A 57,070-nucleotide genomic window follows, 5' to 3' on the forward strand; every position below is an offset into this window, starting at 1 on the left:
CCAGTAGAACTTGTCGAGCACCAGGTTGGACGGGTTGTAGAAGGAGAACAGGAAGAACACCGCCAGACCCCACAGGCCGAGCAGCATCACGATGCTGATCACGGTCTTGCGGCCCTTCAGCATCGTCATGCTGATGTTGAAGAGGAAGGCCAGGGCGACGATCACGATGCCGATCTTGGTGATCAGCGGCTGCTCGAGGAACTCACGTCCCATCGTTGCCAGGATGTTGTTCCCGGTCATCTCTGCGAGCGTCGCGTACGGCACGAGCAGGTAGCCGAGGATCGTCGCCGCACCGGCAACGAGGAACACCCAGAACATTAGCATCGCCAATTTCGGGCTATACAGCTCTGTTTCCGTTTCTTCCGGAATCAGGTAGTAGGCCGAGCCCATGAAGCCGAACAGCAGCCACACGATCAGCAGGTTGGTGTGCACCATCCGTGCGATGTTGAAAGGAATCGCCGGGAACAGGAAGTCGCCGACCACGTACTGCAGGCCCATCACCAGGCCGAAAACGATCTGCCCGACGAAGAGTCCGATCGCCGCTATGAAGTACGGCAGCGCGACCGATTGAGACGAATATTTCATGGTTTGATATCCCCTTGTAGTTGTCGATGCGCTGCGCTCAGCCCTCGATGTTGGGAGGCCATTTCTGACTGTTGATTTCGGACGAGTACTTGAAGAAGGCCACGAGGTCGTCCAGTTCCTGTTCGGTCAGGTTGAACTGCGGCATCTGGCGGCGGCCCGGGGCGCCGGTCGGCTGCGCCTTGATCCAGGCCTTGATGAAGTCCGGCCCGCGGCGGGTATAGACGTTGCCGAGTTCGGGCGCGAAGTAGGCGCCTTCGCCGAGCAGCGTGTGGCAACCGATACAGTCGCGTGTTTCCCAGACGTGCTTGCCGCGCGCGACGGCCTCCGTCAGGTTGGCCCGGTTGTCGGATTTGGGCAGGCCTTTCACGGTGTCGAATGACAAGGCCACCAGGAGCAGGAAGAAGAATGTCGCCCCGCCGTAAAATATGTTGCGAGCCATCGCCTTGGTAAAGGTACCGCTCATGGTTTATCCCTCATTGTTTTGGAGTGCGTCTGCTTGATTGAAAGGAACCCGTTGTGGGACGCATTCTCAATTTGGGGAGCCTGCGCCACCATGATTTGAATCAATTTCGAAAATTTGGCGTGCACAAAAGTGCACACCCCAAAAGAGAAAGGGCCACCAGGAGAACTGATCTCACGGTGGCCCCGGAAGGAAGATCCTCGTCGGTGGAGGACGTCAGTACTTGCGGCTGACCATGACTCCGCCGCCCCACTCGGGACTGCTGTCGCTGAATCCCTTGACGGCGTAAATCTGCAGCTTCCACACATCGGTCAGCTTGTGACTCGAAAAGACCGTCATCTCGCTGATCGGATCGCGCTCGGACGACAAGCGGTCGCGCCAGTCGTAGGCGACGCCGAGCGAGGTCGTCTGCGAGAGCTTGTAGGAGACCCCGAGGGTCGCGTAGAAGGGGTCGTCGAGATTCGAGTTGCCCATGTTCTTCCAGCCGAGCGTCGCAAAGCCGGTCGTCGCACCGAAGGCCTTTGCGAAGTCGAACTGCACCGCGTAATCGGTCTTGTTGTTGCCGAGGCAGCTGTTCTCCGCCGTCGGCATCTTGACCTTGCCGACCGCCTCGACGAGCAAGCCATTCTGCGTCCCGTCGAGCAGCATATAGCCCGCGCTCGCCGTGATGTCGCCCATCCCGCTCTCGGTGCCGCCGCAGCCGCTGCCCGCCACGGGCTCGCCGTCCGGGCCGACCACGGCGTTCGTGATGTGCAGGTAGGGCACGGTCATCTTCAGCGTCACCGGCCCCGTTTCGTACTTCGCGACGATCGGCACATACCAGGTCTCGCTGTTCTTGCTGGTGCCGTATTTGCCGTTCGAATAGTCCAGACCGGTGGTGAAAGTCAGCTCGCCTGCCGCAGCGGGCAGGGTCAGCGTGGCCAGCAGCGCGGCCAGGACGGTGCGGGTACGTGTCATGCGAAGCTCCCTGTCTAAGTGGTTGTTGCCGGATTGCGGGTCCGGTCGCTACTTAGTCGCGGCCGGATTTGCCTGATCGCTCGGGACGTTCCACTTTGTCGCTGCGGTCGATGCGTTCCGGCCGCTCTCCGGTGCTCGGGCGTTCGATCCGCTGGATGGTCTCGATTCGCTCGACGCGCTTGCCGCCGTCGAAGACCTCGACCCGCTCGCGGATTTCGGTGCGGTCGCCGCTGTTCTTGATTTCGATGCGCTCGCGGCGCACGACTTCGCCATCGGCGTTCTCGACCTGCCGCTCGACCTTTTCCCGTTCGATCTCCCCGGAGCCCGACATTGTCCGCTCGATTCGCTCGCGGCTGTCGCCGTCCTCTGTTTCAATCCGTAAGCGTCCGTCGTCGCTCTCCATGCGCGTTCTGCCGGAGCCACCATGGCTTTCGTCCTCGCCACGGTCCTCACTTTCGCCCTGCTTGCGAGACGCTCCGGGCTGTCCGCGCTGCCGTGATTCGCTCTCGGTAGCGAAATCACGGACGAATTCGATGCGGTTCGCACGGATTTCCCGGCGATCGCTGAAGGTGCCATGGACGCGGATGCGCCGGTCCGCCGTCAGGTCTCCTTCACCTCCACCCGCGAAAGTCGTCCGCGGATCGAGCGCGATCGTGAAACCGCCGGCGCGCACGCTGTGGTCATCATGGCGGCCGACCAGCGCCTCGACCACCGCCTCCCGCACGCGTCCGGCGAAGGGGATCGCCGGATCCTCGACGGCCCGCGCCACCTCAAGCGTTCCCGAGGCCCATTGGCCGCGCACGAGGAACTCGGTCCCGGCCGTCAGCGGCGGGCCGGCGAGCGGAAGACCTTGCAGCGAATCCGCCCGGTCTGCGAAGCCGATGGCGCTGGCTTCCCTTGCGTCCGCCGCGCGTTCGATGCGCGTAGCGACAACCTCGCCGCTCGCGTTGCGCAGGCCGCTGACCCGCACCGCATCGCCCGGCCTCAAACCGGCGTCGACATGCGCACCGGGCGCCACACGGATCGGACGACCCATCACGTGAAGTGTTGCCCCGGCCGTCCCGATATCCGTCACCGGGCCTTCGTAAGCATTCAGCACCGAGATGTTGCGGGCCTCGAAGCCGCGATCGGACGTGGCGGTTTCGATCGCAACGACCTGTCCCACTGCCAGCCGGCTCGTCGTGGCGGCCACCCCGTTTTCGGTCACCGGAACGGACTCCTCATAGTGGACTTCGAGCCCGTCGACGCAGATCGACGCGAAGCCCGTGATCGTCCCGACAATGCCGGTCCCGCCGATGCCGTCGGCTGGAGAACCCGTTCCGCCCAGTCCTCCGGGTGCCCGCGCGACAGGCACTCCCGTCCCTCCGATGCCGGACCCGGGTACGATTCCTTGCACCTGCGGTCCGGGGGACGCGGGAGCGCCGGTTCCGCCCAATCCACCTTCGTGTGCGGGGCTGCCGGTACCACCGATGCCCCCTTCGTGCTCGGGCGCACCCGTGCCGCCGATGCCACCGGGATCGACGCAGACCGGGGCTGCATACACCGCGGGCGCGCCCGCCGACAGCAGGCCCATGGCGAAAACGATCTGGCGGAGCAGGGCGGAAGGCTTGATCACTGTTCGGCGTCCCGGGGCCTGTCGGCGGCTTGCGCAGCAGCGCTCGGTTCAGTATAGAAGTAAAGCCCAATCGTCATACGCTGTCGCGGCTCTGCCGTCCCGGCGTCGCGCGCTTCCAGGCTGGCCGCGAGGGCATTGAAGGCGACGAGCGCCTGCATGCCGTCGCTCGAAACCGCGCTGCGCAACTGCGCAATGCTTGCCGCAGAAAGCGCGTCGTAATGCACGCTGCGCTCGAAAAACGGCGACCCCTCGGTCGTCAGGTTATGCACCGCGGCGCTGGCGTGGTCATGCACGTTGTGCCCGAAGTAAGCGACCTTCTCGTCGAAGCCTTGCTGCGGAATGAAGGCGTCGGTGCTCAGATGCACGACATCTGCCTCGTCGATCTCGACCGCGCCGAGCCGCAGCCATTCGTCGAGCACGACCCGTGCGCGAATGTCGGTGCTCACCGACCGCACAAGCCCGTCGAAGGAACGGTCACCGCCGATGCTCGCCAAGCGCGGAAGCGGCAGCGCCTGGCCCGGGGCAGCGCAAAAGGGCGGGGTGTTCAGCCAGGTGCTAACGAGGTGAGCTCCCATCGAGATCGCTTCCGGCAGCCGCTCGGACTCCATGTCCGACTGCCCCCGCAGGCGCTTCACGTCCTTGCGATGCACGCCCGTCAGTAGGCTCACACGACTGTCGCTGGGGGGCGACTTGTCGAGCCGAAATTCGCCGTCAGCCACTTCGACGAAAATGGCTTTCAGCATGTCCGCGAAGTACGGATAGGTCACGCCCTTCCTCAACATCAGCCGCACCAGGGGCCGCATCACGCGTCGCAGGGCGTGCAGCAGCGAAGGAGGCGGTGTGGGAGAGGACATGCGTGATTCGAGCGAAAGGACGCTCATTCATTCTAGGGATGTGTGGGAAAATTTACCATGAACACCACCGGGATGTTGCAGACGAAAAAAAGCCCGACCACAAGGCCGGGCTCTTTCGCTGACTGCGTTGCCGCGGATCAGGCCGTCGCGAGCGGGATCTTGCCGATCTTCACCTGCCACTCCTTCGGGCCGGTGTTGTGGACGCTCGTGCCGCTGGAATCGACCGCCACCGTCACCGGCATGTCCTGCACGTCGAACTCGTAGATCGCTTCCATGCCGAGATCGGCAAATCCGACGACCTTCGCGCTCTTGATCGCCTTCGCGACCAGGTAGGCCGCACCGCCGACCGCCATCAGGTAGGCCGACTTGTTGTCGCGGATCGCGTCGATCGCAGCGGGACCACGCTCGGCCTTGCCGACCATAGAGATCAGGCCGGTCTGCTCGAGCATCATGCGGGTGAACTTGTCCATGCGCGTCGCGGTGGTCGGGCCGGCGGGGCCGACGACTTCGTCACGCACCGGATCGACCGGGCCGACGTAGTAGATCACGCGGTTGGTGAAGTCGACGGGCAGCTTCTCGCCCTTCGCCAGCATGTCCTGGATGCGCTTGTGCGCAGCGTCACGGCCGGTGAGCATCTTGCCGTTGAGCAGCAGCACCTGGCCCGGCTTCCACGACGCGACTTCTTCCTTCGTCAGCGTGTCGAGGTTTACGCGCGTGGCGACCTTGGTGTCGGGTTGCCAGGTCACGTCCGGCCAGTCTTCCAGCTTCGGCGCTTCCAGCTTCGCGGGTCCCGAGCCGTCGAGCTCGAAATGCACGTGACGGGTCGCCGCGCAGTTCGGAATCATCGCCACCGGCAGGCTCGCCGCGTGGGTCGGATAGTCCATGATCTTGACGTCGAGCACGGTCGTCAGGCCGCCCAGGCCCTGCGCGCCGATGCCCAGCGCGTTGACCTTCTCGAAGAGCTCCAGGCGCAGTTCCTCGACGCGCGACAGCGCGGCGCCCGAAGCGGCCTTGTCCTTCAGCTCGTGGATGTCGACCGGCGCCATCAGCGATTCCTTCGCCAGCAGCATCGCCTTCTCCGGCGTGCCGCCGATGCCGATGCCGAGGATGCCCGGGGGACACCAGCCTGCGCCCATCGTCGGCACGGTTTTCAGCACCCAGTCCACGATGGAATCGGACGGATTGAGCGCGTAGAACTTGGTCTTGTTCTCCGAGCCGCCGCCCTTGGCCGCACAGATCACTTCGACGTGGTCGCCCGGAACGATTTCGTAATGCACGACGGCCGGGGTGTTGTCCTTGCTGTTCTGGCGCTTGCCGGCCGGGTCGAGCAGCACCGAGGCGCGCAGCTTGTTGTCGACATTGGTGTACGCGCGGCGCACCCCTTCGTTGACCATCTCCTGCACGCTGAGCTTCGACTCCCAGCGCACGTTCATGCCGACCTTCAGGAAGACGACCGCGATGCCCGTATCCTGGCAGATCGGGCGATGGCCTTCGGCGGACATCCGCGAGTTCGTCAGGATCTGCGCGATCGCGTCTTTCGCGGCGGGACTTTCCTCACGCTTCCAGGCTTCACCAAGGGCCTTGATGTAGTCCAGCGGGTGATAATAGCTGATGTACTGAAATGCATCCGCGATGGACTGGATGAGGTCTTCTTCGCGAATCACGGTCATGTTGCGTCTCCGAGAATGGCCAGCGGCCCGTGGTGGTGAGAAACGGGATTTTAGCAGTCCTCGCGGCAGTGCAGCACCGAGTCGGGTAACGTGGTTCTACGGAGGGATGTAAGTCCTGTGTAAGATACCTGTTCTTAAATGCCCAACAACCCGCGGCGCTTGACAGCGTCGTGAGAAGACGCAGGCCGGGCCACACCGGTCGCCCCTTCGAGGGCAGCTTCAGCCGATTTGAATAGCTAGTTGAGGAGAGGAAAGCATGTCCAATGAGCAGCAGCCCCGCCTGTACTACCCGTCGGAAGAGATCGTCAAGAACGCCGCGGTGTCCGGCATGGATGCCTACCGCGCGCTGTGCAAGGAAGCTGAAGAGGACTACGAGGGCTACTGGGCGCGTCAGGCTCGCGAGCTGGTCGAGTGGAAGAAGCCCTTCACCCAAGTGCTCGACGAAAGCAACGCTCCGTTCTTCAAGTGGTTCGCCGACGGTCAGCTGAACGTCTCGTACAACTGTCTCGACCGCAACGTCAATAACGGTCTGGGCGACAAGGTCGCGATCATCTTCGAAGCCGACAACGGCGAAGTCACCCGCGTCACCTACAAGGACCTGCTCAGCCGCGTCTGCAAGTTCGCCAACGCGCTCCGCGAAATGGGCGTCAAGAAGGGCGACCGCGTCGTCATCTATCTGCCGATGTCGATCGAAGGCGTCGTCGCGATGCAGGCTTGCGCCCGTATCGGTGCGACCCACTCGATCGTGTTCGGCGGCTTCTCCGCCCAGGCCCTGCGTGACCGCATCAACGACGCCGGCGCCGTGGCCCTGATCACCTCCGACGGCCAGTTCCGGGGCGGCAAAGCCCTGCCGCTGAAGCCGATCGCCGACGAAGCCATCGCCATGGGCGGTTGCGAGAGCATCAAGAACGTCTTCGTCGTCCAGCGCACCGGCGGTGCCTGCTCGATGGTCGCCGGCCGCGACGTGTGGTTCCATGAAATCAGCGCCAATCAGCCGGAAGCCTGCGAGCCGGAATGGGTCGATGCCGAGCATCCCCTGTTCCTGCTCTACACCTCGGGCTCGACCGGCAAGCCGAAGGGCGTCCAGCACTCGACCGGCGGCTACCTGCTGCACGCGATCCTGACCATGAAGTACACGTTCGACATCAAGCCGGACGACGTCTTCTGGTGCACGGCCGACATCGGCTGGGTCACCGGCCACACCTACATCACCTATGGCCCGCTCGCCTGCGGCACGACCGAGATCGTGTTCGAAGGCGTGCCGACCTACCCGGATGCCGGCCGCTTCTGGAAGATGATCCAGGATCACAAGGTCAGCGTCTTCTACACGGCCCCGACCGCGATCCGCTCGCTGATCAAGGCAGCGGACAACAACCCGGCGGTGCATCCGACCAAGTACGACCTCTCCAGCCTGCGCATCCTCGGTTCGGTCGGCGAGCCGATCAACCCGGCCGCGTGGGAGTGGTACTACGAGAACGTCGGCGGCAGCCGCTGCCCGATCGTCGATACCTTCTGGCAGACCGAAACCGGCGGCCACATGATCACCCCGCTGCCGGGCGCGACGCCGTTGGTGCCGGGTTCCTGCACGCTGCCGTTCCCCGGCATCATCGCCGCGGTCGTCGATGAGACCGGTACCGAAGTGCCGAACGGGCAGGGCGGCATCCTCGTCGTCAAGCGTCCGTGGCCGGCGATGATCCGTACGATCTGGGGCGACCCGGAGCGCTTCAAGAAGTCGTACTATCCGGACGACTTCAAGGGTAAGCTGTATCTCGCCGGCGACGGTGCGATCCGCGACAAGGACACGGGCTACTTCACGATCACCGGCCGTATCGACGACGTGCTGAACGTCTCGGGCCACCGCATGGGTACGATGGAAATCGAATCGGCGCTCGTCGCGCACGAGAAGGTTGCGGAGGCCGCAGTTGTCGGCCGTCCGGACGACCTGACCGGTGAAGCGATCGTCGCCTTCGTCGTGCTGAAGGGCAACCGCCCGACCGGCGAAGACGCGAAGGCGGTGATCAAGGAGCTGCAGAACTGGGTCGGCCATGAAATCGGGCCGATCGCCAAGCCGAAGGACATCCGCTTCGGTGAGAACCTGCCCAAGACGCGTTCGGGCAAGATCATGCGCCGGCTGCTGCGTCAGCTGGCGAAGGGTGAGGAGATCACCCAGGATACGTCGACCCTCGAGAACCCGGCGATCCTGGAACAGCTCAAGGGATAGAGCTGACCCTTTGATGACAGGTGACCGACCCTCGAGAGGCCGGCCCTGACAAGAATAAATGAGGCAAGCTGGCGCGAGCCGGCAGTGGGAGGAGGAGAAGGCGCGCGCAAGCGCGCCTTTTTTTTGCAGGATGCCGGCTGCCCCTGCGGGTGGCCGGCATGCGCACATCGTTATAATCGGATAGCCATCGTCATCATGAGGAGCCCATGATGCGCAGCGGTCTTGCCGGTCAGCGGCTGGCGGCAGTGTTCGCCCTGGCTGCCGTGTTGTTCAACTATCCCGTCCTGTCGCTTTTCGACCGTGCCGAACCCTTCTTCGGCATGCCGATGCTATGGCTGAGCCTGTTCGTCATCTGGGTTCTGACGATCGTCATCGTCGCCTGGATCGCCGAACGCGGGCCGCGCTGAGGAATCGCGGATGCTCTCGGCCAGCGTCGTCGTCCCGGTTTCGTTCGCATATCTTCTGGCGCTCTTCGCCGTCGCCTATTTCGGCGATCGCCGCGCGGAAGAGGGGCGCTCGATCATTGCCAATCCGTGGACCTATTCGTTGTCCATGGCAGTGTATTGCACCGCGTGGACCTATTTCGGCAGCGTCGGCCGCGCGTCGTCGGGCGGCGTCTGGTTCCTGCCGATCTATCTCGGTCCGACGCTGGCGATGACGCTATCGTGGTTCGTGCTGCTCAAGATGATCCGCATCGCGAAGAGCTACCGCATCACGTCGATCGCGGATTTCATCTCGAGCCGCTACGGTAAGAGCCAGCTGCTGGCCGGACTCGTGACGGTCATCGCCGTCGTCGGCATGGTGCCGTACATCGCGCTGCAGTTGAAGGCGATCTCGAGCGGCTACGCGGTCATCACCGGACAGCACGACGCGGCCTACGTCCCAATCGTCGCCAGGAGCTGGCTCGAAGACAGCACCCTTTACATCGCGCTGATGCTGGCGTTATTCACGGTGCTGTTCGGCGCGCGGCACCTGGATGCGGCAGAGCGCCACGAAGGGATGGTCGCCGCCATCGCATTCGAATCCGTGGTCAAGCTGGTCGCCTTCCTCGTCGTCGGCGCCTTCGTGACCTACGGCATCTACAACGGCTTCGGTGATATTTTCGCCCGCGCCTACGCCGACCCCCATCTCGCGCCGCTGCTGAGTCTCACGTCGTCCGGCAGTGCCCGCAACGGCGGCTGGTTCTCGCTGACGCTGCTCGCGATGCTGTCGGTGATCTTCCTGCCCCGCCAGTTCCAGGTCGCCGTCGTCGAGAACGTCAATGAACAGCACCTGCGGCGCGCCATCTGGCTGTTCCCGGCGTACATGCTGTTGATCAACATCTTCGTGTTGCCGATCGCGCTCGGCGGCCTGCTGTACTTTGGGCGCGGCGCAGCGGATCCGGATACCTTCGTGCTGTCCTTGCCGCTCGCGCAGGGCAGTCCCGCGCTTGCGCTGCTCGCCTTTGTCGGCGGCTTGTCCGCTGCGACCGGCATGGTCATCGTGGAGACCATCGCGGTGTCGACGATGGTCTGCAACGACCTCGTGATGCCGCTGCTGCTGCGGCTTTCGCATTTCAAGCGGAGCGAGCACCCGGACCTTACCGGCCTGCTGCTGGGCATCCGCCGCGGAGCAATCCTCGGCGTGTTGCTGCTCGGCTATGTCTATTTTCGCGTTGCGGGTGAGGCCTATGCGCTCGTCAGCATCGGGCTGATCAGCTTTGCGGCGGTCGCGCAGTTCGCACCGGCGATGCTGGGCGGCATGTATTGGCGCGGCGGCACGCGCGAAGGGGCATTCGCCGGCTTACTGGGCGGGTTCCTAGTGTGGGCCTACACGCTGATGCTGCCGTCGGTGGCGAAGTCGGGCTGGCTCGACAAGGGGTTCCTAGACGAGGGCGCATTCGGACTCGCGTTTCTGCGACCAGAACATCTCTTCGGGCTGTCCGGGCTCGACAATCTCAGCCACTCATTGTTCTGGAGCCTCGGGGCGAATATCGCTTGCTACGTCCTGGTGTCGCTCATCCGCGTCCCGACCGGCCAGGAGGCGACGCAGGCGACCTTGTTCGTCGATGTATTCCGGCGCGGCGAAGGCGGATCGGCTGTGTTCTGGCGCGGCAGCGCCGAATTCGAGCACCTGTTTCCGCTCGTTGCCCGCTTTCTCGGTCCCGATCGCGCGAAGCGCCTGTTTAACGCATACGCGCGCGAGCGCGGCGTCAGGGACATCCGGCAGCTTCGCCCGGATGCGGCCCTCGTGCAGTTCGCCGAGACGCAGCTGGCAGGGGCGATCGGTAGTGCTTCGGCGCGCGTAATGATGTCATCGGTCGTGAAGGAGGAGCCGCTCGGACTGGACGAGGTGATGAATATCCTCGACGAAGCCTCGCAGGTGCGCGCTTATTCCCACCAGCTCGAAGAGAAGTCGCTCGCGCTGGAGGTTGCGACCGACCAGTTGCGCGCGGCAAACGAACGACTGAAGGAACTCGATCGCCTGAAGGATGATTTCATGTCCTCCGTGACGCATGAACTGCGTACGCCGCTGACGTCGATCCGCGCCTTCTCCGAGATGCTGTTCGACGATCCGCGCACCGATCTGGCGGACCGCACGCGTTTCCTCGGCATCATCGTGTCCGAGACCGAGCGGCTGACGAGGCTGGTGAACCAGGTCCTCGATATGGCCAAGATCGAGTCGGGTCACGGCGAATGGCACAACACCGACGTCGATATGCGTGACCTGGTGGTGCACGCTGTCGAGACGACGATGCAGCTCTTCCGCGACCGGCGCGCTGCCGTCGAGGTCGAGATGCCCGAGACGCCGGTGCACCTCCTCGGTGATCACGACCGTCTGCTGCAGGTCATGCTCAATCTGCTCTCGAACGCGGCAAAGTTCGTCCCGTTCGATTCCGGCCGGGTGCGGGTGAGGATGGTCCGCGAGGCGGGCCAGCTACGCGTCGACGTCGCAGACAACGGGCCGGGCATCCCGCCTGATCAACTCGGCGTGGTCTTCGAAAGGTTCCGCCAGGGGGGGGACGAACGCTCGCGTCCGCAGGGCACGGGCCTTGGACTGCCGATCAGCCGCCACATCGTGGAGCATTTCGGCGGCCGGTTGTGGGTGGAGTCCGTAGTGGGGCAGGGGGCGACCTTTTCGTTCACTCTGCCGCTGAACGAAGAAGAAAGCCGCGAAGGCGCAGCGGCTCAATGACATAGAATAGCGGTGTGGGAGAGGGAGAGGATGGCCAAAAAAATTCTGATCGCCGACGACGAGCAAAACATCGTCATTTCGCTCGAATTCCTGATGAAGCGTGAAGGATACGAGGTGCTTATCGCCAACGACGGCGAGGAGGCCGTGCATCGCATACGGGCCGATCGGCCCGATCTCGTGCTTCTCGACGTGATGATGCCGAAGAAGAGCGGCTTCGAGGTGTGCCAGGAGATCAAGTCGGATCCCGATCTGCAGGGGATCTGCATCCTGATGCTCACCGCCAAGGGGCGTGACACCGAGATGGCGAAGGGGCTCGCGCTCGGTGCCGATGCCTACATGACCAAACCGTTTTCGACGAAGGAACTGGTGGAGCGCGTCCGCGGCTTGCTGGCGGAGCGCTGATTAATGACTGCGCGAACGCGGTTCGTTCTTGCGGTTTGCATCCTCGCCCTGCTGATGACAGGGCCTTTCGTGACGACGGCAGTCCTGGCGTGGCTGGGAACCGGCGATGCAGGGCGTGCGGTGCTGGTCAATGCCGTGCTGCCGCATCTGCCGCTCGGGGCGATGATGACGGTCATCGGTTTTGCAGTCGGCATCGCCGTGCTGCGGAACCTGTTCCGGCAATACGTGCAGGGGCTGTTGCGGATGTCCGAGCACCTCGGCCTGATGCTCGGCGCAAACCGCGAATTCCGCGTCAAGCCCAAAGGGCCGCCCGAAGTGCAGGCGCTCGCGCATGCCGTCAACGCGCTCGCGCAGCAGCGCGACGAACTGATGACGGACGTCGAGGCGCAGATCACGCAGGCCAAGCGGTCGCTCGAAGAAGAGAAGAATCGCCTCGCGACGCTGATGTCCGAGCTGACGCAGAGCGTGGTGGTATGCAACCTCGATGGTCGCATCCTGCTTTACAACAACCGCGCCCGCCTGCAGTTCCGTGCCCTGTCCGAAGCCCAGGCGGTAGGTGGGGGCGGTGAACTGATGGGCCTGGGCCGCTCGATCTACGCCGTGCTCGACCGCAACCTGATCACCCACGCGCTCGAAGGGATCCAGCATCGCTTGAAGCGCAGCGCAGCGCAGGCCGTTGCGAACTTCGTGACCACGACTCGTTCGGGCCAATTGCTTCGCGTGCAGATGGCGCCGGTGCTGTCGGCGGCGCAGGAGAGCGGAGAGGCGCGCGGCGAAGAACGTGCGATCACCGGCTTCATCCTGATGCTCGACAACATCACACGGAATTTCGAGACCGAATCGCGCCGCGACCAGATGTTGCACACGCTCACCGAAGGCAATCGCGCCGCGCTTGCGAACGTTCGCGCCGCGGCCGAAATGCTGGAGTACCCGGATCTGCAGGAGGAACTGCGCGAGCGCTTCCGGACGGTGATCCGCGACGAAGTGCGGGCGATGAGCACGCGGCTCGACGAGACGGCGAACGAATTCGCCGATTCGCTGAAGGCGCGCTGGCCGCTGGAGGAAATGCTGGGCGCCGATCTGATCGCGGCGGCGCAGCGCCGTATCGAGCAGGTCGTCAAACTGCCGACCAAACTCGAGGAGGTCGACGAGTCGCTGTGGGTCAAGGTCGACAGCTTCTCGCTGATGCAGGCGCTGACCTATCTCGCGAGCCGGCTGTCCGATGAATTCGAAGTGCGCGAGGTGCGCTTCCGGCTGAGCGGGGCGGGACGGCTCGTGCATCTCGATCTGATCTGGTCGGGGCAGGCGATGAGCACCGAGACGGTGATGTCGTGGGAACTCGAGCCGATGCGCTTCGCGGACGAGAACAGTCCGCTGACCGTGCGCGATGTGATCGAGCGTCACGACGGCGAGATGTGGCTCGAGCGCGAGAAAGTGCGCCACCGCGCCTTCTTCCGCATCCTGTTGCCCGCGGCGGTGCCGCAGGAGCAACTCGACCCGGCAGCCTTCCTGAAAGTGGAAAGCCGGCCCGAGTACTACGACTTCGATCTCTTCAAATGGTCCGACAAGTCGCGCGCGCTGGAAGATCGGCAACTCGCGGAGCTAACCTATACGGTCTTCGATACCGAGACCACCGGCCTCAATCCGTCCCATGGCGACGAGATCATCCAGATCGGCGCGACGCGCATCGTCAACGGCAAGCTCCTGCGCCAGGAGTCCTTCGAGCAGCTCGTCGATCCCTGCCGCTACATGGCTCCTGAGTCCGTCCAGATCCACGGCATCACGCACGCGATGCTCGCCGGCCAGCCGACCATCGAGAAGGTGCTGCCGAGTTTTCATGCCTTCACCCAGGACACGGTGCTGATCGCCCACAACGCGGCCTTCGACATGCGCTTCCTGCAGATCAAGGAGGCGGAAACCGGGATGCGTTTCGACCAGCCGGTGCTCGACACATTGTTGCTGTCGGCGGTCATCCATCCGAACCAGGAATCTCACCGTCTCGAAGCGATCGCCGAGCGTCTGAACATCCCGATCGTCGGGCGGCATACCGCGCTGGGCGACGCGATCGTCACCGCGGAGGTGTTCCTGAAGATGATCCCATTGCTCGCCGAGAAGGGCATCCGTACCTTGCGCGAGGCGCGCGAGGCGGCTGAGAAGTCTTATTACGCGAGGATCAAGTATTGACTCCCGCGACGCGTGGTGCATGAGTACCCAATCGAATTTCACCCGTCGGCTGCGCCGCTACTACAGCTGGTACACGGTCTGCTTCCTGGCCTTCGTCGGCGCGCTCGCATTGAGCGAGCGCGCCGGCCTCTCGCCCGGTGCGATCGGGCATATCTTCCTGTTTGCGACGATCGCAATCTACGCCGGCATCGGCGTGATGAGCCGCACGTCCGACGTCTCGGAATACTACGTCGCCGGACGTCGCGTGCCGGCCTTTTTCAACGGCATGGCGACCGCGGCGGACTGGATGAGCGCCGCGTCCTACATCGGCCTCGCCGGCACGCTCTACTTTGCGGGCTTCGAGGGCCTTGCGTTCGTCACCGGCTGGACGGGTGGCTTCGTGCTCGTAGCCTTGTTGCTCGCGCCCTACCTGCGCAAGTTTGGGCAATACACGATTCCCGATTTTCTCGGCATGCGTTACCAGGGCAACGCCGCGCGTGTCGTCGGCCTGCTGGCTACCGTGCTCGCGAGCTTCGTGTATCTCGTCGCGCAGATCTATGGTGTGGGCCTGATCACCAGCCGTTTCGTCAGCGTGGAGTTCGAGATCGGCCTGTTCGTCGGCCTGGCCGGCATCCTCGTGTGCTCCTTCCTCGGCGGGATGCGTGCAGTGACGTGGACTCAGGTCGCACAGTACGTGATCCTCGTGACGGCCTACCTCGTGCCGGTGACGATCATGTCCTACAAGGTCACCGGCGTTCCGGTCGCGCCCGTGATGTACGGCCAGGTGCTGGAGCGGCTGTCGGCGAAGGAAGACGAGCTGATCGCCGACCCGGAGGAAATCGAAGTGCGCCGGCAGTTTGGAAACCGCGCCAAGGATTACGCCGCGAAAGTCGAGAATTTGCCGCAGTCCCTCGAAGCGGAGCGGCGATCACTGATCGAACGGCTCAACCAGTTGCGCCTCGAAAACGCTCCGGCACGCGATATCGCACATACCGAAAGGGCCCTGCGCGACCTGCCCCGGACCGCTCCGCAGGCGAAGCTCGTCTGGGAGCGCGAGCGGGACGACGCGCTCGAACGCGCCAAACCCTTGCGGCGCCACGCCCAGGCTCATCCGGGCGATACACCACAGGAACGCGAGAACGCGCGCAACAACTTCCTTGCGCTGGTCTTCGTGATGATGGTCGGCACCGCGGCGTTGCCGCACATTCTCGTCCGTTACTACACGACCCCCGGCGTCGTGGAGGCGCGGAAGTCGGTGTTCTGGTCCCTGTTCTTCATCTTCTTTTTGTATGTGACCGCCCCGGCCTACGCCGTATTCGCGAAGTGGGAGGTGTACAACAACCTCATCGGGTCGAGCATCGCGATGCTTCCGAACTGGATCGTGTCCTGGGGCAAGGTCGGCATGGTGTCGATCGAGGACATCAACGGCGACGGCATCCTGCAGTTGGCCGAGCTCAGCCTGAACACCGACGTGATCGTACTCGTCACACCGGAGATCGCCGGACTGCCGTACGTCATTTCGGGGCTCGTCGCCGCGGGGGGCCTCGCAGCGGCGCTGTCGACGGCCGATGGCCTGTTGCTGACGATCTCGAACGCGCTGTCGCATGATTTTTACTTCAAGGTCATCAACCCTGGGGCGAGCACGCACCGTCGCCTGGTGATCTCGAAGTCACAGTTGCTGGTCGTGGCGGTGGTCGCCGCATGGGTCGCGTCGATGCACCCGGACAACATCCTGCTGATGGTCGGCCTTGCGTTCTCGATTGCGGCGGCGGCCTTCTTCCCGGCGCTGGTGCTCGGGATTTTCTGGAAGCGCGCAAACCGACCCGGAGCGGTGGCCGGAATGATCGCCGGCCTCGCAGTGACCTTGGTCTACGTCGTACGCACCCACAGCTTCTTCGGCGGTTCGATGGAGCAGGCCTGGTTCGGCATCAACCCGATTTCCGGCGGCTTGTTCGGTGTGCCGGTGGGCTTCCTGACGATCATCGTGGTCAGCCTGTTGACCCCGCCGCCACCGCCCGAAATACAGAAGCTGGTCGACTACGTGCGCTACCCGCGCTTGCCGGCAGACGATCCCGGGTTGATGCCGGAGGTGCGCCCGCCTCATAATTGAGCGGATACGCGGAATACCATTCCGCGAAAAGAAAAAGCCCTGAATAATCAGGGCTTTTTCTTTTGTTCTGGCGGAGAGAGCGGGATTCGAACCCGCGTCAGGGTATTACCCTGAACACGCTTTCCAGGCGTGCGACTTAAACCACTCATCCATCTCTCCGGGAAGCCGCGCATTGTAGCAGAACGCGCGAGAATCGGAAGCCCCTGACATGATCCTCGCAGCGATCGAGCGTGAGAGAGCCAGGTGGGAGGGTTCGGCGGTTTCGCACGGCCGGAGGAGGTCCGTGCAGTGCCCGTATTCCGCCGGTGCGCAGGTTTGCACGCTGAGCAAATGGTCTGCGCCGGTGGTCGCCCATGGGTGTCAATAGTCCTCACACCCTATGGGCGGCCGCTCTCGCGGTGCGAGGCCGTTGAGTGCCCGATAATTTCGCGCGTCTTACAAGACTCCGAGGTGTTTCTTCACGGCCGGCATGCCATCGGCACCGTCGAACGTGGTCACCCCCGTCAGCCAGCCATTCAGCACTGCGGGATTCTTGCGCAGCCACTCGTTGGCTGACGTGACTGGATCCTTCCTGTCGAGGATGCCGCCCATGATCTGGTTTTCCATCTCCAGCGAGAACGCGAGTTGTTTCACCAGTTTCGCGGCATTCGGGCACTTGTCCGCATAGCCTGGCCACATCGCGGTGTAGATCGTCGCGCCGCCGAGGTTCGGGCCGAAGTACTTGTCACCGCCGGTCAGGTAGGCGAGCTTGAACTTCTCGTTCATGGGATGGGGTTCCCAGCCCAGGAATATGATCGATCTCTTCTGCGCGACCGCTCGCTGCACTTCAACCAGCATCCCGGCTTCGGAGGATTCGACGAGTTTGAATCCGCCGAGGCCGAACTCGTTCTTTTCGATCATCTTCTGGATCAGCGCGTTGCCGTCGTTGCCCGGTTCGATGCCGTAAATCTTGCCGTCGAGCTCGTTGCGGAATTTGCTGATGTCGGAGAAATCCTTGAGGCCGGCTTCGGCCAGGTAGGCGGGAACGGCGAGGGTGTATTTGGCCCCGGTCAGGTTTCCGGGCTCGAGCACCTTGATCGATCCTTCTTTCAGGAAGGGTTCGATCATCGGCGTCATGCTGGGATTCCAATAGCCGAGGAAGACGTCGATATTCTTCTTCTTGATCCCGGCGAAGGTGATCGGAACCGAAGCGATGGTGGTCGTCGGTTTGTAGCCGAGGCCTTCGAGCACGGTCGATGCGACGGCCGTCGTCGCGGCGATGTCGGTCCAGCCGACGTCAGCGAAGCGCACCGCGCGACATGAGGATGGATCGGCCGCCGTGCTGACTCCCGACGCGGTCGCAAACAGCGCAGCCATACCAAACATGCTGACGTTCTTGAAAATCTTAGTAGTTATCACTTCTTGTCTCCTGAAAACACCCTTCAATGAGCGCCGCCTTCAAGCTTCAGCGCGACGACCCCACCGATAATGAGCGCCACACCCAACAACTTCTGTGGCGTCAATCCTTCATCAAACACTGCAACTCCGATTGCGGCGATCAGGGCAGTGCCCGCGCCAGCCCAGATTGCGTATGCGGTTCCGACCTCGATCGTGCGCAATGCGTTACTCAGACATGCGAACGACATTGCATAGAGGACGAACATCAGCACCGACGGGCCCGGGCGGGTGAATCCCGCGGAAAACTTCATCGAGGTCGTTGCGGCCACCTCGAGCAGGATCGCGACCGTCAGCAGCGCCCAGTTGTTCATGAGGCTTCAAAACGTCCGGCCGATCGTCACGTAGACCTGACGGTCGCCCGGGCTCGAGTGCGAGCCGTCGCCCGATACGGACAAGGTGTTGTTGTGCTTGTAGTAATCGTTCACCTTCGGCATTCCGGTCAAATTCAGGCTCGCGCTCCAGCCCTTGTCGAAGGTCTTGGTCAGGGAGATCTTGTAGTCCTCGAAATCGTAGCTCGAGAAGTTCTTTACCTGCTCGCGCCCATAGTGCAGAAGCAGAGCATAGCCGCCTCCGAAGTCGTAATTGAAGTTGGCGTCCAGGTAGCCGGAACCGCGGCTGTGCTGATCGTTGCCGATGAAAAGGGTGTCGCTGTTGTAGCCGAAGTAGTCCTTCGTGTAGGTGTACCAGTAGTTGAGGGTGAACCACTTCCACGTCGCGCCGAGGAGCACTTCGCCGTAGTCGTATTTCGTGTCCTTCAGGGAAAACGGGGGCTGCAGCTTGGCGCCGGGGTAGAGGTAATAGTAGAGCTGCGCCTTGTAGGAGACGTCGCCGACGGTTCCACCATAGCCCGCATAGAGATCCCATTCCATAAAGCCATCCTGGATCCATTTCGGACTCACCGTGGACATCCAGGTGCCGGCAAAGAAACCGCTCGGATGCGCATAGTCGAAGCCGCCCTGCAGCGCCGGCCGGCCCCAGGTCTGCTGGAATCCGCGCGATACGTACTGGGAGGCGAGGGTCACATTGGCTGACAGGGCGTCGCCCGTAGAGGGTTCGACCGGCGGAAAGGCCTGAACGGCGGGCGTCGCGGCGGCGCTGGCGGTACCGGCGGCGCCCAGGGCGACAAGAATGAACGGAAGCAAACGCGGCGGATGAATCATGTTCACGGGAACCCCTCGATTGTGAAGGCTGGAATGTCCAGGTCTTGCGATTTCAGTTCGGGTACATCACGAAGCGGGCGATCGTCCACGCGCCGTCTTCGCCGCGCCGCAGAATCTCGGTGGTGCGCAGCTTGAGGGTCGCGGCCCGGCCGCCGCCTTTCGGCGTTTGCGTCAGCGTCCGATTGGAGCGCACGACCGCCATGTCGCCGGATCCCGTGATTTCCTCCAGCTCGTTGCTCCATAGATCGTCGAGGTCGTCCTTCTTGTAGGACTGCGCGAATCCCGCCTTCAGCGTGTCGAAGTCGTAGTCGGTGGCGCCCTGGAAGACGCCGACGACGTCGTCCGCATACATGGACATGCAGCGATCGAGGTCGCGCGCCGAACACGAACTGAGCCACGCTTCCATGGCGTTCTTGATCGCGTAGGTGTCACTCGTCGGCAGCGCTGCCGACTGTGCTTGTGCAGCGGACGCCGCGGCAAACGCCGCGACCCCTCCAACCAGGACCTGCCTCATCAACCTCAGCATTGCTTCTTCCCCTTTAGCAAAAGGACCGTAGACGGATGGTGCTGTGAGAATGACTGTACCGGCTGGACGGTTCATAGTCAACACCGTCCGGACGGTATATCACTTAGGTTAAAAAAACGATGAACCTTCAGACGCGCACCGGCCGTCCGCGCACAGGAACGCTACCGGCCGAAAAATAGGGCGCCTTGCTGGGCGCCAGTGGCTTGCGGCCGCGGATGCGGTCGGCGATCTTCTCGCCGATCATGATCGTGGTGGCGTTGAGATTGCCGGTGATGATCAGCGGCATGATCGAGGCATCGACGACGCGCAGCGCCTCTACTCCATGGACGCGTCCCTGTCCGTCCACTACCGCCATGTCGTCCTCGCCCATCTTGCATGAGCAGGATGGGTGAAAGGCGGTCTCGGCCCGCTCGCGGACGAAGGCGTCGAGCGACGCATCGCTCTTCAGGTCGACGCCCGGACTCAGCTCGCGGCCGCGGTAGGGATCGAGCGCGGGCTGCTGCATGATTTCCCGCGTGATGCGAATCGCATCCCGGAACTCCTGCCAGTCCTGCTCCATGCTCATGTAGTTGAACAGGATGCTCGGGTGTTGGTGCGGATCTTTCGACTTCACATGGATGCGGCCGCGGCTCGGTGAGCGCATCGAGCCGACATGGGCCTGAAAGCCGTGCTCCTTCACGGCATTGCTGCCGTTGTAATTGATCGCCACCGGCAGAAAGTGGAACTGGATGTTCGGCCACTCGAACTCCGAGCGGCTGCGGATGAAGCCTCCAGCCTCGAACTGGTTGCTCCCGCCGATTCCGGTTCCCCTGAACAGCCATTGCGCGCCGATCGCGGGTTGATTCCACGGCTGGAGCGCGGGGTACAGCGACACCGGTTGCTTGCAGGCGTATTGGAGGTACATCTCGAGATGGTCCTGCAGGTTGGCGCCGACGCCAGGCAGGTCGTGCACCACGCCGATATCAAGGCTGCGCAGCAGCGGCGCGGGGCCGATGCCCGAGCGCTGCAGGATCTGAGGCGAGGCAATGGCGCCGGCGCACAGCAGCACCTCGCGGCGCGCGTGCACGGTCGTCGGATGGGGCGCGGCGCCTTGTAGATAGGCGACGCCGACGGCGCGCTTGCTGCTGAAAAGGATCCGGTCGGTGAGTGCGTGAGTGACGACCGTGAGATTCGGTCGGCCGCGCGCCTGGTCGAGGTATCCGCGCGCGGTGCTCGAACGCCGTCCCGCGGGGGTGACCGTGCGGTCCATTGGCCCGAAGCCCTCCTGCTGGTAACCGTTAAGGTCGCTGGTGCGCGGGAAACCCGCCTGCACGCCGGCCTCGACCATCGCCTGGAAAAGCGGGTTGTTGCCCGGCTTCGGGGTCGTGACGCAGACCGGACCGTCGGCGCCGTGATAGTCGTCCGCGCCGGTATCGCGCGATTCGGCCTTGCGAAAGTAGGGCAGGCAGTCGAGATAGCTCCAGTCCTCGAGTCCCTTGGCCCTGGCCCAGTTGTCGAAGTCCAGCGCGTTGCCGCGGATGTAGCACATGCCGTTGATGAGCGAGGAGCCGCCGAGGCCCTTGCCGCGCCCGCACTCCATGCGCCGCTTGTTCATGTGCGGCTCGGGGTCGGTCTCGTAGGCCCAGTTGTAGCGGCGGCCTTGCAGCGGGTAGGCGAGCGCCGCGGGCATCTGCGTGCGGAAGTCCAGGCGGTAGTCCGGACCGCCGGCCTCCAGCAGCAACACGCTGACGTCGGCATCCTCGGTCAGACGGGCGGCGAGCACGTTACCGGCGGAGCCGGCGCCAATGATGATGTAGTCAAATTCTTTTGACATCGACATGTTCGAATCCTTGGGCGCGCTCGCTCAATACGGGCAGGCGACGTCGCCCATTTCCACGTAGACGCTCTTGAGTTGGGTGTAGTGTTCGAGGGCGGCGAGGCCGTTTTCGCGGCCGATCCCCGACTGCTTGACGCCGCCGAAGGGAATTTCCACCGGAGTGATGTTGTAGTTGTTGATCCAGCAGATTCCCGCCTGGAGTTGCGCGACGACGCGGTGGGCGCGTGCGAGGTCGCGCGTGAAGACGCCGCCGGCGAGCCCGAAGGGGGTGGCATTGGCGCGGCGGATCACGTCCTCCTCGTCGGAGAACTTCAGTACCGACATGACCGGACCGAAGATTTCCTCGCGGACGATTTCGCAGTCGTCGGTGCAGTCGGCGAAGATCGTGGGTTTCACGAAGAAGCCTCCCGGAAGGCCATCGACATGCGCGCGTCCGCCGCCCGAGACGAGCCGTGCGCTGCGCTTTCCGCTTTCGATGTACTCGAGTACGCGGTTCATGTGGGCTTCCGAAATGAGCGCGCCGACCTGGGTTTGAGGATCGCGGGGATCGCCGATCTTCATCGCGCGCGTGCGCTCGGCAAGCTGCTCGAGGAAGGCGTCGTAGATTGCTTCGTGGACGAAAACGCGGGTGCCGTTGGAGCAGATTTCACCCTGCGTGTAGAAGTTGGCCAGCATCGCCGCGGACACGGCGTTGCGCAGATCCGCGTCGGCAAATACGATCAGCGGCGACTTGCCACCGAGCTCCATCGTCACGTGCTTCAGGGTGGCGGCGGCGTCCGCCATGACGCGCTTCCCGGTGCCGATCTCGCCGGTGAGCGAGACCTTGGCGACGTCAGGGTGACGCACCAGCATCTGCCCGGTGCGTGCATCGCCCTGAAGGACATTGAACACGCCGGGAGGCAGCCCGGCTTCGGTGTAGATCTCGGCAAGCTTTGCGGTAGTGAGCGGGGTGAGTTCCGCCGGCTTGAAGATCATCGCATTGCCGCAGGCGAGTGCCGGTGCGGACTTCCAGCAGGCAATCTGGATCGGGTAGTTCCAGGCGCCGATACCGACGCAGATACCGAGCGGCTCGCGGCGAGTGTAGGCGAAGGCCCCCTTGAGCTGGAAGTGCTCGCCGTGCAGCGAGGCGGCGAGGCCCGCGTAGTATTCGATGCAGTCAGCGCCGGAGAGGATGTCTACGGCCTCGGCTTCCTGGACCGGTTTGCCGGTATCGAGCACTTCGAGCTCGGCGAGCTCGCGGTTGCGCTCGCGCAGGATACGGGCGGCGCGATTGAGGATGCGGCCGCGCTCGGCGCCGGTCATGGCGGACCACTGGGCGAAGCCTTCGGAGGCACTGAGGACCGCGCGCTCGACCTCGGGCGTCCCGGCCTGCTCGACGCGGCACAGCAGTTCGCCGGTGGCGGGGTTGATGTCGTCGAAGGTCTCGCCGGAGGCATTCGGCAGGTTACGGCCGCCGACGTAGCTTTGCTGGATGGATGTTGGAGTCGTCATCGTTTTCGGTTCCGGATCGTGATTCGTAGGACGGATGCGGGCGGCCCGACGGGGCATCCGGTTCAACTCGTCATATTGTTGGTTTAAACTGTACCGGCTGGACGGTTTAGTGTCAACACCGTCCGGCCGGTATATAGTCTTGGCAATCTCAATGACTCGAGGTCACGCTTTGGCATCAGAAGACGCGGGAAAGACTCGCACGCGAATCATCAAGGCGGCCGAATCGGTGGTTCGCACCAAAGGGGTGGCGCGGATGATCCTGGCCGAGGTGGCGGAAACTGCAGGCGTGAGCAAGGGCGGACTGCTGTACCACTTCCCCTCGAAGGACGCGTTGATCAAGGGGATGCTGTCCTATGCCATCGAGGTGTTCGAATCGGCCGCGGAGCGCCATTGCGCGGAGGATCGGGAGCCGGGCGCATGGTTGCGCGGATACATCATGGCCACCTTCGCGGAACCTGGGACCGAGACGCACGAGGAGTCGCTTTCCTGGGCCGCGATCATCGCCAGCGCAGCGAACAACCCGTCCTTGCTTGCGCCGTTCCAGGATGCGTTGTCGAAGTGGACGGAGCGGCTTGCGTCGGATGGCACGGATCCCGTCGCGGCGCAGGTCATCCGCCTCGCGGTGGACGGGCTGTGGTTTCAGGAGGCAATGGGCCTGCGCCCGCTCGCCGAGCCGCAGCGCAGCGAGTTCGTGGCACGCCTGATTGCGTGGAGCCGGACGATCGCGTCAGCCTAGCCGTTCAGGCAATCAGCGGTATCGCCGCCCAAAACCGGCGGCAAGTCTTACACGGAGTTTGTAGAGTCGGTATCAGACGGACCCAGAGTACGAAGGCTGATGGCCGACAGATCCACGATCCGTCCGCGCCGCATGGCCTTCACGAGGATCCGATACACGTCGAGCTCGAAATTCGGTTGCCCGCCATCGAGGATGCCGTACAGGTCTTCGTCGGATTTCGCTGTGCCCAGGTAGCACCAGGCGTCGACGACGTGCATTGCGTCGCCCTCGCGGATGCCGACCGGCCCGCGGTGGGGCCAGCGTTCGACGTGTAGTTCGCGCAGTGCGAGCATGAGGCGCGCGCCGTGCATTGCGGGACTTTCGCCGCCGTTGCACGCGCCGCGGCAGCGACGCAGCTGGTGCGTGAAGCATCGCCCCGATGAAGGCTTTTCGAGCCCGAGCAGGGGCGGGCACAGTTGCTCGGCGGTTGCGATCTTCGTGAGGCTCGCGAGAGCCGCGCGCCGCGTGCGGAAGAGGCCGAAGAGGTTCTCCTGGCGCCCGAGGTCGAGGTCGCGGGCGTACACCAGCTGCGGCCGCCAACCGCCATCGGGTTGTGCTTGCAGTTGCCAACTGCACAATTCGCGGTTGCGGCGCAGCTTGCGGTTCATCGTCGGCAACAGTGTCTTGATGAGCTCCGCTTCCTTCAGCAGCGCACCGATTTCGCCGGCGGTGACGATCCATTCGATGCGTCGGACCTGCTGCGACAAGGTCATCTCGCGGTTGTCGCGGTGGTCGGCACTGAAGTGCGACAGCACGCGCGTGCGCAGGTGTTTGCTCTTGCCGATGTAGAGCGGCAGGTCGTTGTCGCCGTAGAAGAGATAGACGCCCGCGTCGTCGGGGATGTCTTCGATGAGTGCCGGGTCGAGGTGAGGCGGCAGCGCCGGGCGGCCAAGCAGTTCGCGCAACACGGGCTCGATCGCTTCCCCCCCAAACCGGCGGTGTACGCGCTGCCAGAATTGCCATATCGCCTGTGCATCGGCGAGCGCGCGATGGCGGGCATCGATCTGCAGGCCGTGACGGGCGATCAGGACGTCGAGGTTGTGATAACGCTCCTCGGGGAACATCCGGCGCGACAGCCGCACGGTGCAGAGCACCTTCGGCCGGAAGTCGACGCCGATGCGCCGGAAGGCTGCGCGGATGAAGCCGTGATCGAAACGCGCGTTATGGGCGATGAAGACGCGGTCGTGCAGCCGGTCGAGCAGCGTGTCGGCGAGCTCGGCGAAGGTCGGTGCGTCGGCGACCATCTCGTTCGAGATGCCGGTCAGCTGCTCGATAGACGGAGGGATGCGGTTATCGGGCCGGACCAGGCTCGACCATTCACGCACGCCGTCCTCGTCGACCTCGACGATGCCGATCTCGGTGATCGAATCGCGCGACGAGGTGGCGCCGGTAGTCTCGATGTCGACGAAGGCGAGCCCGCCCGGTCGGAGGAAATCGGGGATCATGCGCGGATCAGAGGCAATGACTGTACATATTAACAGTTAACCCGAGCAAGGGGGACTCGGCGATCGGGAACCCGATTTGCACGCGTGAAGCTCGGTTGTCGCGCGAGAAAGACAACGGAAGGACAGGCCGTCGGCCAGACCGCCTGTGTTCGCAGCATCGAACCGATGGAGAAATCCCATGAACAAATCGAACCTGCCGAGCGGTCTGAAGGACGCGCTCGGTTCTCTTCTCGACGACCATCACAAGGTCACCAAGCTCTTCGGAAATTTCGAAAAGGCGAAGACCGACGAGGAGAAGGAGGAGATCGCCCGTACCGTCTGCGACGAGCTGACCCTCCACACATCGATCGAGGAGGAGCTCTTCTATCCCGCCGTGCGCGAGCTGGATCCGGAAAAATTCGGCAGCCTCCTGGATGAGGCCGTCGTCGAACATGCGACCGCGAAGGACCTGATCGAGCAGATCGGCGGGATGGGCCCCGAGGATGAGCTTTTCGACGCGCGCGTCACCGTGCTTGGCGAATATGTGAAGCACCACATCCAGGAGGAGGAGGGCGAGCTCTTTCCGAAGCTGATCGAGGAGAAATGCGATTTGCGGGAGCTGGCCGAAAAGATGGCGGAAATGCGGCCGAAGCGCTCAAAGGCCGCCTAGATGCGCGAGCGAACGGGCGCTTGTTGAAGGCGCCCGTCTCCTGGCGAAGGATCAGACGAAGGCGGCCAGAGTCATGATCAGGATGATGTCGACGACGGAGATGATCGTTTCCATCGCGGTCCAGGTCTTGAAGGTTTCGGTGACCGTCATGTCGAAGTATTGCTTTACGAGCCAGAAGCCCGCGTCATTGACGTGAGAGAGGATCAGCGAGCCGGCGCCGATCGCAAGCACCAGCAACTCTCGATTGACGCCCGGAATGAGGGTTGCGACCGGCGCGACGATACCTGCGCCGGTGATCGTCGCAACGGTGGCCGACCCGGTGGCGATGCGGATCACGGCCGCGACGAGCCAGGCGAGCAGGATCGGCGAGAGCTGGGCCTGCACCGCCATCTGCCCGATCGCGTTGCCGACGCCCGAAGCGACGAGCATCTGCTTGAAGCCGCCGCCGGCGCCGATGATCAGCACAATCGCGGCGGTCGGCGCGAGGCTCTCGTCGAGGAACTTCATGATCTGTTTGGCGCCGAAGCCGCGTGCGCTGCCGAAGGTGTAGAGCGACAGCAGCAGGGCGGCGAGGAGCGCGGTGATCGGGTTGCCGAGGAAGTCCATCCAGATCCGGAATACGCTCTTTTCGTCGAAGGCGACGTCGGCGTAGGACTTGAGAAGCATCAGCGCGACGGGCAGCAGGATGGTTGCGAGGGTGACGCCGAAGCTCGGCAGGTTCTTCGCTTCCGGTTCGTGGGCGAGTTGCGCCATGAGCTGTTCGGAGGGCGTGCCGGGGACGTGCTTCGAGATCAGCGCCCCGAAGATCGGGCCGGCGATCATTGCCGTGGGCAGGCCGACCAGCAGGCCGTAGAAGATGGTCTTGCCGATGTCCGCGCCGAAGACGCCGATCGCGAGCAACGGACCGGGGTGCGGGGGCACGAGCCCGTGCACGACCGACAGGCCGGCGAGGAGCGGGATGCCGATCTTCACCAGCGAGATTCCGGTCTCGCGCGCGATGATGAAGACGAGCGGGATCAGCAGCACGAAGCCGATCTCGAAGAAGAGCGGGATGCCGACGAGGAAGGCGCCGAGCATCATCGCCCAATGCACGCGTTCACGTCCGAAGCGGCCGACCAGCGTCCGGGCGATCTGCGCCGCGCCGCCCGATTCGGCCATCATCTTGCCGAGCATGGTGCCGAGGCCGAGCACGATGCCGACGAAGCCGAGCACGCCGCCAAAGCCGTCCTGGAAGGATTTGACGACCTTGTCGACCGGCATCCCGGAGGTGAGGCCGAGGAAGCCCGCTGCGAGCGTGAGGGCGACGAAGGGGTGGAGCTTGAAGCGGGTGATCAGGACGATGAGGCCGAGGATCGCGACGAGTGCGTCCAGCAGCAGAAAGACTTCATTCGATAGGCCGAGCATGATTGGATTCTCCTCCAGGTTTCTCGTGTCTCTATGTTTTGAACTGCAGCGCGACGAGAGATAGCGCTATCTCAGCCGCGTAAAAAAATCAGCGGCTTAAATCCGCGGACGGAGCGGACCAGTTGCCAAGGGCGGCGGTGGCGATATCGGCGACCGACAGCGTGGCATCGACGGTCACGACCCCGTCTTCCCCGTTTGGCGGTTCGAGATCGGCGAACTGGCTGTCGACGAGGCTTGCGGGCATGAAATGGTCGGTGCGTCGCGCGACGCGATCCGCGGCGGCGACGCGGGACAACTCAAGGAAGATGAAGCCGAGCCCCGGCACGGCCCGGCGAAGCTGGTCGCGGTAGCGGCGCTTCAAGGCCGAGCAGGCGAGGACGGGGCGTTCGCCGGCGGCGACACAGGCGGCGAGTTCGGCGCCGAGCTGATCGAGCCAGCCGTGACGATCGGTATCGTCGAGCGGTATGCCGGCACGCATCTTGGCAATGTTGGCGGCGGGGTGGAAGGCGTCGCCTTCGATCAGGCGGCCGCCGACGCGGGCGACCACGGCTTGTGCGACGCTGGTCTTGCCGCAGCCGGCGACGCCCATCACGACCAGGGCGTGGGGGAGGGGTTGCATCCTGTGTCTCCTCTCGTTGGTGAGGTAGCGCTATCTTGCCCGGCGAAAAAATAAGCGCATTTGCGCTTCGTCCGAGTTGTTGCGCTTCTTGCCTTGTTCCCGAGTGCTCTTGCGAATCGAGCGAGCCGGTTTGCTTGAGCCGGTATCAAGGTAGCGCTATCCTAATGACTCGGCGAGCCCATTGCAACTCCCTCATGAAAACGACAGAAAGAAAAACGCGCGCCACCGGGCGGGCAACCCTCAGCGACGTGGCCAGGGAGGCGCAGGTGAGCCCGATCACCGCGTCGCGCGCCTTGCGTGGCGTGGATACGGTCGATGCGGAACTTGCGGAACGCGTCCGTACTGCTGCGGCGGTACTCGGGTACGTCCCGAATCCAGCGGCCCGCGCCTTGGCTTCGGCGCGCAGCGACACTGTGGTCGTGCTCGTGCCGTCGCTGACTAACGCGGTCTTCGTTGACGTCCTCGAGGCGATCTACCGCATCCTCCAGCCCGCCGGCTACGAAGTGCTGATCGGCAACTCGCACTACGACCGGGAGGAAGAGGAGCGGCTGATCCGCAACTACCTTGCGCACCGTCCTAGCGGCCTGATCGTCACCGGCTTCGATCGCACCGAGGCGGCGCGGCGCTTGATCGAGACGAGCCGGATTCCGACCGTGCACCTGATGGAGTTGGCGCAAGCGCCGGGTGTGTATTGCGTCGGCTTGAGCCAGGCAGAGGCGGGTGCGACGGCCGCGCGCCATCTGCTCGGGCGTGGGCGCCGTCGTCTGGCTTTTGTCGCGGCCCAGCTCGATCCGCGAACGTTGCAGCGTGGCGAGGGCTTCCGACGCGCCCTGATCGAGGAAGCTTGCTACGATCCCGCGTTGGAACTCCTGACGCCGGCGCCCTCGTCGATGGCGCTGGGCGGCGAACTGCTGGTGAGCCTCCTCGAGCGGCATCCGGACGTGGATGGCATCTTCTTCAACAACGACGACTTGGCGCAGGGGGCGTTGCTGGAGGCCTTGCGGCGTGGCATCCCGGTGCCGGGGCGGGTCGCCGTCGTCGGCTTCAACGATCTGGAGGGCGCCGCCCACATGGTGCCGCGGCTGACGACGATCCGCACGCCGCGTGAGGAGATGGGGCGGCGCGCCGCCGAGTTGCTACTGGCGGTGATGCGAGGCGAGACCGTGAAGGTGCCCGCCGTCGACGTCGGCTTCGAGTTGGTGACGCGCGAAAGCACCTGATTTTCATCTTGGCCAGGACATTCCAATGACCCCATCTCTCACCGTATTCACCGGCGCCTCCACCGAGCCGGAGTTCGATCGCCCACGGCCGGATCGGCTCATGACGGGCAATCCGCTGCGCACCACCTGGAATCACTATGACCATGCCGGCGTGTCGGCCGGTACGTGGGCGTGCGAGACGGGCGCCTGGCGCATCGCCTTCGCGGAGGGCAAGGACGAGTTCTTCCACGTGATCGAAGGGCGCATTCGCATTACCGACGACGCAGGCATGGCGCGGGAATTCGGGCCGGGTGACGCTTGCGTGATCCCGGGCGGTTTCACCGGCCTGTTCGAGGTGATCGAGCCGGTCAGGAAGCATTACGTGATCGCCGATAGGGTGTGATTCACCCAACATGGCGTCGTGTTGTCTTGTGCGCGCCAACGCCATCCCGCGGCCTGTTGGCCCGGTCCCACCACCAGCCGGCTCCGGCCGCCGCGCGGTTTCAATGTCCATGCGGGTTCCCGACTAAGGGAAGACTGGCACGCCGTTTGCGGTTATCTCCTTCGAGTGCTGCAAGTACTCGATCCGAATCATCCGAATGAAGCAAGGAGAACTGAAATGGCAACGCTGATCATCGAAGACTTGTCCGTGAGCGAGGAGCTGGACCACGAGGAGATGGCCGAAGTGCGTGGCGGCGCGATCTATGTGGATGGCCAATACTGGGGAGAGGGTAGCCTCGATCTACGCGCCTGGCCGGGTGGCGCCGCGACGTGGAATGTGTGGCCCGACGGTTCGCGCACACCGTACTGATGGGGGTAGCTCCGCGTCGCGGCCGCCGTCTTCGCCCAGGCGTCACGGACGCGAAGGCGGCGGCTCGGCGCCCTCATCGACGGGATCGACTTCGGGCTGCGGTTCGCAGCGGCCGATCACGACCCTATTCCGTCCGGATGATTTGGCTTGATACAGGAGCCGGTCGGCCATCTCGACCAGCGGCACGCCGCCGGAAGAGTGCGAGTGGACGTGGCTGCGTTCGGTCGCGACCCAGGCGGACCGCACGCACGCGACCCCAACGCTGGCGGTGACGTGGCCAATGCCTGAGCGCGGGTTGGGAATCGCAAGGGCAGCGATCGCGTCGCGTATCCGTTCGGCGATCTGGCCCGCCGCTTCGACGCTCGTCTGGGGGAGAAGCACGACGAACTCCTCGCCGCCGTAGCGTGCGACCAGGTCGGGCGCGCGGGTGATCGAGCTTTGCACGGTTTTCGCGACCGTCTTCAGGCATTTGTCGCCTTCGACGTGGCCGTAGGTGTCGTTGAAGGCCTTGAAGTGATCGACGTCGATCATCAGCAGGGAAAGCGGCAGGCCGCTCCGCATCGCAAGATGCCACTCGAGATCGAGGGCATGATCGAAGGCGCGTCGGTTAGCGATGCCCGTCAGCGCGTCCTGGGTCGTGAGCCGCTGTAGTCTCGTCGTGAGCTGCAGGAGCTTCTTGTAAAGCATGCCGCTTTCGGCCAGCAGGACCAATAAGACGAGGCTTGCGGCGAGCAGTCCGTAGATGCGGCCGGCGTAAAAGCCGAGGTCGAAGCGTCCCTGGTTCACGAGCGCCGATAGCGCGATGTCGATCAGCCAGGCGCACATCGTGACCATCAGCCACAGATCGAGTACCGCGTGGGGCTTGTGCAGCCACAGCGTGGCCAGCGCAAGTGCGCTGAGCAGCCACACCGCAGACACGACCGGGAACATCGCGGGCGCGTACTGCGAGCCCGCCATGATCGGCGGCAGCAGCGAATCCGCGCGCATCGCAAGCAGGCTGATGCCCGCGACAAGCGTCAGCACGGCCACGAACGCGATCGATATGCTGAGCGGCAGGCGCGTCGCCGGAGGGGGCGGATGGGTTTCCCGGCCTTTGATCAGCGCGTAGCTCATCACGCTGACGGGAAAGCCTGCGTGCCAGAACATGTAGAGCCACGCTGTCGTCTGCGGACCGGCGCCGAGCAGGCCCGTAGGCGAAAACAGACCGGGGAAGGTCAGCATGTGGACGACCGTCGTGCACGCCGTGAACAGGTATCCGCTTGCCAGAACCAGCAGGGATGGGGAGCTGAAGGACGAATATTGGCTGATCAGCAACGCGACCGTGATCAGGTCGAGCACCGCGAGCGACGATTGATACGCGGGAATGAAGGCATCGCCCTCGGCGAGCGGGGTCTTGGCGAATGGTGCGATCACGACCAGGCCGAGCAGCGACAGCGTCACGATCACGCTTGCCAGCCTCTGCTGCCCTTTCGTGGCCGCCAGCGTTGAGAGGAAGTAGGAGCGCTCGCTTGCCTGGTCCCGGGACATCCTTTTGGCCTCCCCTGCCGGAGCCGGAGAGCAATAGCGCGTCCGCGCGGCATTATTGCTTTAGTAATAGGATAGGTCTGCCACTGAAGCTACTGTGAGATATGTCCGATCGCGTTTGGGCTGTCAGCACCGGAACGTTTGACGCCGCTGCTGTCGAATCGGCGATCCCTTGCAATCGGTATTCCCATGAATGAGCTGAAAATCCGTATCGCCGGCGGCGCTGCCGAGCTTTCGCGGGACACCTGGCGTGACATCGGCGAACCCGGTCATCCTTTCCTCAACGCCGATTTCCTTCGCGTCGTCGAGGAGCGCGGGGTCGCCGCCCCCGAGTCAGGATGGCAGCCCTTGCATCTGGTGGCGTCGCAGGACGGCATGGATGTCGGCCTGCTGCCCCTCTATCTGAAGTCGCACTCCCACGGCGACTTCATTTACGACTGGAGCTGGAGTTCGGTGTGGGAGCGCCTCGGGCGTCGCTACTACCCGCGACTCGTGTCGGGGCTGCCTTACACGCCGGTCGCCGGACCGCGGCTGCTGGTTTCGAAGCGCTGTACCAACGGCGCCGAGATCCGTAAGGCGCTGGTCCATACGGCGCGCGAGATCGTCGCTGAGAACGGGTTTTCGACCTGGCATGTAGCGCTTGCATCGCCCGCGGATGTCGACACGCTCGAAGAGTGCGGCCTGCTCGTCAGCCACGACGTACAGTTTCAGTGGTCCGACGCGGGCTTCGGCGATTTCGACGGCTTCCTGCAGTCCTTCTCCGCCGAAAAGCGTCGAAAGGTGCGCGCCGAGCGGCGGCGGGCCGCGCAGTCGGGCCTGCGCATCGAGGTCCGGCACGGAGACGAAATCCATGCGAAGGAGTGGCCGGCGCTGCATGCGCTCTACAAGTCGACCTTCGATCGCTTCGGCAATTTCGCCGCCTTCAGCGCGGAGTGCTTTGCCGAACTCGCGAAGACGCTGGGCGACCGCATGGTGATCTTCACCGCGAGCGATGGTGAGCTGCCGATCGCGGTGTCACTGTGCTTTCGCAGCGACGACACCTTGTTCGGACGCTACTGGGGTGCGCGGCGACAGGTGGACAGTCTGCATTTCGAGCTCTGCTTCTATCAGGGCATCGATTACTGCCTGCGTCACGGCTTGACGCGCTTCGAGCCGGGAGCAGGGGGCGAGCACAAGATCGCGCGGGGCTTCACGCCGCAGATCGTGCGCTCCGCACACTGGATTCCGGACGCGGAAATGCGAAGGCTGATTGCACCGCACCTCGAGCGGCAAAAAGGTGGCGTCGCGGCGTATCGCGACGAGGCGAGTGCGCACCTCCCGTTCCGTCAGCCCGAATCCAGCATCACATAAGGGTTTCGAGAAGCTCGCGCGCCGGAGTCAGGCCGGCAGGGCCCGCTGGAGCATCATCGAGGCCACCTGGGGGCGGGCCAGCAGGCCGGAGACCTGACCACGGCGGGCGGCGAGGCGGCTCACGATGAACTCGTCGGCGACCCACGCGGGCGCGTGGCGGCGCAGCAGGACGGCCTGCACGAGCAGCACGAGCTGCGTGGCAAGATGCCGTGCGTGCCATTCGACCTCGGCCGGCGCACTGACCAGACGCGTCATTTCCGCAAGCGCGTCCTTCAGTGCAGGCTCATCGCCTGCGGCCTCGCCGAGATCCTGAAGCAGCGCCTGTAGCGCGTCCGGCTCGCGAGCGGCGGCGCGCAGCACATCCAGGCACATCACGTTGCCCGAGCCTTCCCAGATCGAATTCACGGGCGCTTCCCGATACAGCCGGGCCATCGGCCCATCCTCGACGTACCCGTTCCCGCCCCAGGCTTCCATGCACTCGGCCGTCTGCTGGATCGCCCGCTTGCACACCCAGAACTTCGCGGCCGGCGTGACGATGCGCTTGTAGGCCCGTTCGAGCGGATCGCCATCCGATTCGACCGCTTTCGCGAGACGCATTCCCAGTGCGGTCGCCGCTTCGCTTTCGAGCGCAAGATCCGCGAGGACGTTGCCCATCAGCGCCTGATCGGCAAGCAGGCGTCCGAAGGCGCTCCGATGGCGGCAATGGTGGATCGCCTCGACGAGCGCACGCCGCATCAGCGCCGCACTGCCGAGCACACAATCGAGCCGCGTCTGCGCGGCCATTTCCATGATCGTCGCAATCCCGCGGCCCTCGTCGCCGACGAGGAAACCGACCGCGTCCTGGAACTCGACCTCGGCCGAGGCGTTCGAGCGGTTGCCGAGCTTGTCCTTCAAGCGCTGGATGCGGATCGCATTGCGCGTGCCGTCCGGCAGCCAGCGTGGCATGAAGAAGCAGGAGAGGGCGTCGCGATGGCGCGCCAGCACTAGATGCGCGTCGCAGGTCGGCACCGAGAAGAACCACTTGTGGCCGACGATCGTGAACTCGCGGCTTCCCGCTCCGGTGGGGCGGGCCTGCGTTGTGACGCCGCGCAGGTCGGATCCGCCTTGTTTTTCGGTCATGCCCATGCCGATCATGACCGAACGTTTGCCGGCGAGCGGCTGGTCGCTCGGATCGTAGTCGCGCGAGCCGAGCTTGTCGCGCAACATCCCGAACAGGGCCGGGTCCCGGCGCAGCACGGGGATCGATGCGAAAGTCATCGTCACCGGACACAGCGTGCCGGCTTCTGCCTGCCCGTGCAGATAGAAGGAGGCGGCGCGCGCGACGTGCGCGCCCATGCGGGGCTCGAGCCACGCCGAGCTATGCACGCCGTCCGCGTAAAGCATCACGAGCAGCTGCGTCCAGGCCGGGTGGAACTCAACGCTGTCGATCCGCAACCCGTTACGATCGAACGGGACGAGTGCCGGGCCGTGGCGATTCGCGAGTTCGGCAAGCCGCTCGGTTTCCGAGCTTCCCAGCGTCTCGCTCTGCGCGCTCAGAGCCTCGGCATGCCAGTCGGCGCCTTCGCGCACGACCGCTTCCTGCAAGGCAGTGTCGGTCGTAAAGAAATTGCCCGCGAGGGGCGGGACCTGGTTGAAGATCTCATGCGTTTGCCACATCGCCGCTTCCGCCTGACTCGTTTGTAATTCTTCAACGTAGTCCACAGGCGGCGAGGAGGGCAATTCGCTTGCCCCGGACGTCTTCGCTCTTCAGTCGGCGACGAGCGAATCCGCCAGTTCCGCGGGGCTCGTGAAGGCACGCCAAGTCGGCGCCATTTCCGACGGTTCCAGGCTGCCGTAACCCCAAGTCGCAGCCAGGAAGGGCAGGCCATTGGCATCGGCCGATTCCCCGTCTTCGCTCCGGTCGCCGATGTAGACCGCGTCTTCGCGCTCGATGCGGTGGTCGGCCAGCAGACGCGCGATCATCGCGGCCTTGGTCGGCAGGCGGGGGTCGAACATGTCGAGGGCGTAGACGGCGTCGAAATGCCCGCTCCAGCCCAGATGTTCGAGGATCAGGCGGGTCGGATGCAGGCGCTTGTTTGTCGCGATCGCGAGCCGGCATCCGCTTGCCGTCAGCCGTTCGAGCATTTCGCCGATCCCAGCATACGCGGACGTCGCCCGATAGCCGGACGTGTCGTAGCTCGCCTTGAAGTGCGCAGCGAGCTCCGCGATCAAGGCGGCGTCGGTGCTGCCGGTGAGCAACTGCAGCGTTTCCAGCAGCGGCGGGCCGACGATGGATTCGTCGATCGCGATCACGGGCGTGCGCCCTGCGCTCGCGAAGGCCGCGCGATAGCTCGCGAGAATCGCGGGGGCCGAATCGATCAGCGTGCCGTCCAGGTCGAACAGGACGTGTTTGAAGCGCGGCATGGCGGGGCGTCCGTTTTTGAGTGGGCGCTATTGTATGCCGCCGCCGCGGCAGCGAGCGCCCAACTGCCGCGTGGACCACAGGGAGGAGAGCAGGTCAGCCCGCCTTGACGACATGCTCCTGGCTGCCCAGCCCGCCGATCGACGCCGAAACGCGATCGCCCACGCGCAGGTAGCGCGGCGGCTGCATGCCCATCCCGACGCCGGCCGGCGTGCCGGTCATGATCACGTCGCCCGGCAGCAGCGTCATCAGGCCGCTCAGGTAGCTGACGATCTGCGCGACGTTGAAGATCATGTTGCCGGTATTGCTGTCCTGGCAGGTTTGCTCATTCACGGCGAGCTGCATCGGGAGATCGCTCGGCGCCTCGAGTTCGTCCGGCGTCGCGAGCCAGGGTCCGAGCGGCGCAAAGGTGTCGAAGCACTTGCCCTTGCTCCACTGTCCGCCGCGCTCGATCTGCCAGTATCGCTCGGACATGTCGAGCCCCATCGTGTAGACGGCGACGTGATCGAGCGCCTTGTCCTCGGATACGCCGCGCGCCGTCGTGCCGATCACGGCCACCAGTTCCAGCTCCCAGTCCGTCTTCTCCGAGCCTGGCGGCATCATGATCGGATCCTGCGGACCGCATACCGCCGTCGGGGACTTGAAGAAGATGATCGGTTCCTGTGGAAGCGGCAAATTCGCCTCGCGCGCATGATCGGCGTAGTTCAGACCGATGCATACGACCTTGCCGATGCCCGTGAGCGGTGCACCGAGGCGAACGCCATCGGCCACCAGTGGCAGCGTGCAAGGATCGAGCCCGCGCAGTTGCGCGAGGACCGCCGCGCCGAGCGCGGCACCGTCGACGTCCCTGATATGAGCGGAGAGGTCGCGAACCTTCCCGTCGGCGTCGATGAGGCCGGGGCGTTCCTGCCCGGGTTCGCCAAAGCGGACCAGTTTCACTGGGTTGCTCCTCCTTGAAGTGACAGGGCTGCGGCATCAAGACGCCGCAGCGTCATCCCGATTATTCGTGATTGATCCAGCGGGCCAGCGGCTCGGCGATGCCAATGCAGGGCTTGGGGCCCGGGCGTGCAAACGTGCCTTTCTCCGCCTTGCGCGGATTCAGCGCAGCCAGCGTCTCCGCCTGCTTCACCGCGGCTTCGACGCAGTCTATCACCGGCACCGGAATGCGATCGCGCACCCGCCGCGCGAGTCCCGCCAGCGGCGCGCCCGCGAGCACGACGACGTCGGCGCCGTCCTGGTCGACCGCCTGCTTGGCGAGATCCACCAACAGCGCTTCCTTCTCATCCTGCACGTCGGAGATCGAACGGAAGCTCCCGCCCAAGGCCCGTACGCCGGCACAACGTTCGCGCAGCCCGTGCCACGCGACGCACTCCTGGTACCAGGCTTCGAGCGATTGCGAGAAGGTCACGATCGCGAATCGCTTGCCCAGCATGCAGGCGGTCAGCATGCCCGCTTCGGCGAGACCGATCACCGGGATCGGGAACAGCTCGCGCGCGCCCCCGAGCCCCGGGTCGCCGAAGGCCGCGATGATGGCCGCGTCAACGCTCGAGTGCATCTCGGCCAGCATTTCGAGCGCCACCGCGCCGCCGATCACTGCTTCCGCGCGGGTCGCGATGTAGGGCACTCCCCGCGGCGCAGTCGCCGTCACGAGCTCGGTTTGCGGCCCCGCAATGCCGATCGCCGCATTGGCGATGCGGTCGGTGACGCTTTGGGACGTGTTCGGATTCAGCAGTAAGAGTTTCATGGCTATCCTTCCTTGATCAGGCCACTTCCTGGAACAGCCGGCCCCAGCCTTTGATCGCCCGGGTGTCGATACCGGCCATCCGCAGCTGCTTCCACACGACCGTCGACACCGTGTCGTACAGCGGGATGCCGGTCTCGCGTTCGAGTTCCTCGGCGAGCTGCGCGGCGCGCAGGTTCGTGCAGAAGGTCGTGATCGCTTCCGGCCGCGATTTTGCGACTTCGCGAACCATGTTTCGCAGCGTGTCCTCCGCCACTTCGGCGGAGTCGAAATTCACGGAGATGCCGAGATGCTGCTCGGCCGGCACTTCGATGCCGAGCACCGCATAGTTCTTGACGATACGCGCCTGCACGTCCGGCACGTAGGGCGTCGCGAGGCCGAGCTTGCGCGTACCGGTCTTCTCGAGGATCTCGTTCAGCGCGAGCACCGAGGTTGTCGCCGGAATGCCCGTCGCTTCGGTGATGCGCCGGCACAACTGCACGTCGCGCTCGAAGCCGAGCCAGCCGGAGGAGGTTCCGCTCCAGCCGATCGAATCGACGTGGGCATCCGCGAGCAGCTTCGCCGCTTCGAGGATCTTGCTGTCGTCGAACTGGCCGAGCGCCTGATCTTTCAGCGAAATCTCGGTCACGGTGAAACGGGAAAAGTGCGCCGATATGCCGGGCACTTCCGCGACGATCGCGCTCGTCAGCGGTTCGAGCGAGGTGTTGGAGGAGGGCGTCAGCACGCCCAGGCGGATGCGTTTGGTCATGGCAGTTCGCTATGTGCTGTGGGAGGTGGGGCTCCGGGCAGGCAACACCGCGGAGCCCGGGGGAGATCAAACCGGGATCTTCTTGTCGTAGTTGATCAGCATCGTCGAGCAGATGAAGAGCCCCGCGCCGGCCGCAGCGAACAGCATCAGCGCCTGGTAATACGAACCAGTCGCCTGCACGATCACGCCGACCAGGATCGGCACACCGATGCCGGCGCAGTTACCACCGAGGTTCATCACGCCGCCCAGGAAGCCCACTCGCGCACGGGTGCCGAGGATCGACGGAACGCACCAGAACAGACCGCACCAGCGCAGGAAGAACAGCGTCACTGACAGCATCACCACGACGGTCACCGGATTGGTGATCTGAGCGACGCTATAGATCGAAACCGTCGCGATGATCGACGCGATGCCGAACAGCGTCCGCAGCACCTTGCCCTGGGATGCGCCCGCCGCTTTCCACTTGTCCGCGAGCCAGCCGCCGAAGAGTTCGCCGACGAAGCCCGAGAAGAACATGATGAATACCGCACCGCCCATCTGCTTGATGTCGAATCCGTGCTGCTTCGACAGATAGGTCGGCATCCAGGTCAGCAGGCCGTAGAACAATGCGTTGAAGCACATCCAGCCGAAGAACATGCCCCAGGTCGAGCGATAGCGGAAGAAGTCCATCACCTTGCCGCTCGTCACCTTGGGCGCGCCAGCCAGCTCCTCTGCATGCGCTTCCTCAATGTAGTCAGCTTCGGCGGCATTGACCGCCGGATGCTCCCGCGGATGGTTGCGGATGTATGACCAGGCCCACAAACCGGCGAGCACGGTGCCGACGCCGGCGATCACGAAGGACGTCCGCCAGGAGCCGAAGCCTTCGATCAGACCGGAAATCAGGATGGCCCCCAGCGCAGCCCCCAGCGGGGCGCCGCCGTCGAGCAAGGTCGCTCCGCGCCCGCGCTCGTTTTGCGTCATCCATATGGCATTGAGCTTGCCGCCCGCCGGATAGATCGGCGCTTCGGCCGCTCCGAGGCCCAGACGGGTGATCAGCAGACTCCCCCAGCCGGTACATACAGCCGCAATCGCCTGGAAGAACCCCCAGCCCAGCGTGGCGCCAGCGATGACGTGGCGCGGGCCGAACTTGTCGGCGAGCATCCCGCCGGGAATCTGCATGAAGGCATAAGTCCAGAAGAACGAACTCATCAGCAGGCCTTGGGTGGCGGGCCCGATATCGAACTCCTTGGCAATCATCGGCATCGCGACCGATAGCGAAGCCCGGTCGATGTAGTTGATCGAGATGAGGAACAGCATCATCAGGAAGATCCGCCAACGGACCTTCGTTTGTACTTCCGGAACCGCTGCTGCCCGGTCCAGGGCGATTTCAGCTCTCATGTGGTGTCTCCTTTCCACGTCTTGAATGATTCGCGGCGATTCCGCTCCGGGCTCCTCACCCGGGCGGCGCCTCCCAATACGGCGTGTCGATGACTTCCGTCGCATCGGCCCGGGCTGCAGCCGTGCGCCTTTTCTTGCTCTTTTCGTTGTCGATCACTGGCCGGATTTTCAACCGGGTAGGTCTGGGTCCGAAAAGTCAGCGGCATCGATGTGTGACTCAATATAGAATTTGCGCCGACACGAAGTCAAGAAATTGTCGACAAAAAAGTTTATAGTTAGCCAACAAAGATCGTCGTCGAGACACGAGGAGCAACATGAAAACGAGACACTCATTTCAGGATAGTTCGCCGGGAAGCGGTGGAATCGCCCGCGAGGAAAAGGTCGTCCGGCTGGCTACCGAGCGCCGTACCCGCGCCGGGGCAGGGGCCGACGCCGAGGCGATCTATCAGAGGATTCTCGCGGCCATCATCGAGCACCGTCTGGCGCCCGGTCGCAAGCTCGTGGAAGAACGCCTCGCCGCCGTGTTCGGCGCCAGCCGCGCGATGATCCGGCAAGTGCTGACGCGGCTTTCGCACGAAATGGTGGTCACGCTGATTCCCAACCGGGGTGCTTTCGTGGCCGAGCCGACCGTGGAGGAAGCGCGAGAAGTCTTCGAGGCACGCCGCCTGATCGAGCCCGCGCTCGCGCGCAAGCTTGCGCTCTCCGCGACTCCTGCTCAGCTTGCGCGGCTGCGCCGGCTGGTCGTCGCAGAGGAAAAGGCGCGCGCCGACCGCGACCGGCAACAGGTCATCCGGCTATCGGGCGAATTCCACCTCGAAATCGCCGAGATGGCCGGCAATGCCATCCTCGCGCGGCAGATGCGCGAGCTGACGCTGCTCACCTGTTTGATCATCATTCTTTACGATTCGCCGCTCGGCCGCGCCTGTCCCGACGACGAGCACCGCCAGTTGCTGGACGCCTTCGCGCAGCGCGATCAGCAGCGCGCTGCAGCGCTGATGCTGCACCACCTCGATCACGTCGAGCACTCGCTCGACATCAGCCTTGCCGCCCAGGAGGACGACGACCTCGAGCGCATCTTCTCCCCGATTTCGCCTCTGTGACGCTCAGCGTACCACTGGCACAACTGCGCTCCTCGGGCCAAATTCAGCCCGCAAGCGCCGCTTCGAGGTCCAACTCTTCAGGGCGTCCGCGCGACAGGTCGAGGCAGGCTTCGACGTGATCGAGATGCTCCGTCATCAGACGGATCGCTTCGGCTTCGTTGCCATCCGCCAACGCCTGCGTGATCTCCGAGTGCTCCTGGTCACGGCAGGCCGGCACCGACGGCGCGTCGTACAGGAAGATGATCAGGCACGTCAGCGAGGTCAGTTCATGCATGAGCCGCGCCGCCAGAGCGTTGCCCGACAGCTCCGCGAGCAAGACGTGATATTCCCCCGACAGGCGGATGATCGCCCTCCGATCCCGCGCCGCGCGCGCGGCTTCCTCGGCCTGCACATGCTCGCGCAGCCGCGCGATGATGCGTGGATCGGTCCTCTTCTCGATGACGCGCCGGACAACCAGCGCCTCCAGCGGGCGGCGAACTTCAAACACCTCGCGCGCTTCCTCCACGGTCGGCTCCGCAACGAAGGCCCCGCGGTTCGGATGCAGGACGACCACACGTTCCAGCGCAAGCCGCGCCAGCACCTGCCGCACGCGCGCACGGCTCGCGCCGAAAATCTTCGCGAGCTTGTCCTCGCCCAACTTGGTGCCGGGCGGCAACCGGTGCTCCATGATCGATACGATGATGCGGTCGTAGATTTCCTGGTCCGTAACCGTCGATTCGGCCGCCTGCACAACGTCCTCGTCTGCCTGAGCGAGGCTCTCGCGCTGCTTGTCCGCCTTCTTCCGCATCTTTCGTCCCGTATGTGAGCTGGCCCCCGAAGGGCACAATCGGGCCGATTCTAAGTTTCCGCAATCCGGTCGTGCAAGGAATCGACGGAAGGTGTCGGCAGTTCATCTAGTGGACCGTCGGCGAAGAGCGTGATCACTAAGCCGCCGCCGGCTCAGCATCTTAGGGAATCTTTGCGCGATATCTGGCTTGAACTGTCTAAAATAAATATATATATTGTCGACAAAACGAGCGTAGATGATCGGTGGTTTTGTGGAAGTCACCGACATCCGGGCGCAAGGCACCCACAGACACCTGGAGAAGACAATGGAAGAATTTGATCTCGTCGTGCGCAACGCGCACGTCGTCACCGCTGCGGACGAATTCGACTGCGACATCGGGGTTCGCGACGGCGTCATCGTCTCCCTTGCTCGCGGCTTGCCCGCCGGCCGTAAGGAAATCGACGCCGCCGGCCGCTACGTCATGCCGGGCGGCATCGACGGCCACTGCCACCTTGACCAGCCGATGACCGACGGCACCAAGATGGCCGACGACTTCCACTCCGGAACCCTGTCTGCGGCTTGCGGCGGCACGACCACCGTGATCCCCTTCGCCTGCCAGCTCAAGGGCCAGTCGCTGCGCGCCGCGGTCGAGGATTACCACCGCCGTGCCGACGGCAAGGCGGTCATCGACTACGCCTTCCACATGATCGTCAGCGACCCGACTCCCGACGTGCTGCAGCGCGAGCTCCCCGAGTTGATCGCCGAAGGCTACACCTCCTTCAAGATCTATATGACCTACGACGACCTCAAGCTCAACGACCGCCAGATTCTCGAAACCCTGGCCGTCGCCCGGCGCGAGCGCGCGATGGTGATGATTCACGCCGAAAACACCGACTGCATCGCCTGGCTCACCGAACAACTCCTCGCCGCCGGCCACACTGCGCCGCGCTTCCACGCCGCCTCGCGCCCGATGCTCGTCGAGCGCGAAGCCACGCACCGCGCAATCTCGCTGTCCGAACTCGTCGACGTGCCCATCCTGATCGTCCACGTCTCCGGCAAAGAGGCCGTCGAACAGATCCGCTGGGCGCAGGGGAGGGGCCTGCAGGTCTACGGCGAAACCTGCCCGCAATACCTCTTCCTCACGAGCGAGCATCTCGACGGCGACGACTTCCACGGCGCCAAGTGCGTCTGCAGCCCGCCGCCGCGCGACAAGGCCAACCAGCAGGTGATCTGGGACGGCTTGGAGAACGGCGTCTTCCAGGTCTTCTCGTCCGACCACGCTCCTTTCCGTTTCGACGACCCGCAAGGCAAGAAGGCCGCCGGCGAGAACGCCTCCTTCGACCAGATCCCGAACGGCATCCCCGGCCTCGAAACCCGGCTCGCGCTGCTCTTCTCCGAAGGCGTGCTCACCGGTCGCATCGAGCCACAAAGTTTCGTCGCGCTCACTTCGACCAACGTCGCCAGGCTCTACGGCCTCTACCCGCGCAAGGGCAGCATCGCCGTGGGCGCCGACGCGGACCTCGTGATCTGGGACACCGACCTCAACCAGACGATCAGGAACGAGCAACTCCACCACAACGTCGACTACACGCCGTACGAAGGCATGAACCTGCGCGCCTGGCCGGGCGTGACGATTTCGCGTGGCGAAGTCGTGTGGTCGGCTCCGCATGCCCAAGTGCAGCCCGGCCGCGGGAAATTCCTCCCCTGCGCGAAGCCGACCCCTGCTCGTCCGCGCAGCGAACGCAAACTTGCCACCGGCGGGCCGGCACGCGCTTGACCCCTTCGATGCGGCCTCGGCCGTAAACCAGCGCGACCAGCACTCCCGATTTGTTTAGAATATGTGGTTTGAGTATTCGAGAGTGCTATGAACCTGGATGAGCTGCTTCGCCCCCTGGATGGCGAAACCCCGTGCGGCAGCGACATGATGTTCTCCGCCGAATTCGACCAGATCAACGAGGCGCGTCGATTCGACGATCCCTCGCTCGCCCAGGGCGAGTGGGTCGCCGAGCACAAGGAGGCCGACTGGACGCGCGTGGTCCAGCTTTGCGAAGACCTGCTCTACAGCCGGACGAAGGATGTGCGGGTCGCCGTTTGGATGGTCGAGGCGCTCGCCAAGACGCGGGGCCTTGCCGGAATGGGTGAAGGTTTCCGCGTGCTCGCAGGTCTGTGCGAAGCCTATTGGCCGCACCTGCATCCGCAGGTGGAGGACGACGACATGGAGCCGCGCATCGGTAACCTGGAGTGGCTCGCCCACCGCGCCAGCCGCCTCGTGCGCGAGTTCCTGCTGACTTCCTCGCCGAAAGGAAATTATTCGACCATCGATTTTGAGTCGGCGCGTGCGCTCGCCCAGAGCATCGAACGCAGTCCGGGGCAAGCCGACGAACTTGCCCAAGGAGCACGGCTGACGCTAGTTCAATTCGACGCAGCACGCCGCGACACGGCGCCGCGACATTTTGTCGACGGCGTGCGCGATGCGGACCTTGCGAGCGCACAGGTACGGCTGTTACAGACGGTGCTCGATCGTTTCCTCGGTCGCGAATCGCCTTCCTTTGCGGCAGTGCTCGACGTGCTGGATGACGTCCGCCTGCGCATGAAGCGTTATGCGGCGGAAGCCGGCGCGACCGATGCACCCGCGGAAGTGGTGCCCGCGGCGGTTGCCGGGCGGAGCGCTCCGACGCGTGCGGTGGGCGTCGTTGCCACGCCGGCTGTCGGAGGAGGAGGTCCGATCTGGTCGCGAGCCCAGGCAATCCGTCAGCTGCAGGAGATCGCCGCGTTCTTCCGCCAGACCGAGCCGCACAGCCCCGTCGCCTACCTTGCAGACAAGGCCGCGCGATGGGGCAGCATGTCGCTGCATGAATGGCTGCGTGCGGTGGTCAAGGACGACGGCGCCTTGCTGCACGTAGAGGAGTTGCTGGGCGTCGACCCTCGCGTGGGCGAATCGGGTCACTGACGGAAGACCGCGACCTTACCGAGTCCCGACTGGAAGTCGGGAACATCGCGGCGGCGTCGGTCAATTCATCAAACTGAACTCGATCCGGCGATTCTTCGCGCGCCCTTCGACGGTGTCGTTGGAGTTCGCCGGCCGGTCCGGCCCGACGCCCACAGCCGTCAAACTCGCCGCCGCAACCCCCTTGGCGACCAGATAGTTTCGGACGGTCGTTGCCCTGGCGAGGCTCAGCGTAATGTTGGCCCCCCGATCGCCCGTGCTATCGGTATGTCCGATGATCTGCAGCTTCGGATTGTTGAGCTGCCGGATCGCTTCCAGCATCTCGTCGAGGATCGTCGTCCCCAACGGGGTCAGCGTCGCCGCCCCGAGCTCGAATTCCACCACGCGGTTCGACAGCGTCTTGTCCAGAAGAGATTGCCCGCCGTTGCCGACGGTCAGTGCATTGGTCACGGTGTAAGTCGGATTGAGCGCGGTGGCGGCGTTGGCCGCCACCTGCTGGCGTAGTCCATCGTTGGCGACACGTCCTTTCAGCGTCACCTGCGTTCCGGTGACCTGTAATTCTCCCTGATGGACCTGCTTGAGGTCCGACTGCAGCAGTTTGCTCATGTAGCTGCCCCAGTTCGGAGGCGCGACCACGTCGGTCACTTCCATGCGGTCGACAACCGCGGAAGCGCCGTAGAGCTCGCGCATTCGAGCAAGGATCGCTGCGCGCGAAGCCTCGTCCGGAACTGTCCCGGAAACGACTATCTGTCCGCCAGCCGCGGGCTCGGCGAGCGCGTAAGCGGAAAACACGTTCAAGGCGACGGCGGCGGCCACGAGGCGTATCGAAATGGGCATGGTCATTCCCCGAGGAAAACTTCCCTGAACGTATTCAGCGCGGCTTCCAACGTCAGCGATGGTTGAGCAAGGTAGGAGGCGAGTTTGGCAACGCCATAGTCGTGAGTCAGATCCGGGTGCTCATCGATCCACTCCGGGTCGTCGAGTGCCACGGTCGTCTCTGCGGCAAGGGCAGGGGACAGCGCACACAGCAGAGTGTGCGCCGATGCCCCGTTGAAGCCGATGGTGAGGCGCGGCGACCGCGCGTCGTGGGAGATTAGCGCCTGAATCTCGATCGCCGTCTTGCGCAGCAACGCCGTCACGAGATACAGCCACAGTCCGGCAGCTAGGTAGCGCTGCTTCGTAGCGTAGGGCAGCGGCATGCTCAGCCCTTTCTCGATGGCGAGCGCCGGATTGCCGAGTACCGGCCGGAGCAGGATGCCGACGGCGAGGATGATGCGGCGCACCGCCTCTGGCGATTGTGCCGGCGAAAGGGACGATGCGAAGTCAGCCAAGGTCGTGCGGCGTACGTAATGCCCCAGCGGATCCTCGCGCAATGCCTTGTCGACAGTCGCCGTGCAATCGAGCGTGTCGACGGCCTGCATGACCTCACCCATATCGGCGCCGCCGGTCGCTCTTTCCGCGGCCTTGCCGAGTTCGCCGAGGGGGTGCAGGAGCGCGGCCGGGCCGCAGCGGAACATCAAACTGTCGTCCCGCTCGATCGTCGCGGCAGCGATGAACGGAAAGCGTCTCCCGGAGGCGTCCTGGCTCGGCCGCAGATGGCCGATCACCGAGACCCGGTTGCGGGCCCCGACGAACGCGAAGTCAAAGGTGGGCGCTTGGTCGTACGCGATCTTCCATGTGGGATCCGTCGATAGCAGTTCCATCCCGGCCGACATCCAGCGATCGAGCACTTCGATCAACTGGTGTTGGCCGGTCCCCTTCACAAAATCGCCCCGCGAAGGGATCTTGCCAAAGCAGGTAGCGGACATCTGGCGTTGTCCTTCAGCGCGCAGCCGAACCGTTGCCGGCAAAGGCGACCGCGGCGGGAGCAGCGGCCCCGGCCGGATCACCCACCACTTCTTCCGGCAGATGCAGGCCCGCGAAGCCCCGTTCGTTGGCTGCGTTGCCGTCGCCCGCCCGTGCCTGCGGATTGCTCACGACGCGCAGGTCCACGCTGATCGTCGTGTTGTCGTTCAACCACGTGAGCTGAAAGCTGCCGTCAGGCTTGCGGGTACGTTGTGCGGAGCTGATCAGCTTCTCGAGACCGAAGCGTCCCGGGATGTTGACGATCTCGATGACGCGTCCGTCGAAAGTCGTTGCCGTGATCCGAGCTCCCGGAACGCCTGCCGGATTGGGCCAGACGAAATTCGACCACTGCGCTACGCCGTTGCGATAGAGCAGCTTTTGCCCGTCGATTTCCACGCTGTATTCGGTGGTGCCGGGCGAGGGGTGCGGCAGCAGCATGAACACCGTTTGTGGCTGAGTCCCGCCGCCATCGCTCGACGCCGCGCCTTCGAGGGGGCCGACCCAGCGCGCGAATCCCGCGACGAATTCGGGGCGCAGCGTCAGTCCGAGATCGCCCCAGGTACGCGGGGCTACCGTGTTCCCGCGGCGGACAACGAGCGTTCCAAGCGAAGCGTCGACGAACTTCGCGATCGCACCTTCCGGACCGAAGATCTGTCCGATTTCCGTCGGGGTCGCTTCGATGCCGGCCGATGCCGCGAAGGGGTACTTGATAGCGAGTTTCTGGTTGAACGGTTCAAGCACCTGGGCCTGCCAGGTCTTGTTCACCTCCTGTTCGGCCGGCTTCACGAGCGCATGGAAGGTCTGCACGATCGGACGGACCAGCAGCGGTCGCAAGACCGTGCGCTGATCGTCCGACAGGCCGGCCAGCATCTGTTCGTCGACGAGCCGAAGGGCATCCGCAAACTCGGATTCGCCACCGTCGAGCGTCGCCCGCATCAGCTTGGCCGCACCCGGACCGGCGTCGCCCTGGTTCTTCAATTGATTGAGGCGAGTGCGCACCTGGCCCAGCTGTTTCAGGTAGATGTTGATCAGCGGATCGCTGCCGTCGCGCGGCACCATCAAGCGGCCCAGGCCGGCAAACTCCCGGCCGATCGGACCCATCGGAACTTCGAGTTTGGCCGAACTCACGTTGAGGTCGAGTTGCACCGGGCTGGGCGCCATGCGCAGGATCGAACGCTTGAACCATTCGATGAAGCCGGTCTGCGCACGTCCGATGCCTACGTTCGCAATAGACGGGTTATCCCACGAGGTCTGATCGAAGATGAGCTTCAGCAGGGTCCCAATCGGCGAATGTTGCGGATCGCCGAGGCGATTCATCGCGGTCGTTGCATCCGGCAAGGTTTCGAACTCAGCAATCGTCACACCCTGTACGAATCGCTTCCACTCTTCCGCGTAATCGGCCTTGTACATTGCGACGAGGGACTTCTGGATCTGTTCGGGGCTGCCTTCGAGCGTCAGATCGTCGTGCGCGGCGGTCCGTAGAACCCAGTCGGTGCTGTTCTGCTCGCTCGTCGCGGCATCCTTGATTGCGCCTTCTACGTATTCGCGCCACGCCTCGGCAGTAAAAGCTCCCGATACGACATGGCTGCCGGCCACGAGATTTGCATTTTCCGGTCCGACGGTGTTCGCGACTGAAATCGGCGGGAAGCGGGTCGAAGCGCGGGCCTTGATATCGGCATAGACGCGTTCCGCGGCCGGTATTCCGCGCACCACGTTACGAAGGTTCTCGCGAGTCTGGTCCACGATCGCGAGGTTGTTGGTGATCGTCGGCCAGTCGGTCGCGTTCACGTGCGCAAGATAGGCCGAAAGGACGCGCTCCCCGCTGCGGATCATCTGCTCGCGACTCATCGTCCCCCGATTCGCTTCGAGCCAGCTGCGCCAGAAGCGTGTGACCTGGTCCGAGAGATGACCGACCTCGACATGCTCGCGGTTTGCGAGCATCAGGTAGGTTTTCAGGGCGTTGTACGCATCTTCCACGTTGCTGGGAACAGCCTCTGTATAGGGACGATTCGCCGCTCGGGCAGATGGCGCGCTGTTGATCTCGTGTGTCTTCAGTTCGCCGGCATGCTGATTTACGTCTGCGAGGAAGCGTTCGAGGTTTTCCTTTACGGGCTTCAACATGACACCCTCGGCGCCTGCAAAGAGCTCATGCCTGAGCTTGTCTGCGACAACTTCCCCCTGATAAAGGCCGAGGCCGAGCGAAATCGGGTGGCTGTCGTTGAAGCGTTCGAGTTGTTCGAGCCGATCCTGAAGAATCTCCAGCGCCTCCATCCGTGATTGCAGGTCCTGGCGTCCTTCCTGAAGACGAACGATCTTGATAAGGTCTTGCTCGACGTTGGCAACCAGTTCGCGGTTGTTCAGGTAGGACCAGCCCCAGGCTCCGAGCGCGAGACCGAGCGCTGCCAGACTGACCGCGATGAAGCCCAGTCGTAGGCGCATGCTTTCGCGGCTGGCATATTGGCGTACGAGGTTGCGGTCGGCAAAAATCACGCGGGCGAAGAGATCCTTGAGAAAGAAGCCGTGATTGGATGCCGTGCGTACGGGCATCGGGCCCTCACCTTCGAGGCCGAACTGCCGGACGACTCGCGTGTCCGATAGCGGCCGCGTCTCACCGCTCTGCAGCGCCGAGGTGATGTAGAAACCGCGAAACACGGGTTGGAACTGGAACGGGTTTTCCTCGAACAGGGTCGCAACAAAGGCGCGCAGCGCCGGTTTGACCGACGCGAATTCGGACGGAAAGGTCAGTAGTCCGGGAGCACACCGTTCTCCGCTCGTCTGCGACAGCAGCGCCACGCTGAGCGCCCGCAGTCCTTCGTATAGCTCGTCGAAGCGCGCGTCGAATTGCGCGACGAGATCGCTCCGCGGCTGCGCTTCGTAGGGGAAAGTCGCGCCCCATACGCGGTCGCGTTCGTTCCAGTCCACGTCCTGGAAGAATTCGTGGAATCCCGGGATCAGGTCCGCCTTGGAAAACATCACGTAGACCGGGGCAAAGACCCGCAGTCTTTCGGTCAGCTCCTGAACCCGCTGCCGCAAGTTTTTGGCCAGCCCGATGGCAAAGGCCGGGGGATTGCCGATCAGCTCCCCGATGCTGACGGTCACGATGATCCCATTGATCGGCGCGCGCGGCCGGTGCTTACGCAGCAGATCCAGAAATCCCAGCCACTCGTCGCGGTCGTCTTCATAGATGGAGTAGCGGCCGGCCGTATCGAGGAGGATGCCGCCGGCGGTGAAGAACCAGTCGCAGTTCCGGGTGCCCCCGATTCCACGCACGTTGTGTGCGCCGCCGTCGTCGAACGGAAATTTGAGCCCCGAGTTGATGATCGCGCTGCTCTTCCCGGCGGCCGGGTTTCCGATGGTGATGTACCACGGGAGTTCGTACAGGGCTGCGGAACCGGCCGTCTGGCCGAGCTTCGATGTCCGGATCGTGCGGATCGCCTCCTGCAGCCGCGTGCGCAACGTGGCGACGTCCGCTTCGGTGGCGGCGTGCTTGGCCGAAGCCGCCGCACCTTGGTCGTCCAGCATCCTGCCGATCGCATCGGAGGCCTTGGAGGCGCGCCACTGGCGGAATGCCCAGACGGTAAGCCATGCGAGTACGACCAAGCCGCTTGCGAGTGCCGCCCAGAAGAGAGCGACCTTCAGTGTCTTGGCACCCAGGAAGAAGAACGCGACGGCCGCGCCGATGCCGACGAACGAAAGGAAGCGGGAGTCAGTCAGGAAGGAGCGAATGGAAAACATGGGATCGATTCAGTGTGTTTCGCGGAGTCAGGATGGAGCGCTTTCGGTAGCGGGCGGTGGGGAGAACGGGGTGACGAGCATTGCGGCACGCGACATCGGATCCTGGTTGCTGACATACACCACGGGACCGCCGGTGGACTGGGCCTTGGCGTGCGCGCAGGCCAGGACGATCAAGGACGCGATCGGCGAAACCGTTCCGCATACCGTACCGATTGGATGACAGTCCTCGATCGGGTCGATCGCCTCGAAACGGTCGTCCAGCGCCGCGTGCAATTCGCCGATCCGCGTATCGCGGTGGTCGCTGTCGGCGATGAGCGCACCTACGTCGGATGCGACGAGCTTGCGATGGACGAGAAGGTCGTCGATCAGGGCCGCAAGCAGATGCCCGCTGACCCGGCCACGTGCATCGGCCGGTTTCTCGCGGCGACCGGCGTTCACACGGCTCAGCGTCGCGCCGGCCTCGTGGTTTGTGGCAATGGCGGTTCGAGGAGAAGTCAGGAGCAGGCAGGCGCCCGCTTCACCTGGGATTTGGCCGGGCTGGTGGTTTGCGGAGAAGAGGCGCTTCTCGGCGTTCCATCTTTCGGTCGTGGCCTCGCCGACGTGCGACGTCGCCCCGAGCACAAGATGAAGCGTGGGCTGTATGGCGTCATGTCCGGCGCGCAGGATCAACTCGTCCAGCTCTCGTAGCGTCTCGGACTCGTCTGCGACGGGCTTGAGGTGCAATTCATATTCGTGGGGAAGGACATGCATATACCGCTTGTCCAGCCAAGCGGCGAGGCAGTCCCGTCCCACGGCGGCGACGGATTCGGGAATCAGCCACAAAAGCTCGAGCGTGGCCGGCGTGGCCCACTGATGAAGCCATTCGCTCGCCTGTGCCAATGCCGACGGGAGTACCTCGTCCACGAGCGCGAGTGTGCGGACCTGCTCCGGCCCGGCGCCGCAAGCCAGTCCGGCCGCCGCGAGCTCGGCCTCGATATCCACAAGCACTTCGGGGGTCAGGCCGTCAAGTCGCGCGGTGAAGATCGGGAAGCCTTCACCGCTGCGCAGGGTAGCATCGGGCTTTGGCCGGTCACCTGCGAGGACTGCAGCCAGCAACTCCTCGGCCGAGCTCCCCGTCCGCGCGACGACGGAAGCGCCGAGCAGCAGCAATTCCGCGAGGCGATCGGCAGCGTCACTGCGGCATGTCGGCCGCGAGTCGACATCGGCATTGCGATTCTCCGGCGTCGCCGCCGCGGGAGACGCGGGATTCTTGAGATGCTCGATGAAGCCGCGAAGAAGCCAGAAGCTTCCTACCAGCAGCAGGGGTAGCGCGCCCAGGCACAGGAGAAGGTCGCTCGTCGTCGGCGCGAAGTCGTTGGCTTTCCACCAGCCGAGCACCAGCGCCCAGACCAGTGCAAAGGTCAGCAGGGCGGTGAGCAGGACTCTTGAAGCGAGCGCCAACATTTTCTTGATCGAAGGGTCAGGGTTAGTCGGTGGTCAGCGATTGACTTGCGATCAGCATTGCGCCGCACGCCGTCTTGTCGCCATGACGTGCCGCCGGACGCCCATCAATCAGCGCCGTCGGATCGCCCGTGACGATCGTTGTGACACGTCCATGTCCCTTCTTCGGGCACGTCACCTGGTCGCCGACCCGGGCGATTCCCTTGCCGTCGCAATCGCTGCTTTCCGATGCGCCGATCACGACGCCGCCATGGCTGGTCTTGTCACCGAGAAGAATGAAAGGGCGCGACATCAATACTCCGTTCTGGGGAAGAGGCTGAAACCTTTGGGCCGGGGAAAAAGGGGTTTTCAGGTCCTCGGGCTTCCGAGCACGCCGCTGCGCGGCAGCTCTACGTGTCCAAGGTCCCTGAACGACCAGCGCCCTCCCCAGGTCAGCCCGTAGGTTTCGGCAAGCGCGCCATAGAGCTCGTAGCCATGCATGGCCCACGGGTCGCGTTCGGATATGACCACCCGGCCGTCGCGCACGAACGCGCAATCGCCTGCCAGACCGTACTGGTGGTAGCTCATATTGGCGCTGGCACGGGTCACCTGACTGCCCTGCAGGGCAAGCGCTGCCTGTCGTTCAGGTGAGCGGTACCCTTCAATCAGCGTCATTTCGTAGCCGTGCTGTTCCCGCATCACCTTGAAGACCGTCAGCAGGCGCCGAGTGAATTCGGGCGACAGCTGTTCCCAACTGCGGTTCGCTCCAGCGATGTCGGGGCGTATCAGTTCGACTTCCCGCGTCGTGAAAGCCTCGGGAGGTAAAGCAGGAGGGGGAATCAGGTGCTCGCCGCGTAGGAGTGCTTCGATCTGCCGGTCCTGGGATTGCGCGACGTCATCGAACGTGAAGATCGCGGGGCCTCGGATGACGCTCACGACTGCGGGGGGAGCGGCGACCAGGACGAATGCGGCGGCCAGCAGCAGCGGATTCTTCTGAAGCACTGTGACATTGCCGGCGAACGAAGGCCGCGTGGGCCGGCTTCCTTGGCCGTATGGCAGTTTCGAGCTCGCTAACGTCGGGGTCCGCTTCGTCAGCGCGCGCGCCAATTCGGCGATGTGAGTCCTATGCGCCGGAAGGGATATCAGAGCAACTGCAACGGAAATCGCGAGGAAGTAGATCGACAGCCAGATGAAAACCAATTCGCATTCCCCGTGGTACATCTCCCCTGCGTTCAGCTAACGTTTGAAAGCAGGGATTGCCCTCGCCGGCAAAAAGACGTTATCTTAAGACAATTGCAAATTAAATGTATATGTAATAGTACAAAAAAATATGAAAGATGCGAGTTCGGTAATCAAAAAGGTAGGTCCGGATATGTTTTCGACCGGTGCTGCTCGACGTGACGAGGGTACGGTCAAGATATTGAGCGATCTCGATCCTGCCCAGGCCCGCGTAGATCCTGATTCTGATGTTGTCGGATCTCGTGCAGCGATGCTTCTTTTTTTCGCAGTGGTGATACCCGCAGTCTTCATGTTGGCGCTGTGGCATCGAGAGCAGACGGAGGCGCTCGAAGTGCGCATGTCTCCGATGCGCGCGGAGCTTCCGCCGGTCGTTGCTCCTCAAGCCAGGACCGTTCCAAAAGACGCTGTCGCGGGCAATTCCACTGGGAATGACGGAGCCGATGGCGCAGCGCGTATCGTGTCGTCTGCCGCAGCACCATCCGCCGAAACGGCGATGTCGACAATGCAGCCGGCGACGGCCGTTCCGGCACGGAGCCTATCGAGCGCAAACGCGTTGAGCCGCGAGGCGAGTGCGGCTCTGCATGCCGCCGACCGTTCGCAAGACCCCGCCGCGAGGCCGGCCGTCGCCACGCGTCCCGAGCAGGGCTCACATCGTCCGTCGACTCGCCTCCAAGCCGCGGCCACTCTGGATTCAGGTGCCGGGACCGTTACCCGCTCGTCTCAGCACGCGGCTCCCGCCGGGCCTATTGCCGTGGCGGCAGAGTCCGACGACATCCAGCGGGACGTCGAGATCATCACGGCGATCGTGCGCGCCTCGTCGAAGTGAGCCTGCGCGGCGCTGTAAGCAGGTCTCTTCCTCAGGGAAGCGTGATGTTCAGTGTTGGCGGGCGCGGAGTGAGCTGAACCAGTCCGTCGTAGCCGGCGAGCGCCGCATGCGTATTGCTCTCCGCCTGTAGCGCGAGACCGACGTACGCGAGCAGGCCCAGCAGGGCAATCACCGACCCGATTCCCCAGATCGGCACTTCCCGCTTAAGCAAATGAGCGATTTGATCCGGTGCCGCCCACCGCGGCGCAAACCGGGCACGTTTCCCCTTGAGGTGAAGGAGTTGCTCGCCGAGTTGAGCGGTCAGATACTTCAGCTTTTCCGGACCTTCCAGCAGGTACTTGCCCTTGAAGCCCAATAGCAGGCATAGATGGAAGACTTCGAGAGCCGCAATTCTCGCGGCGCCCTCGTTTCGGGCGCGTTCGAGCCTGTCGAAGAAGTGTTCGCCAGCGAGTTGATCGCCGAACAGCACCAGTTGTAGCGGACGACGCTCCCAATCGTCACGGACGCCCATTCGGGACGCCAGGATCGATTCGTCGACGGCAGCGCAAAATGCATATTTCGCATCGAAGATGTCGTTGGAGTGAAAGTCATGCTTCTTTGCAAGCCGTTCGAAGTCGTCCAGGAATTTCTGGATGCTGACGCTGAACCGGGCCGCGTCCTTCGGCGTCTTCTGGTGATGCAGGAGCATCAGCATGTGAAATCCGTCGTACAGGAGATCGACCAGACCGTGCGGTTTCATACTGGCCGCATCGTTGAATGAGGCACTCGGGGCGTCGGCGAACAGGGAAGGGGCGCTTGTCATGACGTGACGGCAATCAGTTCGAGTTTGAGATCCTGGTAGCTCTCCGGAGCGTAGATCGCGATGGACTGCGCCTTCAGCATGCGCTCATAGAGCGCTCCGTGCGAGTCAAGGGCGAAGTAGCACGCGCCGGGACGCACCGGAATGGCGGCGGGAACCTGTTGAGCGTGCGTCAGGCGCACGCCGGACATTGCCGAGAGGACGAGCTTGTCGACATCATCGGGGGCACCCACTTTCAAGCGGAACGGAATCGTCTCGATGATTTCCGACAAGGGATGGCTCGCCGAGACTGCAAGGTAGAAGGCCGTGTCCGGCGCGATTTTGTCCGAATCCAGGCGACCCGCGTGATACGCCGGTCTGGGATTCGTGAGTGCGATCGAGAAATAGCGCGTCGAGATGACGGTCTCGAGCAGATCGCGCAGGATCGCATCGAGCTTCAGAAACGCCGGTCCGGGCTGCGCGTGTTGATACGCGGGAAGATCCGTCAGGCTGTAGCTGCGCGAAAAAGTCATGAGTCCACCGGCAAGCCGCAGCAGCTCCTGGTACATGCGCTCCGGATGAAGCTCCGGGTTCCTGGACAGGTGCATCAGAGCGGCGCATGCACTGCTGACCGTGTGCAGGAGCCAGAAGGATGCGATATCGCCCGAGCGGAACTCGATGATGTGTTTCGACGGTTCGCGGTGGAAGCCGTAGAGAGCATTGGCCTTGGCTTGCAGCGCTTCCAACTGCCGCCGCAGCAAGAGTGTCAGAAGCGGCGAGCTTCCGAGCGAGATCGAGGGGGGTAGAAACGACGGATCGTGCTCGAATCCTCGACTCGATGTCCGACGCACCCGGATCAGGGGCAAGGTCAGGAATTGTTCGCGCGGTTCCTGCTCGGCCTTGAGGAGGGATATCTTGCGAATCACGGTGATTTCGGCGTCGGCCGCATCCGTATATAGATCCGGCTTTTCCGTGCCGCAGATCAGGTAACGGGCGTGACCGGGCTGGGTTTCGTCACTCGTGCAATTGCCCCCGTGATTGCGAAGCTGGTGGAGCGCAAGGTGAAACTCGGTCCCGCTCTCCTCCTGGACGAGCGGATCGAGCGTCAGCGGAGGCGGAAGCTGATCGACGGCAGGGGCGCAAAACGATTCGCCGTTGGGGAGAATGGCGTCGATGCGATTGAAGCGAAGAGTTCCGCTTTGCAGCGCCTCGCTGTCCACTTCCAGTGCCCGAACGCCCCAACCGAACGGCTGAGCGGTCAGAAGCGTCGTGTGGCACAGCGACTCCGTGTACGCGTCCTGATGCTGAAAATGCTGGGGGCGGAGGAACAGCCCTTCGCCCCAGAGAATCCTTGGAAGACTTGGCAATGCAATATTCCTATGCGTTGCAGCGGCTGCCGGCTGCCGATCTTGCCGATTCCGCAGGTGCTTGATTGATCACGATGCCCGCGCCCGTGGCGAGGGCGCATGCAAGAGCGCCGACCGCGATACCGTTGTCCTTGGACGCTCGTGCGTCGAAGGCCAGCTTCCATCGTCCGGCGGAAGGTGCCCGGAACTGTCCGACGATGCCGATCGCAGTTGCGCGGGGTGATAGGGTCTGGGGCAATTCATAGGTTCGGCCCGGGATCAGCACAACTTCGCGTGATGACACGAGCTGGTCGGCCAGTAGTGCCCTTTCTTCGTCCGCGATGTTCGCTTGCGCATACGTCATGCGGCTGAACGCCTCCGTCCCACTCAGTTGGTAGATCTTGACGACCAAGGAGAGGGGCTTCCCGTCGGCCGACAGGTTCAGCTGTTCTGCGGCCTGGATGCGCAGGGGAACCTGGTAGCTTGCCTCCTCTCTGTGTTCGTCCTTCATTTCGCCCAGTCCCGCCGATTCGAGCGCAAAGGACACCGCCGTTCCCGCGACCTTCGCCGCTGTCGTTCCCGCGCATCCCGAGAGCAACAGGACGGCCAGGACGGCGAAAGCAGCAACGGGCCGCTGCTGGCCTGAACCACGCCGTCGGCTTCTTTCAGAAATTTCATTGGTATTTTCTGAAAAGAACATTTGAATATGCAAAAAGCTTGTTAAGCGACGGCCTGGACTGTACTATGCCGAGCTCTCAAGTGCAATGAATAGTAATAATGCATATGCCACACACGTTTTTGAGTTGTTTGGAATCCCGCGTTTTTCCTGCGTGTGCGCGAACGGTGGCAGCCGGGTGTGTCGGATTGGCACTCCTGCTCGGCGGTTGCGCGACGACGAAACAGCCGTTGAGTCAAAGCGAATTCGTAGCGGCCATGGAGAGTTCGTCGATCAAGATCGACGCCTTGATGGCCGAAAACAAGCAGGAGGAGGTGGTCGGTCTCCTCTCGCGGATGGCGAGTGACAATCCGGCACGTAAGGAGCCCTGGGTTCGTCTCGCAAAGCTCCATTTCGATGCCGGAGCCTATGGGCGCGCAATCGTGGCTGCAGATGAAGTGCTGCAGCGCGACCCGGCAGATCGGACCGCGAAGAGCGTGCGGGCGGTGAGTGGTCTGCGGGTTGCGACCGAGTCGCTGGCGGAATTGCGGAAGGACGCCGATCTGAGGGGGTCCGCCCAGGCGGATGCTCAAAGTCTCGCCCGGAACCTGCGCGAAACGTTGGGAGAGGATGTGCTGGTCCCGGTTGCGGCGATTCAGACCAGTGCTTCGACGGAGCCTACGCCGGAGCCTGTCCCGGTGAAGGAGCGACCGCGGAAGAAAGTGGTTCGACCGGCGCGGAACGACGCCGGTGGCCAGGCGCCGGGCGCAAACCCATTCAGTTCGCTCAGATAAGCCCGGGCGGAGCAAGCCCGCAGATTGGACCCGGAACGCGGATCGCGATCGATTCGAATACGGTTGTTTGGAGAGACTCGTGGCAAAGAAAGAGAGCGTACAAAAGCGGTTGCAGAAGGTGAGGCCGCCTCGGGTGCAGCTGACATACGACGTCGAGAGGGGGGATGCGCTCGAGCAAAAGGAGCTGCCTTTCGTCGTCGGCGTGCTGGGGGACTTTGCTGCCCAAAGCACCCAGGCACTCGGAAAATTGCGAGACCGCAAGTTCGTCAACGTCGACCTCGATAACCTCGACGACGTGATGGCTGGGCTCGCGCCTCGTGCCGCATTTCGTGCTCCGAACATGTTGTCGAGCGAGGGCGGAGAACTGGGGGTCGATCTGACTTTCCGGAGTTTCGAGGATTTTCGCCCCGAGTCTGTCGTCCGGCAGGTCGAGCCTTTGCGGAGGTTGCTTGAGGCGCGTTCGAAGCTTGCCGACCTGCGCAACAAGCTCGCAGGTAACGAGAAGCTCGAAGACTGCCTGAACGAGGTTCTCAGGAACACCGAGCAGCTCGAAAGCCTCGGCGCCAAAGCTGGCGAGGAGACCGAGCAATGACGATGCACGCGAGTGTTCAATCTGCAGTCGCTGCGCCGGCGGCGGCCGTGCTGCTCGACAGGATCATCGAGGAAAGCCGCGTCGCGCGTTCCGATCAGGAGCGCGAACGGGCCCGTGACATCATCAGCGAACTCGCCAACCAGGTCCTGGAAGGCGAGGTCCTGATCTCCGAAAACCTTGCCGCGTCGCTCGATGCGCGCGTCGCTGACTTGGATCGCCTTATCTCCGAGCAGCTGAGCGCAATCATGCACGCTCCTGCATTTCAGCAACTGGAAAGCGCCTGGACCGGCTTGCACTACTTGTGCAAACAGACGTCGACGGGCGAGCAGGTTCGGATAAAGCTG

General features: G+C 63.7%; 51 protein-coding genes and 1 tRNA gene (1 of these 52 cut by a window edge). 19 read left to right on the forward strand and 33 right to left on the reverse strand.

Annotated elements, in window-relative coordinates:
- The 6 genes from VJ673_RS17075 to VJ673_RS17100 all read right to left on the reverse strand — a co-directional run.
- The coding region (locus VJ673_RS17075) for a cbb3-type cytochrome c oxidase subunit I (protein WP_324127359.1) at window positions 1–585 on the reverse strand (585 nt) is incomplete at its 3' end.
- 37 nt (window positions 586–622) lie between these two features.
- Window positions 623–1,048, reverse strand: a complete 426-nt coding sequence (locus VJ673_RS17080; protein WP_324127360.1) for a c-type cytochrome — start codon at window positions 1,046–1,048, stop codon at window positions 623–625.
- Window positions 1,049–1,261: 213 nt separating this feature from the next.
- Window positions 1,262–2,002, reverse strand: coding sequence for a hypothetical protein (locus VJ673_RS17085; RefSeq protein ID WP_324127361.1), 741 nt, complete (start codon window positions 2,000–2,002; stop codon window positions 1,262–1,264).
- A gap of 52 nt (window positions 2,003–2,054) precedes the next feature.
- Entirely contained in the window at window positions 2,055–3,617 is a 1,563-nt protein-coding gene (locus tag VJ673_RS17090) for a DUF5666 domain-containing protein (protein WP_324127362.1), read from the reverse strand.
- Complete coding sequence (locus VJ673_RS17095; protein WP_324127363.1) at window positions 3,614–4,471, reverse strand: DUF6502 family protein; 858 nt, start codon at window positions 4,469–4,471, stop codon at window positions 3,614–3,616. Before VJ673_RS17095 ends, VJ673_RS17090 begins: the two co-directional genes overlap by 4 nt.
- A gap of 137 nt (window positions 4,472–4,608) precedes the next feature.
- Entirely contained in the window at window positions 4,609–6,141 is a 1,533-nt protein-coding gene (locus VJ673_RS17100) for a fumarate hydratase (RefSeq protein WP_324127364.1), read from the reverse strand.
- A gap of 256 nt (window positions 6,142–6,397) precedes the next feature.
- Between VJ673_RS17100 and acs the strand changes: the two genes are divergently transcribed.
- From acs to VJ673_RS17130, 6 genes are all read left to right on the forward strand, one after another.
- Entirely contained in the window at window positions 6,398–8,362 is a 1,965-nt protein-coding gene (acs, locus tag VJ673_RS17105; RefSeq protein WP_324127365.1) for an acetate--CoA ligase, read from the forward strand.
- A gap of 209 nt (window positions 8,363–8,571) precedes the next feature.
- Window positions 8,572–8,769, forward strand: coding sequence for a hypothetical protein (locus VJ673_RS17110; protein WP_324127470.1), 198 nt, complete (start codon window positions 8,572–8,574; stop codon window positions 8,767–8,769).
- 10 nt (window positions 8,770–8,779) lie between these two features.
- Complete coding sequence (locus VJ673_RS17115; RefSeq protein ID WP_324127366.1) at window positions 8,780–11,536, forward strand: ATP-binding protein; 2,757 nt, start codon at window positions 8,780–8,782, stop codon at window positions 11,534–11,536.
- A gap of 30 nt (window positions 11,537–11,566) precedes the next feature.
- Entirely contained in the window at window positions 11,567–11,938 is a 372-nt protein-coding gene (locus VJ673_RS17120; protein WP_324127367.1) for a response regulator transcription factor, read from the forward strand.
- Between the two features lie 3 nt (window positions 11,939–11,941).
- Complete coding sequence (locus VJ673_RS17125; protein ID WP_324127368.1) at window positions 11,942–14,122, forward strand: 3'-5' exonuclease; 2,181 nt, start codon at window positions 11,942–11,944, stop codon at window positions 14,120–14,122.
- Window positions 14,123–14,141: 19 nt separating this feature from the next.
- A complete protein-coding gene (locus VJ673_RS17130) occupies window positions 14,142–16,211 on the forward strand; it encodes a sodium:solute symporter family protein (protein ID WP_324127369.1) in 2,070 nt (689 codons plus the stop codon).
- Between the two features lie 68 nt (window positions 16,212–16,279).
- On the opposite strand, the gene VJ673_RS17135 is transcribed toward VJ673_RS17130, so the two are convergent.
- From VJ673_RS17135 to betB, 7 genes are all read right to left on the reverse strand, one after another.
- Window positions 16,280–16,370: transfer RNA gene (locus VJ673_RS17135), tRNA-Ser, on the reverse strand.
- Between the two features lie 276 nt (window positions 16,371–16,646).
- Window positions 16,647–17,567, reverse strand: a complete 921-nt coding sequence (locus VJ673_RS17140) for a choline ABC transporter substrate-binding protein (protein WP_324127370.1) — start codon at window positions 17,565–17,567, stop codon at window positions 16,647–16,649.
- A 65-nt stretch (window positions 17,568–17,632) separates the two neighbouring features.
- The gene (locus VJ673_RS17145; protein WP_324127371.1) at window positions 17,633–17,959 is read right to left on the reverse strand and encodes a DMT family transporter; all 327 of its coding nucleotides are present in this window, start codon (window positions 17,957–17,959) and stop codon (window positions 17,633–17,635) included.
- Window positions 17,960–17,965: 6 nt separating this feature from the next.
- Window positions 17,966–18,808, reverse strand: coding sequence for a TorF family putative porin (locus VJ673_RS17150; protein ID WP_324127471.1), 843 nt, complete (start codon window positions 18,806–18,808; stop codon window positions 17,966–17,968).
- A 52-nt stretch (window positions 18,809–18,860) separates the two neighbouring features.
- The gene (locus VJ673_RS17155) at window positions 18,861–19,334 is read right to left on the reverse strand and encodes a YybH family protein (protein WP_324127372.1); all 474 of its coding nucleotides are present in this window, start codon (window positions 19,332–19,334) and stop codon (window positions 18,861–18,863) included.
- Between the two features lie 127 nt (window positions 19,335–19,461).
- Complete coding sequence (betA, locus tag VJ673_RS17160; protein WP_324127373.1) at window positions 19,462–21,153, reverse strand: choline dehydrogenase; 1,692 nt, start codon at window positions 21,151–21,153, stop codon at window positions 19,462–19,464.
- 24 nt (window positions 21,154–21,177) lie between these two features.
- Window positions 21,178–22,641 (reverse strand): betaine-aldehyde dehydrogenase, encoded by a 1,464-nt coding sequence (gene betB / locus VJ673_RS17165; RefSeq protein WP_324127374.1) that lies wholly within the window; start codon window positions 22,639–22,641, stop codon window positions 21,178–21,180.
- A 151-nt stretch (window positions 22,642–22,792) separates the two neighbouring features.
- Between betB and VJ673_RS17170 the strand changes: the two genes are divergently transcribed.
- Window positions 22,793–23,377, forward strand: coding sequence for a TetR/AcrR family transcriptional regulator (locus VJ673_RS17170; protein ID WP_324127375.1), 585 nt, complete (start codon window positions 22,793–22,795; stop codon window positions 23,375–23,377).
- 47 nt (window positions 23,378–23,424) lie between these two features.
- Here the strand turns inward: VJ673_RS17170 and VJ673_RS17175 are convergent, their stop codons facing one another.
- Window positions 23,425–24,861, reverse strand: a complete 1,437-nt coding sequence (locus VJ673_RS17175) for a 3'-5' exonuclease family protein (protein WP_324127376.1) — start codon at window positions 24,859–24,861, stop codon at window positions 23,425–23,427.
- Window positions 24,862–25,039: 178 nt separating this feature from the next.
- Here VJ673_RS17175 and VJ673_RS17180 point away from each other — a divergent pair, with 178 nt between their 5' ends.
- Window positions 25,040–25,510, forward strand: a complete 471-nt coding sequence (locus VJ673_RS17180) for a hemerythrin domain-containing protein (RefSeq protein WP_324127377.1) — start codon at window positions 25,040–25,042, stop codon at window positions 25,508–25,510.
- Window positions 25,511–25,561: 51 nt separating this feature from the next.
- Here the strand turns inward: VJ673_RS17180 and VJ673_RS17185 are convergent, their stop codons facing one another.
- Entirely contained in the window at window positions 25,562–26,914 is a 1,353-nt protein-coding gene (locus VJ673_RS17185; RefSeq protein ID WP_324127378.1) for a GntP family permease, read from the reverse strand.
- An 88-nt stretch (window positions 26,915–27,002) separates the two neighbouring features.
- Window positions 27,003–27,533 carry a gluconokinase gene (locus VJ673_RS17190; RefSeq protein WP_324127379.1) on the reverse strand — a complete coding sequence of 177 codons (531 nt, stop codon included), beginning with the start codon at window positions 27,531–27,533 and terminating at the stop codon, window positions 27,003–27,005.
- 194 nt (window positions 27,534–27,727) lie between these two features.
- Between VJ673_RS17190 and gntR the strand changes: the two genes are divergently transcribed.
- The 3 genes from gntR to VJ673_RS17205 all read left to right on the forward strand — a co-directional run bounded on the left by gntR (window position 27,728) and on the right by VJ673_RS17205 (window position 29,543).
- Complete coding sequence (gntR, locus tag VJ673_RS17195) at window positions 27,728–28,753, forward strand: HTH-type transcriptional regulator GntR (RefSeq protein ID WP_324127380.1); 1,026 nt, start codon at window positions 27,728–27,730, stop codon at window positions 28,751–28,753.
- Between the two features lie 25 nt (window positions 28,754–28,778).
- Window positions 28,779–29,135 carry a cupin domain-containing protein gene (locus tag VJ673_RS17200; RefSeq protein ID WP_324127381.1) on the forward strand — a complete coding sequence of 119 codons (357 nt, stop codon included), beginning with the start codon at window positions 28,779–28,781 and terminating at the stop codon, window positions 29,133–29,135.
- A 216-nt stretch (window positions 29,136–29,351) separates the two neighbouring features.
- Window positions 29,352–29,543, forward strand: a complete 192-nt coding sequence (locus VJ673_RS17205; protein ID WP_324127382.1) for a hypothetical protein — start codon at window positions 29,352–29,354, stop codon at window positions 29,541–29,543.
- Between the two features lie 42 nt (window positions 29,544–29,585).
- Here the strand turns inward: VJ673_RS17205 and VJ673_RS17210 are convergent, their stop codons facing one another.
- Window positions 29,586–31,070 (reverse strand): GGDEF domain-containing protein, encoded by a 1,485-nt coding sequence (locus VJ673_RS17210; RefSeq protein ID WP_324127383.1) that lies wholly within the window; start codon window positions 31,068–31,070, stop codon window positions 29,586–29,588.
- Between the two features lie 186 nt (window positions 31,071–31,256).
- On the opposite strand from VJ673_RS17210, the gene VJ673_RS17215 reads away from it, so the two are divergent.
- A complete protein-coding gene (locus tag VJ673_RS17215) occupies window positions 31,257–32,417 on the forward strand; it encodes a GNAT family N-acetyltransferase (protein ID WP_324127384.1) in 1,161 nt (386 codons plus the stop codon).
- Between the two features lie 27 nt (window positions 32,418–32,444).
- Here VJ673_RS17215 and VJ673_RS17220 read toward each other — a convergent pair whose 3' ends face one another.
- From VJ673_RS17220 to VJ673_RS17245, 6 genes are all read right to left on the reverse strand, one after another.
- Complete coding sequence (locus VJ673_RS17220; protein WP_324127385.1) at window positions 32,445–34,073, reverse strand: isovaleryl-CoA dehydrogenase; 1,629 nt, start codon at window positions 34,071–34,073, stop codon at window positions 32,445–32,447.
- A 90-nt stretch (window positions 34,074–34,163) separates the two neighbouring features.
- Window positions 34,164–34,820, reverse strand: a complete 657-nt coding sequence (locus VJ673_RS17225; RefSeq protein ID WP_324127386.1) for an HAD family hydrolase — start codon at window positions 34,818–34,820, stop codon at window positions 34,164–34,166.
- 94 nt (window positions 34,821–34,914) lie between these two features.
- Window positions 34,915–35,757: a fumarylacetoacetate hydrolase family protein gene (locus VJ673_RS17230; RefSeq protein WP_324127387.1), complete on the reverse strand. Its 843-nt coding sequence runs from the start codon at window positions 35,755–35,757 to the stop codon at window positions 34,915–34,917.
- Between the two features lie 61 nt (window positions 35,758–35,818).
- A complete protein-coding gene (locus tag VJ673_RS17235; RefSeq protein WP_324127389.1) occupies window positions 35,819–36,562 on the reverse strand; it encodes an aspartate/glutamate racemase family protein in 744 nt (247 codons plus the stop codon).
- Between the two features lie 16 nt (window positions 36,563–36,578).
- On the reverse strand, window positions 36,579–37,307 hold the full coding sequence (locus VJ673_RS17240; protein ID WP_324127390.1) for a maleate cis-trans isomerase family protein: 729 nt from the start codon (window positions 37,305–37,307) through the stop codon (window positions 36,579–36,581).
- A 66-nt stretch (window positions 37,308–37,373) separates the two neighbouring features.
- Window positions 37,374–38,684, reverse strand: a complete 1,311-nt coding sequence (locus tag VJ673_RS17245) for an MFS transporter (protein WP_324127391.1) — start codon at window positions 38,682–38,684, stop codon at window positions 37,374–37,376.
- A 314-nt stretch (window positions 38,685–38,998) separates the two neighbouring features.
- On the opposite strand from VJ673_RS17245, the gene VJ673_RS17250 reads away from it, so the two are divergent.
- The gene (locus VJ673_RS17250; RefSeq protein WP_324127392.1) at window positions 38,999–39,784 is read left to right on the forward strand and encodes a GntR family transcriptional regulator; all 786 of its coding nucleotides are present in this window, start codon (window positions 38,999–39,001) and stop codon (window positions 39,782–39,784) included.
- A gap of 43 nt (window positions 39,785–39,827) precedes the next feature.
- Here the strand turns inward: VJ673_RS17250 and VJ673_RS17255 are convergent, their stop codons facing one another.
- Complete coding sequence (locus tag VJ673_RS17255) at window positions 39,828–40,571, reverse strand: GntR family transcriptional regulator (protein ID WP_324127393.1); 744 nt, start codon at window positions 40,569–40,571, stop codon at window positions 39,828–39,830.
- 304 nt (window positions 40,572–40,875) lie between these two features.
- Between VJ673_RS17255 and hydA the strand changes: the two genes are divergently transcribed.
- Window positions 40,876–42,327 (forward strand): dihydropyrimidinase, encoded by a 1,452-nt coding sequence (gene hydA / locus VJ673_RS17260; RefSeq protein WP_324127394.1) that lies wholly within the window; start codon window positions 40,876–40,878, stop codon window positions 42,325–42,327.
- Between the two features lie 87 nt (window positions 42,328–42,414).
- Window positions 42,415–43,500 (forward strand): type VI secretion system protein TssA, encoded by a 1,086-nt coding sequence (gene tssA / locus VJ673_RS17265; protein ID WP_324127395.1) that lies wholly within the window; start codon window positions 42,415–42,417, stop codon window positions 43,498–43,500.
- 60 nt (window positions 43,501–43,560) lie between these two features.
- Here tssA and VJ673_RS17270 read toward each other — a convergent pair whose 3' ends face one another.
- The 6 genes from VJ673_RS17270 to VJ673_RS17295 are packed head-to-tail and all read right to left on the reverse strand — an operon-like array spanning window position 43,561 to window position 51,696.
- Entirely contained in the window at window positions 43,561–44,313 is a 753-nt protein-coding gene (locus VJ673_RS17270; RefSeq protein ID WP_324127396.1) for an OmpA family protein, read from the reverse strand.
- Window positions 44,314–44,336: 23 nt separating this feature from the next.
- A complete protein-coding gene (tagF, locus tag VJ673_RS17275) occupies window positions 44,337–45,305 on the reverse strand; it encodes a type VI secretion system-associated protein TagF (protein ID WP_324127397.1) in 969 nt (322 codons plus the stop codon).
- Window positions 45,306–45,318: 13 nt separating this feature from the next.
- On the reverse strand, window positions 45,319–49,077 hold the full coding sequence (gene tssM / locus VJ673_RS17280) for a type VI secretion system membrane subunit TssM (RefSeq protein ID WP_324127398.1): 3,759 nt from the start codon (window positions 49,075–49,077) through the stop codon (window positions 45,319–45,321).
- Between the two features lie 27 nt (window positions 49,078–49,104).
- Window positions 49,105–50,520, reverse strand: a complete 1,416-nt coding sequence (locus VJ673_RS17285) for a hypothetical protein (RefSeq protein ID WP_324127399.1) — start codon at window positions 50,518–50,520, stop codon at window positions 49,105–49,107.
- Between the two features lie 22 nt (window positions 50,521–50,542).
- Entirely contained in the window at window positions 50,543–50,809 is a 267-nt protein-coding gene (locus tag VJ673_RS17290) for a PAAR domain-containing protein (RefSeq protein ID WP_324127400.1), read from the reverse strand.
- Between the two features lie 56 nt (window positions 50,810–50,865).
- Entirely contained in the window at window positions 50,866–51,696 is an 831-nt protein-coding gene (locus tag VJ673_RS17295) for a M15 family metallopeptidase (protein ID WP_324127401.1), read from the reverse strand.
- Window positions 51,697–51,826: 130 nt separating this feature from the next.
- Between VJ673_RS17295 and VJ673_RS17300 the strand changes: the two genes are divergently transcribed.
- Window positions 51,827–52,561, forward strand: coding sequence for a hypothetical protein (locus VJ673_RS17300; protein WP_324127402.1), 735 nt, complete (start codon window positions 51,827–51,829; stop codon window positions 52,559–52,561).
- Window positions 52,562–52,592: 31 nt separating this feature from the next.
- Here VJ673_RS17300 and icmH read toward each other — a convergent pair whose 3' ends face one another.
- The 3 genes from icmH to tssJ are packed head-to-tail and all read right to left on the reverse strand — an operon-like array spanning window position 52,593 to window position 55,385.
- Window positions 52,593–53,363, reverse strand: coding sequence for a type IVB secretion system protein IcmH/DotU (gene icmH, locus VJ673_RS17305; protein ID WP_324127403.1), 771 nt, complete (start codon window positions 53,361–53,363; stop codon window positions 52,593–52,595).
- Entirely contained in the window at window positions 53,360–54,706 is a 1,347-nt protein-coding gene (tssK, locus tag VJ673_RS17310; RefSeq protein WP_324127404.1) for a type VI secretion system baseplate subunit TssK, read from the reverse strand. Before tssK ends, icmH begins: the two co-directional genes overlap by 4 nt.
- A gap of 10 nt (window positions 54,707–54,716) precedes the next feature.
- A complete protein-coding gene (tssJ, locus tag VJ673_RS17315) occupies window positions 54,717–55,385 on the reverse strand; it encodes a type VI secretion system lipoprotein TssJ (protein ID WP_324127405.1) in 669 nt (222 codons plus the stop codon).
- Between the two features lie 164 nt (window positions 55,386–55,549).
- Here tssJ and VJ673_RS17320 point away from each other — a divergent pair, with 164 nt between their 5' ends.
- The 3 genes from VJ673_RS17320 to tssC all read left to right on the forward strand — a co-directional run.
- Entirely contained in the window at window positions 55,550–56,134 is a 585-nt protein-coding gene (locus VJ673_RS17320; RefSeq protein ID WP_324127406.1) for a tetratricopeptide repeat protein, read from the forward strand.
- Between the two features lie 79 nt (window positions 56,135–56,213).
- Window positions 56,214–56,726, forward strand: a complete 513-nt coding sequence (gene tssB, locus VJ673_RS17325) for a type VI secretion system contractile sheath small subunit (protein ID WP_324127407.1) — start codon at window positions 56,214–56,216, stop codon at window positions 56,724–56,726.
- Window positions 56,723–57,070, forward strand: the 5' end (the start) of a protein-coding gene (tssC, locus tag VJ673_RS17330) for a type VI secretion system contractile sheath large subunit (RefSeq protein ID WP_324127408.1). It continues 1,137 nt past the right edge of the window; only the first 348 of its 1,485 coding nucleotides appear in the window; it begins with the start codon at window positions 56,723–56,725; its stop codon lies beyond the right edge, outside the window. Before tssB ends, tssC begins: the two co-directional genes overlap by 4 nt.

The sequence above is a fragment of the Aromatoleum sp. genome, assembly GCF_035254505.1.
Taxonomy (GTDB): Bacteria; Pseudomonadota; Gammaproteobacteria; order Burkholderiales; family Rhodocyclaceae; genus Aromatoleum.

What these genes read in the sequence shown, in the direction of transcription:
- VJ673_RS17140 (WP_324127370.1), bottom strand. Translation starts at nt 17,567, where the DNA reads ATGGCTGCGCTGTTTGCGACCGCGTCGGGAGTCAGCACGGCGGCCGAT.
- VJ673_RS17125 (WP_324127368.1), top strand. Translation starts at nt 11,942, where the DNA reads ATGACTGCGCGAACGCGGTTCGTTCTTGCGGTTTGCATCCTCGCCCTG.
- VJ673_RS17210 (WP_324127383.1), bottom strand. Translation starts at nt 31,070, where the DNA reads ATGTCCCGGGACCAGGCAAGCGAGCGCTCCTACTTCCTCTCAACGCTG.
- VJ673_RS17235 (WP_324127389.1), bottom strand. Translation starts at nt 36,562, where the DNA reads ATGAAACTCTTACTGCTGAATCCGAACACGTCCCAAAGCGTCACCGAC.
- VJ673_RS17120 (WP_324127367.1), top strand. Translation starts at nt 11,567, where the DNA reads ATGGCCAAAAAAATTCTGATCGCCGACGACGAGCAAAACATCGTCATT.
- gntR (WP_324127380.1), top strand. Translation starts at nt 27,728, where the DNA reads ATGAAAACGACAGAAAGAAAAACGCGCGCCACCGGGCGGGCAACCCTC.
- VJ673_RS17155 (WP_324127372.1), bottom strand. Translation starts at nt 19,334, where the DNA reads ATGCTGAGGTTGATGAGGCAGGTCCTGGTTGGAGGGGTCGCGGCGTTT.
- VJ673_RS17190 (WP_324127379.1), bottom strand. Translation starts at nt 27,533, where the DNA reads ATGCAACCCCTCCCCCACGCCCTGGTCGTGATGGGCGTCGCCGGCTGC.
- acs (WP_324127365.1), top strand. Translation starts at nt 6,398, where the DNA reads ATGTCCAATGAGCAGCAGCCCCGCCTGTACTACCCGTCGGAAGAGATC.
- icmH (WP_324127403.1), bottom strand. Translation starts at nt 53,363, where the DNA reads ATGACAAGCGCCCCTTCCCTGTTCGCCGACGCCCCGAGTGCCTCATTC.
- hydA (WP_324127394.1), top strand. Translation starts at nt 40,876, where the DNA reads ATGGAAGAATTTGATCTCGTCGTGCGCAACGCGCACGTCGTCACCGCT.
- tssA (WP_324127395.1), top strand. Translation starts at nt 42,415, where the DNA reads ATGAACCTGGATGAGCTGCTTCGCCCCCTGGATGGCGAAACCCCGTGC.
- VJ673_RS17185 (WP_324127378.1), bottom strand. Translation starts at nt 26,914, where the DNA reads ATGCTCGGCCTATCGAATGAAGTCTTTCTGCTGCTGGACGCACTCGTC.
- VJ673_RS17250 (WP_324127392.1), top strand. Translation starts at nt 38,999, where the DNA reads ATGAAAACGAGACACTCATTTCAGGATAGTTCGCCGGGAAGCGGTGGA.
- tagF (WP_324127397.1), bottom strand. Translation starts at nt 45,305, where the DNA reads ATGTCCGCTACCTGCTTTGGCAAGATCCCTTCGCGGGGCGATTTTGTG.
- VJ673_RS17285 (WP_324127399.1), bottom strand. Translation starts at nt 50,520, where the DNA reads ATGTTGGCGCTCGCTTCAAGAGTCCTGCTCACCGCCCTGCTGACCTTT.
- VJ673_RS17215 (WP_324127384.1), top strand. Translation starts at nt 31,257, where the DNA reads ATGAATGAGCTGAAAATCCGTATCGCCGGCGGCGCTGCCGAGCTTTCG.
- VJ673_RS17150 (WP_324127471.1), bottom strand. Translation starts at nt 18,808, where the DNA reads ATGATTCATCCGCCGCGTTTGCTTCCGTTCATTCTTGTCGCCCTGGGC.
- VJ673_RS17200 (WP_324127381.1), top strand. Translation starts at nt 28,779, where the DNA reads ATGACCCCATCTCTCACCGTATTCACCGGCGCCTCCACCGAGCCGGAG.
- VJ673_RS17110 (WP_324127470.1), top strand. Translation starts at nt 8,572, where the DNA reads ATGCGCAGCGGTCTTGCCGGTCAGCGGCTGGCGGCAGTGTTCGCCCTG.
- VJ673_RS17130 (WP_324127369.1), top strand. Translation starts at nt 14,142, where the DNA reads ATGAGTACCCAATCGAATTTCACCCGTCGGCTGCGCCGCTACTACAGC.
- VJ673_RS17175 (WP_324127376.1), bottom strand. Translation starts at nt 24,861, where the DNA reads ATGATCCCCGATTTCCTCCGACCGGGCGGGCTCGCCTTCGTCGACATC.
- VJ673_RS17080 (WP_324127360.1), bottom strand. Translation starts at nt 1,048, where the DNA reads ATGAGCGGTACCTTTACCAAGGCGATGGCTCGCAACATATTTTACGGC.
- VJ673_RS17220 (WP_324127385.1), bottom strand. Translation starts at nt 34,073, where the DNA reads ATGTGGCAAACGCATGAGATCTTCAACCAGGTCCCGCCCCTCGCGGGC.
- VJ673_RS17255 (WP_324127393.1), bottom strand. Translation starts at nt 40,571, where the DNA reads ATGCGGAAGAAGGCGGACAAGCAGCGCGAGAGCCTCGCTCAGGCAGAC.
- betB (WP_324127374.1), bottom strand. Translation starts at nt 22,641, where the DNA reads ATGACGACTCCAACATCCATCCAGCAAAGCTACGTCGGCGGCCGTAAC.
- tssJ (WP_324127405.1), bottom strand. Translation starts at nt 55,385, where the DNA reads ATGTTCTTTTCAGAAAATACCAATGAAATTTCTGAAAGAAGCCGACGG.
- tssM (WP_324127398.1), bottom strand. Translation starts at nt 49,077, where the DNA reads ATGTTTTCCATTCGCTCCTTCCTGACTGACTCCCGCTTCCTTTCGTTC.
- VJ673_RS17240 (WP_324127390.1), bottom strand. Translation starts at nt 37,307, where the DNA reads ATGACCAAACGCATCCGCCTGGGCGTGCTGACGCCCTCCTCCAACACC.
- VJ673_RS17095 (WP_324127363.1), bottom strand. Translation starts at nt 4,471, where the DNA reads ATGTCCTCTCCCACACCGCCTCCTTCGCTGCTGCACGCCCTGCGACGC.
- VJ673_RS17085 (WP_324127361.1), bottom strand. Translation starts at nt 2,002, where the DNA reads ATGACACGTACCCGCACCGTCCTGGCCGCGCTGCTGGCCACGCTGACC.
- VJ673_RS17180 (WP_324127377.1), top strand. Translation starts at nt 25,040, where the DNA reads ATGAACAAATCGAACCTGCCGAGCGGTCTGAAGGACGCGCTCGGTTCT.
- VJ673_RS17145 (WP_324127371.1), bottom strand. Translation starts at nt 17,959, where the DNA reads ATGAACAACTGGGCGCTGCTGACGGTCGCGATCCTGCTCGAGGTGGCC.
- VJ673_RS17245 (WP_324127391.1), bottom strand. Translation starts at nt 38,684, where the DNA reads ATGAGAGCTGAAATCGCCCTGGACCGGGCAGCAGCGGTTCCGGAAGTA.
- betA (WP_324127373.1), bottom strand. Translation starts at nt 21,153, where the DNA reads ATGTCGATGTCAAAAGAATTTGACTACATCATCATTGGCGCCGGCTCC.
- VJ673_RS17290 (WP_324127400.1), bottom strand. Translation starts at nt 50,809, where the DNA reads ATGTCGCGCCCTTTCATTCTTCTCGGTGACAAGACCAGCCATGGCGGC.
- VJ673_RS17205 (WP_324127382.1), top strand. Translation starts at nt 29,352, where the DNA reads ATGGCAACGCTGATCATCGAAGACTTGTCCGTGAGCGAGGAGCTGGAC.
- VJ673_RS17300 (WP_324127402.1), top strand. Translation starts at nt 51,827, where the DNA reads ATGAAAGATGCGAGTTCGGTAATCAAAAAGGTAGGTCCGGATATGTTT.
- VJ673_RS17115 (WP_324127366.1), top strand. Translation starts at nt 8,780, where the DNA reads ATGCTCTCGGCCAGCGTCGTCGTCCCGGTTTCGTTCGCATATCTTCTG.
- VJ673_RS17100 (WP_324127364.1), bottom strand. Translation starts at nt 6,141, where the DNA reads ATGACCGTGATTCGCGAAGAAGACCTCATCCAGTCCATCGCGGATGCA.
- VJ673_RS17225 (WP_324127386.1), bottom strand. Translation starts at nt 34,820, where the DNA reads ATGCCGCGCTTCAAACACGTCCTGTTCGACCTGGACGGCACGCTGATC.
- VJ673_RS17170 (WP_324127375.1), top strand. Translation starts at nt 22,793, where the DNA reads ATGACTCGAGGTCACGCTTTGGCATCAGAAGACGCGGGAAAGACTCGC.